At 26.9% G+C, this 57,671-nt stretch carries 64 protein-coding genes and 1 pseudogene (2 of these 65 cut by a window edge); 18 read left to right on the top strand and 47 right to left on the bottom strand.

What is annotated here, in order from left to right:
* Both KMP11_RS02475 and KMP11_RS02470 read left to right on the top strand, forming a co-directional pair.
* A protein-coding gene (locus KMP11_RS02475) for a hypothetical protein (RefSeq protein ID WP_216280028.1) crosses the window boundary here: on the top strand, positions 1–859 show its 3' portion. Its footprint begins 353 nt before the window's first position; the window shows 859 of its 1,212 coding nt (coding positions 354–1,212); its start codon lies beyond the left edge, outside the window; its stop codon occupies positions 857–859.
* A 4-nt stretch (positions 860–863) separates the two neighbouring features.
* A complete protein-coding gene (locus KMP11_RS02470; RefSeq protein ID WP_215756331.1) occupies positions 864–1,151 on the top strand; it encodes a YutD-like domain-containing protein in 288 nt (95 codons plus the stop codon).
* Positions 1,152–1,180: 29 nt separating this feature from the next.
* Here the strand turns inward: KMP11_RS02470 and KMP11_RS02465 are convergent, their stop codons facing one another.
* The 10 genes from KMP11_RS02465 to prfB all read right to left on the bottom strand — a co-directional run bounded on the left by KMP11_RS02465 (position 1,181) and on the right by prfB (position 9,732).
* Complete coding sequence (locus KMP11_RS02465; protein WP_216280027.1) at positions 1,181–1,900, bottom strand: class I SAM-dependent DNA methyltransferase; 720 nt, start codon at positions 1,898–1,900, stop codon at positions 1,181–1,183.
* 1 nt (position 1,901) lies between these two features.
* Complete coding sequence (gene rsfS / locus KMP11_RS02460; protein ID WP_215756329.1) at positions 1,902–2,240, bottom strand: ribosome silencing factor; 339 nt, start codon at positions 2,238–2,240, stop codon at positions 1,902–1,904.
* A 14-nt stretch (positions 2,241–2,254) separates the two neighbouring features.
* The gene (gene yqeK, locus KMP11_RS02455; protein WP_216280026.1) at positions 2,255–3,127 is read right to left on the bottom strand and encodes a bis(5'-nucleosyl)-tetraphosphatase (symmetrical) YqeK; all 873 of its coding nucleotides are present in this window, start codon (positions 3,125–3,127) and stop codon (positions 2,255–2,257) included.
* Entirely contained in the window at positions 3,117–3,713 is a 597-nt protein-coding gene (gene nadD, locus KMP11_RS02450; protein ID WP_215756327.1) for a nicotinate-nucleotide adenylyltransferase, read from the bottom strand. Before nadD ends, yqeK begins: the two co-directional genes overlap by 11 nt.
* Positions 3,713–4,012 carry a ribosome assembly RNA-binding protein YhbY gene (yhbY, locus tag KMP11_RS02445; RefSeq protein WP_215756326.1) on the bottom strand — a complete coding sequence of 100 codons (300 nt, stop codon included), beginning with the start codon at positions 4,010–4,012 and terminating at the stop codon, positions 3,713–3,715. Before yhbY ends, nadD begins: the two co-directional genes overlap by 1 nt.
* Before the next feature lie 62 nt (positions 4,013–4,074).
* The gene (gene yqeH, locus KMP11_RS02440) at positions 4,075–5,193 is read right to left on the bottom strand and encodes a ribosome biogenesis GTPase YqeH (RefSeq protein ID WP_215756325.1); all 1,119 of its coding nucleotides are present in this window, start codon (positions 5,191–5,193) and stop codon (positions 4,075–4,077) included.
* Between the two features lie 23 nt (positions 5,194–5,216).
* Positions 5,217–5,768 (bottom strand): YqeG family HAD IIIA-type phosphatase, encoded by a 552-nt coding sequence (locus tag KMP11_RS02435; RefSeq protein ID WP_215756324.1) that lies wholly within the window; start codon positions 5,766–5,768, stop codon positions 5,217–5,219.
* Positions 5,769–5,780: 12 nt separating this feature from the next.
* Positions 5,781–6,560, bottom strand: coding sequence for a phosphatidylserine decarboxylase (locus KMP11_RS02430; protein ID WP_215756323.1), 780 nt, complete (start codon positions 6,558–6,560; stop codon positions 5,781–5,783).
* A gap of 123 nt (positions 6,561–6,683) precedes the next feature.
* On the bottom strand, positions 6,684–8,378 hold the full coding sequence (locus KMP11_RS02425; RefSeq protein WP_215756322.1) for a M3 family oligoendopeptidase: 1,695 nt from the start codon (positions 8,376–8,378) through the stop codon (positions 6,684–6,686).
* Positions 8,379–8,622: 244 nt separating this feature from the next.
* Positions 8,623–9,732, bottom strand: a complete 1,110-nt coding sequence (gene prfB / locus KMP11_RS02420; RefSeq protein ID WP_215756321.1) for a peptide chain release factor 2 — start codon at positions 9,730–9,732, stop codon at positions 8,623–8,625.
* Positions 9,733–9,916: 184 nt separating this feature from the next.
* On the opposite strand from prfB, the gene recU reads away from it, so the two are divergent.
* The 3 genes from recU (at position 9,917) to KMP11_RS02405 (ending at position 15,093) form a co-directional block, all read left to right on the top strand.
* Positions 9,917–10,495, top strand: coding sequence for a Holliday junction resolvase RecU (gene recU, locus KMP11_RS02415; RefSeq protein WP_215756320.1), 579 nt, complete (start codon positions 9,917–9,919; stop codon positions 10,493–10,495).
* 2 nt (positions 10,496–10,497) lie between these two features.
* Positions 10,498–12,654, top strand: coding sequence for a transglycosylase domain-containing protein (locus KMP11_RS02410; protein ID WP_215756319.1), 2,157 nt, complete (start codon positions 10,498–10,500; stop codon positions 12,652–12,654).
* Positions 12,655–12,771: 117 nt separating this feature from the next.
* Positions 12,772–15,093, top strand: a complete 2,322-nt coding sequence (locus tag KMP11_RS02405; protein WP_215756318.1) for a transglycosylase domain-containing protein — start codon at positions 12,772–12,774, stop codon at positions 15,091–15,093.
* A gap of 285 nt (positions 15,094–15,378) precedes the next feature.
* Here the strand turns inward: KMP11_RS02405 and KMP11_RS02400 are convergent, their stop codons facing one another.
* The gene (locus tag KMP11_RS02400) at positions 15,379–16,362 is read right to left on the bottom strand and encodes a serine hydrolase (protein WP_215756317.1); all 984 of its coding nucleotides are present in this window, start codon (positions 16,360–16,362) and stop codon (positions 15,379–15,381) included.
* Positions 16,363–16,587: 225 nt separating this feature from the next.
* Here KMP11_RS02400 and mvk point away from each other — a divergent pair, with 225 nt between their 5' ends.
* The 6 genes from mvk to KMP11_RS02370 all read left to right on the top strand — a co-directional run bounded on the left by mvk (position 16,588) and on the right by KMP11_RS02370 (position 22,324).
* Positions 16,588–17,394 carry a mevalonate kinase gene (mvk, locus tag KMP11_RS02395; RefSeq protein ID WP_215756316.1) on the top strand — a complete coding sequence of 269 codons (807 nt, stop codon included), beginning with the start codon at positions 16,588–16,590 and terminating at the stop codon, positions 17,392–17,394.
* Positions 17,376–18,287 carry a diphosphomevalonate decarboxylase gene (mvaD, locus tag KMP11_RS02390; protein ID WP_215756315.1) on the top strand — a complete coding sequence of 304 codons (912 nt, stop codon included), beginning with the start codon at positions 17,376–17,378 and terminating at the stop codon, positions 18,285–18,287. The genes mvk and mvaD overlap by 19 nt, the downstream gene beginning before the upstream one ends.
* Complete coding sequence (locus KMP11_RS02385; RefSeq protein ID WP_215756314.1) at positions 18,254–19,294, top strand: mevalonate kinase family protein; 1,041 nt, start codon at positions 18,254–18,256, stop codon at positions 19,292–19,294. Before mvaD ends, KMP11_RS02385 begins: the two co-directional genes overlap by 34 nt.
* 10 nt (positions 19,295–19,304) lie before the next feature.
* A complete protein-coding gene (fni, locus tag KMP11_RS02380) occupies positions 19,305–20,258 on the top strand; it encodes a type 2 isopentenyl-diphosphate Delta-isomerase (RefSeq protein ID WP_215756313.1) in 954 nt (317 codons plus the stop codon).
* Positions 20,259–20,351: 93 nt separating this feature from the next.
* The gene (locus tag KMP11_RS02375) at positions 20,352–21,338 is read left to right on the top strand and encodes a DNA cytosine methyltransferase (protein ID WP_215756312.1); all 987 of its coding nucleotides are present in this window, start codon (positions 20,352–20,354) and stop codon (positions 21,336–21,338) included.
* Between the two features lie 26 nt (positions 21,339–21,364).
* Complete coding sequence (locus tag KMP11_RS02370; RefSeq protein ID WP_216280025.1) at positions 21,365–22,324, top strand: HaeIII family restriction endonuclease; 960 nt, start codon at positions 21,365–21,367, stop codon at positions 22,322–22,324.
* Positions 22,325–22,488: 164 nt separating this feature from the next.
* Here KMP11_RS02370 and KMP11_RS02365 read toward each other — a convergent pair whose 3' ends face one another.
* The 8 genes from KMP11_RS02365 to KMP11_RS02330 form a co-directional block, all read right to left on the bottom strand.
* Positions 22,489–22,710 carry an IS3 family transposase gene (locus KMP11_RS02365; protein WP_256444864.1) on the bottom strand — a complete coding sequence of 74 codons (222 nt, stop codon included), beginning with the start codon at positions 22,708–22,710 and terminating at the stop codon, positions 22,489–22,491.
* Between the two features lie 34 nt (positions 22,711–22,744).
* Entirely contained in the window at positions 22,745–23,260 is a 516-nt protein-coding gene (locus KMP11_RS02360) for an IS3 family transposase (RefSeq protein WP_256444863.1), read from the bottom strand.
* Between the two features lie 211 nt (positions 23,261–23,471).
* Entirely contained in the window at positions 23,472–23,912 is a 441-nt protein-coding gene (locus KMP11_RS02355) for a helix-turn-helix domain-containing protein (RefSeq protein WP_216280022.1), read from the bottom strand.
* Positions 23,913–24,008: 96 nt separating this feature from the next.
* Entirely contained in the window at positions 24,009–24,962 is a 954-nt protein-coding gene (locus tag KMP11_RS02350; protein WP_215756753.1) for a siderophore ABC transporter substrate-binding protein, read from the bottom strand.
* Positions 24,963–25,067: 105 nt separating this feature from the next.
* Entirely contained in the window at positions 25,068–25,826 is a 759-nt protein-coding gene (locus KMP11_RS02345) for an iron ABC transporter ATP-binding protein (RefSeq protein WP_215756754.1), read from the bottom strand.
* Positions 25,813–26,775, bottom strand: coding sequence for an iron chelate uptake ABC transporter family permease subunit (locus KMP11_RS02340; RefSeq protein WP_215756755.1), 963 nt, complete (start codon positions 26,773–26,775; stop codon positions 25,813–25,815). The genes KMP11_RS02345 and KMP11_RS02340 overlap by 14 nt, the downstream gene beginning before the upstream one ends.
* Positions 26,765–27,757 (bottom strand): ABC transporter permease, encoded by a 993-nt coding sequence (locus KMP11_RS02335; RefSeq protein WP_253195967.1) that lies wholly within the window; start codon positions 27,755–27,757, stop codon positions 26,765–26,767. The genes KMP11_RS02340 and KMP11_RS02335 overlap by 11 nt, the downstream gene beginning before the upstream one ends.
* A gap of 100 nt (positions 27,758–27,857) precedes the next feature.
* Positions 27,858–28,304 carry a flavodoxin domain-containing protein gene (locus KMP11_RS02330; protein ID WP_215756756.1) on the bottom strand — a complete coding sequence of 149 codons (447 nt, stop codon included), beginning with the start codon at positions 28,302–28,304 and terminating at the stop codon, positions 27,858–27,860.
* 156 nt (positions 28,305–28,460) lie between these two features.
* Here KMP11_RS02330 and KMP11_RS02325 point away from each other — a divergent pair, with 156 nt between their 5' ends.
* Genes KMP11_RS02325 through KMP11_RS02310 form a run of 4 tightly spaced genes read left to right on the top strand, consistent with a single transcriptional unit; the run spans position 28,461 to position 31,924 of the window.
* A complete protein-coding gene (locus tag KMP11_RS02325; RefSeq protein WP_215756757.1) occupies positions 28,461–28,904 on the top strand; it encodes a MarR family transcriptional regulator in 444 nt (147 codons plus the stop codon).
* A 3-nt stretch (positions 28,905–28,907) separates the two neighbouring features.
* Entirely contained in the window at positions 28,908–29,591 is a 684-nt protein-coding gene (locus KMP11_RS02320; RefSeq protein ID WP_215756758.1) for a metal ABC transporter ATP-binding protein, read from the top strand.
* A 12-nt stretch (positions 29,592–29,603) separates the two neighbouring features.
* Positions 29,604–30,419, top strand: coding sequence for a metal ABC transporter permease (locus KMP11_RS02315; protein WP_216280021.1), 816 nt, complete (start codon positions 29,604–29,606; stop codon positions 30,417–30,419).
* A complete protein-coding gene (locus KMP11_RS02310; protein WP_215756760.1) occupies positions 30,419–31,924 on the top strand; it encodes a metal ABC transporter solute-binding protein, Zn/Mn family in 1,506 nt (501 codons plus the stop codon). Before KMP11_RS02315 ends, KMP11_RS02310 begins: the two co-directional genes overlap by 1 nt.
* A gap of 253 nt (positions 31,925–32,177) precedes the next feature.
* On the opposite strand, the gene KMP11_RS02305 is transcribed toward KMP11_RS02310, so the two are convergent.
* From KMP11_RS02305 to KMP11_RS02245, 14 genes are all read right to left on the bottom strand, one after another.
* The gene (locus KMP11_RS02305; RefSeq protein ID WP_215756761.1) at positions 32,178–34,202 is read right to left on the bottom strand and encodes a glycosyltransferase family 39 protein; all 2,025 of its coding nucleotides are present in this window, start codon (positions 34,200–34,202) and stop codon (positions 32,178–32,180) included.
* Positions 34,203–34,204: 2 nt separating this feature from the next.
* Entirely contained in the window at positions 34,205–34,444 is a 240-nt protein-coding gene (locus KMP11_RS02300; RefSeq protein WP_216280020.1) for a hypothetical protein, read from the bottom strand.
* A 60-nt stretch (positions 34,445–34,504) separates the two neighbouring features.
* On the bottom strand, positions 34,505–34,693 hold the full coding sequence (locus KMP11_RS02295) for a hypothetical protein (RefSeq protein WP_216280019.1): 189 nt from the start codon (positions 34,691–34,693) through the stop codon (positions 34,505–34,507).
* A gap of 33 nt (positions 34,694–34,726) precedes the next feature.
* Positions 34,727–34,849: a hypothetical protein gene (locus tag KMP11_RS07820; protein WP_256442629.1), complete on the bottom strand. Its 123-nt coding sequence runs from the start codon at positions 34,847–34,849 to the stop codon at positions 34,727–34,729.
* Between the two features lie 668 nt (positions 34,850–35,517).
* Positions 35,518–36,411 (bottom strand): 1,4-dihydroxy-2-naphthoate polyprenyltransferase, encoded by an 894-nt coding sequence (locus KMP11_RS02290; protein ID WP_252344720.1) that lies wholly within the window; start codon positions 36,409–36,411, stop codon positions 35,518–35,520.
* A gap of 265 nt (positions 36,412–36,676) precedes the next feature.
* A complete protein-coding gene (locus tag KMP11_RS02285) occupies positions 36,677–36,841 on the bottom strand; it encodes a UPF0223 family protein (RefSeq protein WP_215756764.1) in 165 nt (54 codons plus the stop codon).
* 9 nt (positions 36,842–36,850) lie between these two features.
* Complete coding sequence (locus KMP11_RS02280) at positions 36,851–37,519, bottom strand: response regulator transcription factor (RefSeq protein WP_215756765.1); 669 nt, start codon at positions 37,517–37,519, stop codon at positions 36,851–36,853.
* An 85-nt stretch (positions 37,520–37,604) separates the two neighbouring features.
* Complete coding sequence (locus KMP11_RS02275) at positions 37,605–38,003, bottom strand: VanZ family protein (RefSeq protein WP_215756766.1); 399 nt, start codon at positions 38,001–38,003, stop codon at positions 37,605–37,607.
* A 27-nt stretch (positions 38,004–38,030) separates the two neighbouring features.
* Positions 38,031–39,329, bottom strand: coding sequence for a 5-formyltetrahydrofolate cyclo-ligase (locus KMP11_RS02270; protein ID WP_216280018.1), 1,299 nt, complete (start codon positions 39,327–39,329; stop codon positions 38,031–38,033).
* Between the two features lie 95 nt (positions 39,330–39,424).
* Positions 39,425–39,901, bottom strand: coding sequence for a 23S rRNA (pseudouridine(1915)-N(3))-methyltransferase RlmH (gene rlmH, locus KMP11_RS02265; RefSeq protein ID WP_215756768.1), 477 nt, complete (start codon positions 39,899–39,901; stop codon positions 39,425–39,427).
* 88 nt (positions 39,902–39,989) lie between these two features.
* The gene (locus tag KMP11_RS02260) at positions 39,990–40,751 is read right to left on the bottom strand and encodes an ABC transporter ATP-binding protein (RefSeq protein ID WP_216280017.1); all 762 of its coding nucleotides are present in this window, start codon (positions 40,749–40,751) and stop codon (positions 39,990–39,992) included.
* A gap of 3 nt (positions 40,752–40,754) precedes the next feature.
* Positions 40,755–41,636, bottom strand: coding sequence for an ABC transporter permease (locus tag KMP11_RS02255; RefSeq protein WP_215756770.1), 882 nt, complete (start codon positions 41,634–41,636; stop codon positions 40,755–40,757).
* A 7-nt stretch (positions 41,637–41,643) separates the two neighbouring features.
* Positions 41,644–42,639: a tryptophan ABC transporter substrate-binding protein gene (gene trpX / locus KMP11_RS02250; RefSeq protein WP_216280016.1), complete on the bottom strand. Its 996-nt coding sequence runs from the start codon at positions 42,637–42,639 to the stop codon at positions 41,644–41,646.
* 318 nt (positions 42,640–42,957) lie between these two features.
* Positions 42,958–43,998: an MBL fold metallo-hydrolase gene (locus tag KMP11_RS02245; RefSeq protein ID WP_216280015.1), complete on the bottom strand. Its 1,041-nt coding sequence runs from the start codon at positions 43,996–43,998 to the stop codon at positions 42,958–42,960.
* A gap of 229 nt (positions 43,999–44,227) precedes the next feature.
* Here KMP11_RS02245 and KMP11_RS02240 point away from each other — a divergent pair, with 229 nt between their 5' ends.
* Genes KMP11_RS02240 through KMP11_RS02230 form a run of 3 tightly spaced genes read left to right on the top strand, consistent with a single transcriptional unit; the run spans position 44,228 to position 46,464 of the window.
* Positions 44,228–44,962 (top strand): ATP-binding cassette domain-containing protein, encoded by a 735-nt coding sequence (locus tag KMP11_RS02240; RefSeq protein WP_216280014.1) that lies wholly within the window; start codon positions 44,228–44,230, stop codon positions 44,960–44,962.
* Positions 44,955–45,617 carry a methionine ABC transporter permease gene (locus KMP11_RS02235; RefSeq protein ID WP_216280013.1) on the top strand — a complete coding sequence of 221 codons (663 nt, stop codon included), beginning with the start codon at positions 44,955–44,957 and terminating at the stop codon, positions 45,615–45,617. Before KMP11_RS02240 ends, KMP11_RS02235 begins: the two co-directional genes overlap by 8 nt.
* A 25-nt stretch (positions 45,618–45,642) precedes the next feature.
* Positions 45,643–46,464 carry a MetQ/NlpA family ABC transporter substrate-binding protein gene (locus tag KMP11_RS02230; protein WP_215756775.1) on the top strand — a complete coding sequence of 274 codons (822 nt, stop codon included), beginning with the start codon at positions 45,643–45,645 and terminating at the stop codon, positions 46,462–46,464.
* A gap of 520 nt (positions 46,465–46,984) precedes the next feature.
* On the opposite strand, the gene secD is transcribed toward KMP11_RS02230, so the two are convergent.
* The 14 genes and pseudogenes from secD to KMP11_RS02170 form a co-directional block, all read right to left on the bottom strand.
* Complete coding sequence (gene secD, locus KMP11_RS02225; protein WP_215756776.1) at positions 46,985–49,276, bottom strand: protein translocase subunit SecD; 2,292 nt, start codon at positions 49,274–49,276, stop codon at positions 46,985–46,987.
* Positions 49,266–50,120: an HAD family hydrolase gene (locus KMP11_RS02220; RefSeq protein ID WP_252344721.1), complete on the bottom strand. Its 855-nt coding sequence runs from the start codon at positions 50,118–50,120 to the stop codon at positions 49,266–49,268. The genes secD and KMP11_RS02220 overlap by 11 nt, the downstream gene beginning before the upstream one ends.
* 130 nt (positions 50,121–50,250) lie before the next feature.
* Positions 50,251–51,810 (bottom strand): recombinase family protein, encoded by a 1,560-nt coding sequence (locus tag KMP11_RS02215; protein WP_215757034.1) that lies wholly within the window; start codon positions 51,808–51,810, stop codon positions 50,251–50,253.
* A complete protein-coding gene (locus tag KMP11_RS02210) occupies positions 51,803–52,201 on the bottom strand; it encodes a recombinase family protein (RefSeq protein ID WP_216280012.1) in 399 nt (132 codons plus the stop codon). The genes KMP11_RS02215 and KMP11_RS02210 overlap by 8 nt, the downstream gene beginning before the upstream one ends.
* Before the next feature lie 81 nt (positions 52,202–52,282).
* Positions 52,283–52,600, bottom strand: a pseudogene (locus tag KMP11_RS07910) (recombinase family protein); the annotation flags it as partial.
* Between the two features lie 163 nt (positions 52,601–52,763).
* Positions 52,764–52,940 (bottom strand): SHOCT domain-containing protein, encoded by a 177-nt coding sequence (locus tag KMP11_RS02200; protein ID WP_215757036.1) that lies wholly within the window; start codon positions 52,938–52,940, stop codon positions 52,764–52,766.
* Entirely contained in the window at positions 52,933–53,331 is a 399-nt protein-coding gene (locus tag KMP11_RS02195) for a helix-turn-helix domain-containing protein (RefSeq protein ID WP_179940140.1), read from the bottom strand. Before KMP11_RS02195 ends, KMP11_RS02200 begins: the two co-directional genes overlap by 8 nt.
* Positions 53,332–53,533: 202 nt before the next feature.
* A complete protein-coding gene (locus tag KMP11_RS07630; RefSeq protein WP_252344744.1) occupies positions 53,534–53,689 on the bottom strand; it encodes a hypothetical protein in 156 nt (51 codons plus the stop codon).
* Between the two features lie 177 nt (positions 53,690–53,866).
* Positions 53,867–54,247 (bottom strand): peptidoglycan recognition protein family protein, encoded by a 381-nt coding sequence (locus tag KMP11_RS07625; RefSeq protein ID WP_253195965.1) that lies wholly within the window; start codon positions 54,245–54,247, stop codon positions 53,867–53,869.
* Positions 54,198–54,428 (bottom strand): peptidoglycan recognition protein family protein, encoded by a 231-nt coding sequence (locus KMP11_RS07620; RefSeq protein ID WP_215757059.1) that lies wholly within the window; start codon positions 54,426–54,428, stop codon positions 54,198–54,200. The genes KMP11_RS07625 and KMP11_RS07620 overlap by 50 nt, the downstream gene beginning before the upstream one ends.
* A 1-nt stretch (position 54,429) precedes the next feature.
* The gene (locus KMP11_RS02185; protein ID WP_215757058.1) at positions 54,430–54,834 is read right to left on the bottom strand and encodes a phage holin family protein; all 405 of its coding nucleotides are present in this window, start codon (positions 54,832–54,834) and stop codon (positions 54,430–54,432) included.
* A gap of 1 nt (position 54,835) precedes the next feature.
* Complete coding sequence (locus KMP11_RS02180; RefSeq protein ID WP_216280011.1) at positions 54,836–56,194, bottom strand: hypothetical protein; 1,359 nt, start codon at positions 56,192–56,194, stop codon at positions 54,836–54,838.
* Positions 56,184–57,131, bottom strand: a complete 948-nt coding sequence (locus KMP11_RS02175; protein WP_216280010.1) for a hypothetical protein — start codon at positions 57,129–57,131, stop codon at positions 56,184–56,186. The genes KMP11_RS02180 and KMP11_RS02175 overlap by 11 nt, the downstream gene beginning before the upstream one ends.
* Before the next feature lie 27 nt (positions 57,132–57,158).
* Positions 57,159–57,671: the 3' portion of a hypothetical protein gene (locus tag KMP11_RS02170; protein WP_216280009.1), read on the bottom strand. It continues 294 nt past the right edge of the window; 513 of the gene's 807 nt are visible here — the last part of the coding sequence; the start codon falls outside the window, past its right edge — the gene reads right to left on this strand; the stop codon is at positions 57,159–57,161.

The following is a 57,671-nucleotide window of genomic DNA, read 5'->3' as shown; positions in this document are numbered from 1 at the left end:
CTTTATTTTAGAACAAGAGGATAGTCCTAGCCTAGCTTTAACAATCTTTAAAAAATTTAATATAAGTATCTCTCAAGCTCAATTAATTTTGGATAAATTGACTTTAAGAGATACGGAATTAAATAAATTTGAAATTAGTGATGAAAATAAAACAAGTGTTAAAAATTTAGCTTATTTAACTGAAGTTACTCTGAAAAATTATCCTATAATAACAGATATCACTAAAAATCCTGAATATGAATTTCTTAGTGGTGAAAAAGTAGAAAATGATGTTAAATTTATTCCTTCTGATATACTTAGAGCCTTAGGTCTAAACTATGACGGAAAAAATGCTACTTTTATTGCTTATAGTGGAAATACTAAATTTATAGTATCTATTATGGATATAGCTCAAGAAAAAGATGATTTCTTTGATACTATCCAAGAATTATATAATTACCTATTTGCAAATTATAATTATAAACTTGCCCTAAAGGCTGGAACTTATGATATAAATAATGAAAATATTACTATTGAAGAAGATATATACGACTTTTTTTACAAGGACCATGAACAAACAAATAAAAAATATTTTTTAATGAATGGGAAAATATTATTATTCCAAGATTACGATTATCTATCTGCCAATAATGGAACTGTATTTTCTTCTTACAAGTCTAACACAGACAATTCAAGTTTAACTAAATTAAAAAATACATTTATTCAAGATAATAAATTTAAAGAACGCAACAAAAGAGAAAAACTTGATATTATTGTCAACAGAAGCCAATATTTCTTTGCATTTGTTCTGCTAGTATATGTTGCTATTTTTATTTTAATATATCTATTGCAGGGAACTTTTTCTAAAAAGGAGGACTAATAAAATGCAATTAACTCAAGAAAATTTAGTTTTAGAAACTGAATATGGCAAGTTTGAATTAATCTTTAATTACAAAAATGCCTTTGATAAGGAATTATTTTTAGATAAATATATTGATATTTTAGATGATAAACCCTTTATAGTTGGCGACATAGCTTATGAAAAATTAAGATTATCTGGATTTTTCAATAATAAAGATAAGAACCACCCAAAAAACATTAGGAACCTAGAAGAATATTTATTAGAATTTTGTAATCTAGCTTGTCCGTTTTTTGTATTAAAAAGAATATAAAATAGCAGTGCATAATTTCCTATGCACTGCTATTTTTCTAAAACAAAAATTAGACGTTTTGAATTTTGATAGTCCTTATTAGCAAATTCAAAATCGCAAAAATAAGTCTTTATTTTAAAACCTATTTCTAAGATTTTTTCTATTATTTTATCTATATTATATGTACGCTGTTTTTGATATTCATATATTTTTTTGTATAGATTATCTTTTTCTTTAACAAAAAATGTTATTTCACTTTCTACTTCTAATTTATTTTCTGTAGGATATGTAAACCATAGATAACTTATTTCTTCATCTTCATATGCAAAAGGTTGCTCATTTAATAATTCATCTATTTTTGATGGTGTATGTATATCAAAAATAAATTTCCCACCCTTTTTTAAAACTGCATAAACATTTTCTAAAGCTAGTGTAAATTCTTCAAAATTTTCCAGATAATTAAAAACATCAAAAGCACTAATAATAAAATCAAATTTTTTATTTAATGCTTGAATTTCTAATAAATCAAGGGCTATATAATTAGCTTTGGAAAATTTATTACTGGCGAGTGCTAACATCTCTTCGCTTTTATCTACGGCAAAAACTTGACCATAAGTAGCTAAATATTCTGTTAAAGCTCCACTGCCACAACCTAAATCAAGAATTAACAGATTATTACTATCCATTAATTCTTGTTTAATTATATTCTTATACTTATCGTAATCAACGTCCATTATCCTATCATATACAATACTTAAATTTTGATACATATTAAACCTCTTTAAGAGGATATTTTTCAAATAGGTTGTCTAATGCGTAATACTCTCTGTCATCTCTTGTCATTATATTAACAATAATATCTCCTAAATCTAAAAGAACCCATTTTGCTTCACGCCAACCTTCTATATTAAGAATTTTACCGCCATTTTCTTGAACTTTTTCTTTTACTTCAGAAGCGATAGCTTCTACTTGTCTATTAGTAGGAGCATGACAAACAACTGAATAATCATATAAAAATCCTGCACTTGTTAAATCATAGGCTACTATATCATAACCACTTTTTTCATCACAGGCATCTACTACTACTTGTAATAATTTTTCTACTGTCATTTTTTCTCTCTTTCTTATTTTTTAATCAAACGGAACATGATAACATATAATTCATCATCTTCAGGATATCTAGCTGCTAATTTTTCTATTAATTCTTCTCTGCTAACTCCATAATATTTTGCATATCTGTCATTTAGTGTATCTCTTGTTACTGCTTTTACAAGTTCAACTTCTAATGTTGCAAAAACTGTTTTTGTTCTGTCATCATAAGTTATAGCTTCTAAAACATCACCTTTTTTAAAGTGTGCCTCACTCTTATTTCTTATTGTAATAATTTTTTCACCAGATAATATTTTCTCTTTATTTTTTTCTTTAAATCCTACCTGATAATTTTTTATATTATAATAATTATAACATTTTAACAATGGAGGATAAATTCTTTCATCGTTATCAATTAAGTATACCAAGGTATATTTTGCTGCAAGACGTACTGCTTCATCAAGGTCGTACTCTGCTACTTCTGTAACCTCTTTTAAGTGAGGATGTTTTCTTTGTGGTTCAATATAGTCAGCGATAAAAATAATTTTTTCTAATAGGGACATATGTTTACGGCCAAATGTATGACTAAATATTGCCATTTTTATTTCTTCGTCTTGAACATCAAATTCTTTTTCTATATAAACACTAGCAACTGGTCCGTGTAAAACTTCTGTTGGATAGTCAAGTAACTTTATATCAAGATTATACTTAACTACATATTTTTTCATTAATACTTCGTCCATAGGCTTGCATATATCATGTAGCAAGGCTGCAAGACGAGCTTTTTCTACATTAGCTCCAAATCTTTCAGCCAACATAACAGCTGTATCTACAACTCTTAATGTATGTTCATATCTTTTTTCGGGTAATATTCCTTTTACTTTTTCTTTAATTTCATTAAAATTCATATAAACTCAACTCCTCTATATAATTGGCACAATCCTTATCAACTAAATAAGATATATTTTTTTTATTTTTTAATTTATTGCGAATATCAGTAGAACTAATCTCTATAACTGGCGATTTTAGTATAACATAATTTATCTCTTTATAAAAAGTATCTTTTGAAATTATTTCTTCTAATTTTTCTTCATTACGAGCAACAAATATAAAGGTAACCATTTTACTAAGTTCAGAAATTCTGTGCCACTTTTTTAAATCTTTAACCCTATCTGTTCCTATTATAAAATACAAACTAGCATCAGTATATATTTCTTTAAAATATTTTATAGTGTAGTAGGTATAGCTAATATCGTTTTTATCTATTTCATAACTACTAACAGAAAATTTTTTATTCTTACTTATACTTTTTACAAGCATATTGTATCTATCTTTGTTGCTAGCTTTTAAATTTTCATTTTTTAGTGGTGTTTTATTAGAAGGGATAAATATTAATTTATCCATTGCTAAATCTTCTACAACATTACTAGCAGTTATAAGGTGACCTATATGGACTGGGTCAAAAGACCCACCATAAAGTGCAATTTTTTTCATTATTTCACCAACTCTATTTTCCTATACTTTTCTTTTGATGATTGTCTGTATAAAACTATTATATTACCAATAATTTGAACTAACTCTGAACCAGTTCTACTTGATACTAAGTCGGCAACATATTCTTTATCTTCTGAACAATTTTGTAATATAGTTATTTTTATTAATTCTCTTTTTTCTAGTGCATCAGATATTCCTTTTATCATATCTGGATTTACTCCTAATTTACCTATTTGGAAAATTGGATTTAAGTTATGAGCCAAGGCTCTTAATTGTCTTTTTTGTTTTCCTATTAACATTTATTCTCCTATTGTAATAAATTAATACTAAATTCTTGTTTTAAAAATTTATTATTAATATTTTAAATTATTGAATCTCTTGTAAATACTTCTATTTCTTTAGGTAATACTATATCTATTTCGCAACCAAGGTCGCTATTAACAGTTATCCAACCCAAACCAGATATTACAATATCCGTTTTTTTATTTTGTATTTTAAATGATTTTTTTATAGTTTCAGAAAAAATTGATAAATTATCTTTGAATGGTGGAGCTAGCATTTCTCCTAAGTGTTTTTCAAATAAGTTATCTGCGTTTTCTAATTTAGTTCTGTGTAAGTCTATCTGATTAGATGCATATATAGTAAAACTTTGTCTATCTCCCTTTGTAAAATCTATTCTACACAAACCAGCAAAATAGATAGTTTGCTTTGAATTAAGTTGGAATACTCTGGGCTTAACTTCTTTTTTAGGAATTACTAATTTTAATGTTTTCTCATCTAAATAATGTGCAATGTCATAATCTAAAATAATTCCTGGCGTATCGTAAATACTAGTTTCCTTGTCTAGAGGTATTTCTATCATACCTAGAGTTGTACCTGGAAAATGTGATGTCGTTATGATATTTTTATCGCCTGATGTTAGTTCAATAAGTTTATTTATTAAAGTTGATTTTCCTACATTTGTTGCTCCAACTATATAAATATCTTTCTTATTGCGTAATATATCTAATTTACTGGCCAGTTCTTCTATACCATTATTTTTTATAGCACTTATTAGGATAATATCTTTTACTTTTATTCCTTTTTGCTTCATCATTTTAAAAAGCCACTGCTTTATCTTATTTTCTTTGACTGATTTTGGCAATAAGTCCATTTTGTTGGCAACTAAAACTATATCTTTATCTTTACCAACTATTTCTGTAACGTCTTCTATCCATGAACCAGAAAAATCAAATATATCTACTACCTTTACTATTAAAGCATCTTTTTTTGCTAATGTTTTTATTAATTCATAAAAATCTTCTGCTCCAAGTTCAACATCAGTAACCTCGTTATGATGTTTTAGTCTAAAACATCTTTTACATATTATCTCATTATCGATACTTTTTTCTAAAACATTTTTTGGTAGATAACCTTGCTTTTTACTATCTTCTGTTTGTATCTGACTTCCACAGCCTATACAAGTTATTTTTTCTAACAATATTTATCTCCTTATATAATAAATTATACTTTTTTTATTTTATTTTTACGTAATTTCATTACAGGAAATTGTTTTTTTTCTTTTAAATTAGTAACTATTTTGCTTTCAAAATATCTATTTATTCTAGTTTTAAAGGCATCTGTTCTTGAAATTGGTTTTACTAAAACACTCATAGCCCCACCTAAATTTTTTGCTCCAAAAATATCTGTAAGTACTTGGTCTCCTAAAATTATTGCTTCTTCTGGTTTTCGATTAAGTTTTTTTAGGGCTTTTTTAAAACCGTTTGTCAATGGTTTTTTAGCTTCTGCTACATATTCTAAATTTAATTTTTTACAAAAATCTCTTACTCTTTCTTCTGAGTTGTTAGAAACTACAATTATATCAAAACCAGCTTTACGCATTTTCGTTAGCCACTTAGTTAGTTTCTTAGTATTTTTTTTACTATCCCACGATATTAGCGTATTATCTAGGTCTGATATTATTACCTTCTTGTTATGCATATTCATATATTCTACATCTATAAATTCATATTCTTCAACAAAATCATCTGGTGAAAAAAATTTTTTTAATACCATACTAACCTCTAATTATTTTATTTCTCCAATTATTTGTCCCATTTTTATTTCTTGTGGCAATTCTAAATTATTAATTTCAAAAGTATCTTTTTCAAATAATAAAACTACCGTAGAGCCAAATTCAAAATATCCTAACTCATCACCTTTTTCTACAAAATTATCCTCATAAGTTTCTATAATTGAATTTACATTTTGAGCTCCTACAGGTATCAAATTATATTTTATATTTTCATTTTTTATAGTCAATACTCTTCTATAATTATAGCTTAAAACTGTATCTCCTAATTTTAAGCCGGCATTATTAACAGGATATGAATATTTACCTAGAGTGTAACTTCCAACAATTTCGCCAGCAGTTGGGAAATGTATTCTGTGATAATTTTTAGGGCTAAGATAGATAACCATGTAAGTTCCTCCTGCTAATTCTTTTGCCCTGTCCTTATCAGCTAGTAAAGTTTTAACTCTATATTCTTGTCCTTTTACAATAAATGTAGCATCATCTTCTATTGTCCCAACTTCTGATATTACTCCGTCTGTTGGACTTACTACTACATTTTTTCCTTCTGCTATTGGTCGCAAACTTGGATGTACTTGTCTAATAAAAAATTCATTTAGATTTTTAAAATCTGCCACATCTTTTAAAATCTCATAAGTATTAATTTTATAAGTTTTTATAAAGGGTTGAATTAATAATCTACTCACATTTGATTTTGTTAATTTTTGTAATGCTTTGGAAGAATATTTTCCGTTAGTCAATTCAACACAGATTTGAAATAATCTTTTCTTTATCATTTTTTTCCTCACTTTTGTATATTTTCTATATAATTCTACTATAAACCTTGTTATTAAGCAAATATATATTGTTAAAATTAAAAATTTAAGCAGCAGGTTTGTAAAAAAACCTACTGCTTATTTTTAAAACTTACTTGTATCTACTGAGTTTAAATATTTTTCTAACTCTGGTGTGATATTACTAATTGTTCCATCAACAAAAGGATTTTCTAAATTAGCTTCTTTTACTAATTCTAAGAATGGTTTTGTTCCTCCTAAATCACAAAGATGTAAATATTCTTTCCAAGCTACTTTTGTATCTTGATTAGCTTTTTTCCAAAATTGGAAAGCACAAACTTGGGCTAGAGTATAATCAATATAATAGAAAGGAGAAGTAAATAAATGAGCTTGTCGATAGAAAAACATTCCGTTGTTTAGTGATGGTACATCTTCATAAGAACGACTTGGTAAATATTTTTTCTCTATTTCAAGCCACTTATCACGTCGTTCTTTAGGACTTAATTTTGGATTTTCATAAACAAAATGTTGAAACTCATCTACCGTAACTCCATACGGTAAAAATTTTAATGAAGATGCTATATGATAATACTTAAATTTTTCTGTATCTTCTTCGAAAAATAAATCCATCCATGACCAAGTTAAAAATTCCATGCTCATTGAGTGATTTTCACAAGCCTCGTATGTCGGCCAAATGTAGCTAGGAACTTTTACATCACGGCTTCTAAATACTTGAAAAGCATGGCCAGCTTCATGAGTAAGAACCTCTACGTCATGAGGTGTGCCGTTGAAATTAGCAAAAATAAATGGCGAACGATAATCTGGAATATAGGTACAGTATCCACCACCAGCTTTTCCTTCTTTAGTATCTAAATCTAATAAATTTTTATCTACCATAAAATCAAAAAATTCTGCAGTTTCTTCTGATAATTCACGGTACATTGTTATAGCATTATTTACTAAAAATTCTCTGTCCCCCTTAGGTTTTGGGTTGCCAGTTTTAAACATTATCGCTTCATCTTGAAAATTCAGTTTATCAAGTCCTAAGCGTGCTACTTGGTCTTTTTTAATTTTCTCTACAAGAGGTACTACATTTTCTAAAATCTGTTTTCTATATCCTGCCGCTTCTTTAGAAGTGTAGTCTGTTCTTCTCAAACGTAAATAAGCTAAGTCTACAAAATTTTCAAAACCTAATTTTTTAGCAATTCTTGTACGAACTTTTATCATACGGTCGTAAATATCATCATATTTTTCTAAATTGTCTTCAAAGAATTTGGTTGATACATTATTAGCTTTAGTTCTAATCTCTCTATCATCAGCTTGTGTATATTTTGCCATACCACTTAAATTATGTTCTTGGCCATCAAAAGAAATTTTAGCACTTGAAGTTAATTTAACATATTCTGTTTGAAGTTTATTTTCTTCTTTTAAATCTTCTAAAATTTCATCTTTAAAAATTTTTAAATCACATTCAATAAGATTAAAGTAATGTTCTCCTATTTCATTTTTTAATTCTTCCTTAAATTGAGAATTATAAATTATTTTTGAAATATTAGATTCATAAGCAGTTATCTCTGGTGAAAATTCATTCCAAAATTCTTGTTCGTCTTCATAAAATTTATCAGTAGTATCTAGGCTATTTCTGATTGACACTAATGTTGATTGTGTGGCAATTTTTTCTAAAAATTTATTATATTCTTTAAAAACTTTGATAAATTCATTATAGTTATTTGCTTGCGATAAAAGTTTTTTATAATTTTCTAATTTTGTTTTTGTTTCCTCTACATCAGGTCTTTTATACTCATAGTTATCAAATTTCATAGTTGTACAGACCTCTCTTATATATTATTACAAGTAATATAATAACATAGTTTATTACTTTATTCAAAATATGCTATATAAATTATTAAATACAGTATGTTTCATAAATTATTTTAATGTGCTACTATATACATTTTAAATTTTTCAAAATTTTATTTTTAAAAATTCATAGAATATTTTTTATAGATTATTTCATAAATAAAATTTTTATCTTTATTATTACAATTCAATCTATAAAATTATTTTATTTGTTGTTCATATTATAATGAAGATAAGCGTCAATAAAATCAAAAATTTCTCCATTCATCACCTTATCTATATTATTAACTTCATAGTTAGTTCTATGGTCTTTTACCATAGTATAGGGAGTAAAGACATAAGATTTTATTTGAGAACCCCAAGCAATAGACTTTTGTTCTCCTCTTATTTGATTTAATTCTTTTTCCTTTTCTTCTAACTCTCTTTGGTATAAACGAGATTTTAATTCTTTCATAGCTATATCCCTATTCATAATTTGACTACGTTCTGCCTGTGATTGAACTACTAAGCCAGTGGGAATATGTGTTATTCTAACTGCTGAATCTGTAGTATTGATATGTTGACCACCTGCTCCCCCTGCCCTGTATGTATCTATTCTTAAATCTTCTGCTGACAAATCAAGAGAAATTTCTGAATCTGTAAACTCTGGAATTACGTCAACAGAACAAAAAGAAGTGTGTCTTTTCCCTGACGGGTCAAATGGTGAAATTCTAATAAATCTATGCACGCCTTTTTCTCCTTTTAACAAGCCGTAAGCATAATCTCCATCTACACGAAGCGTTACTGACTTAACTCCACATATATCACCAGATTGATAATTAAAATATTTACAACTTAAACCTTGTTTTTGAAAAAATCTTTCATACATTTTTAATAATATTTCTGCACAATCTGTTGCATCACTTCCGCCAGCCCCTGCATGAATTTCAAAAATTGCAACATTATTATCATATTTTTCTGATAGCAATAATCTAAGTGTAAAACTATCCATCTTTTCTCTTAAATCTTTTTGACTACGTAATAATTCTTCATACATATCCATATCTTCTTCTAATTTAAGATATTCTAATATTTCTATATTATGTTCTAAGAGTAAATTTAATTCTTCAAACTCTGCCAATTCTTTTTTTAACAATTTAGATTCCGCAACCATGCTCGTAGCTTTTTCGCTGTCATTCCAAAAATTAATTTCCAGCATAAAATTATCTAATTCGGCTACTCTTTGAATTTTTGAATCTAAATTTAATGAAATTTTAAAATCAGCAATACTTTTTTCTATATCTTCTAATTCTTTTTTTAATTCAACCAATTCCAAAATAATTTCCTCAAATCTCTTTTAAGTTTAATTTTAATATTTAACCATATAATTATACAATAATATTTTAAAAATTTATAGTTTGCATTACAATTAAAATAAGTAAATTACTTGAATAGAAGATAATAATTTATTTTATTTTTATAATGTAGTATAATGTATAGAAAAGATTTTGGAGCAATATATGGTAAACTATCCTAATGGGAATAATAAATTTTCACAAAAAATTACATATTCTAATCGTGGAATGCACCTCGAAGATGATATTAATTTTGCAAATAAATTTTATTTAAAAAATGATACTGCTGTAATTCACAAAAAACCAATCCCCATACAAATAGTAAAAGTAGATTATCCAAGTAGAAATAATGCTATGATAAAAAAAGCCTTCTATAAGGTTCCGTCAACTACTGACTATAATGGAATTTATAAGGGAAAATATATTGACTTTGAAGCTAAAGAAACTAATTCTACAACATCTTTTTCACTTAATAATATTCATAAACATCAGATTGAACACATGGCTAGTATAACTAGGCATGGAGGTATAGCTTTTATCATAGTGAGATTTAAAAAAATTAATAGAACTTTTATCATGCCATTTAAAAAATTAATTAATTTTTATGAACGTTCAATAAAGGGTGGTAGAAAATCTATAAAACTTAGTGAGTTTGTAGAAAATAGTTTTGAACTTGATTTTAATTACAAAATTAGACTAGATTATATTAAAATAATAAAAGATTATGAGAGTGAGTTTATGTAATTATGAATAAAAATTTATTAAACATATTAAAAAATATTTGCTCTGTTGTATTCTTTATAACTACTATACTTACTTTTTTGATTTCTATATTTTTACTTGTAGAATTTTACAAATTACCAGAAATATCAAAAGATAAACTTACAAGTAAATTAAGCACAACTATTTATGATAGAGATAATAATGTTATAGCCATACTGGGAAATGAAAGAAGAGAATTTATTGAAGTAGAAAAAGTACCTGACACTTTAAAAGAAGCTGTTCTCTCTATCGAAGATACTAGATTTTATGAACACACTGGTATTGACCCAAAGAGAATAATCAAAGCCTTATTTGTTAATGCTATTTCTGGTGAAGCTCTTGAAGGTGGTAGTACAATAACCCAACAAGTTGTTAAACAATCTCTTTTAACATCAACAAAAAGTTACGAAAGAAAATTACAAGAAGCATTTTTATCTTTAGAACTAGAAAAAAAATATGATAAAAATGATATTTTAGAAATGTATTTAAACAAAATATTTTATTCGGATAATAGATATGGAATATTAACTGCCTCTAAATATTTTTATGGAAAAGAATTAGATGAATTAACAATACCACAAATTGCTTTACTGGCTGGTATTCCACAGCAACCTATTGCATATAATCCTTATGACAATCCTGAAGGAGCAAAATCAAGAAGAGATACAGTCTTATATGCTATGTACAGTAATAATAAATTATCTAAAGAAGACTATGAAAAATATATTGAAGTTCCGATAACAGATGGTCTTGTAGAAAAAACTAAATCAGAAAGAATGATACAGGGAATATCAAATCCTCAATATGCTGCCTACATAGATTTTGTTGTTAAAGAAATAAAAAATTTAAATTTATTTCCAGAAGACAAAGACCCATTTTCTTTGGGGTTAAATATTTATACAAACTTAGATAAAGATTTACAAAGTTCTGTACAAGGAATGCTAGATACAGAGAGTTCACCTATGATTAAATCAGCTGCTCAAGCAGCAATAACTGTCCTAGATACTAAAAGTGGATTGGTAGAAGCTATTGGTGGTGGGAAAAATTATACTTATGGAGATTTTAATTTCGCAACAGATTCAAAATTACAACCTGGTTCATCCATAAAACCAATATTAGATTATGCTCCTGGTATTGAATATTACGGTTGGGATTCTGCTACTATTTTTTCTGATACTGCCTATCTAATAGCAGGAACAAATCACTATGTTCAAAACTGGGATAGGCGTTATCATGGTAATGTTACTATGCGTAAATCAGTAGCTCAATCTTATAACATACCTGCAATAAGAGCATTTGAAGCACTAGGCTTTGAAAGAAGTAAATACTTTGCTAGCAAATTAGGAATTAATATTTTATCAAAATCTGTTACTACTGCCATAGGTGGAAGTAGCGAAACAGTTTCTCCTATACAAATGGCTGGAGCTTTTGCAGCTTTTGGAAATAAGGGGATGTATAATAAGCCGTCTGCTTTAATAAAAATATTAGATAAAGATGGAAATGAAATACAAGGTATAAAAGAAGAAGCTAAGAGAGCAATGAATGAATCAACAGCATTTATAATGACAGATATTTTAAAAGATGTTATATCAGGCGCTGGGACATCACCTGGCGGAAGAATTGTGGGATTTGATATGGCGGCAAAATCTGGTTCAAGTACCTTTGATGAAAATTTAGCTAATTCTTTAGGAATAGATGCTGTCAGATCTACTAAAGATAGCTGGATGGTCGGATATACAACCGAACATACTGTTGCAATTTGGCAAGGTCCAGATAATATAGACTCTAAAGAAAAAGCCTTAAATATAAATCAGGCAGAATCAACACAACTTATTTTTGCAAGAATTATGAAATTAGCTCATAAAGATAAAATTCCTGCAAAATTTAAAGTTCCTAGCAGTGTAAAACAAGAAAATAAAATTTACTTTGCAACAGACAGAAGCACCGAAACTGATAATATGTATGTGGGGACAAATTTAGATTCTGTTTATCAATACAAATTATCTGAAAAAGTTAGAACAGAAAGAAATAATTCATCTTTATTAGCAAATATAAAAAAAATATTGCCAACTGAAGAAGATGACAAAACAAAAAACTCAAATTCAACCTCTTCTGCTAACACCAAAAAAAATAATAATTAAATTAAAAAGTCTATTCAACATTTATAGTTGAGTAGACTTTTATTTTAATTAAATATTGTTATGTAAATAATTAAACTTATGGTATAATATCTATAATAAAATTGAAAGGTTATAAATATGAAAAAACACAATTACAAAAATTTAAAAAAATATCTTTCAAAAAAATATTTTATAGCTACATTATTAATAATATTTTCTTTATCTTTTGGTATAGTTTTAGGTTTTTTTGGAAACTTAGTAAAAAATCAACCTGTTTTGTCTTATAGTGAAATGAAAGAAAAATTAAATGATATAAGTATAAACAGTGATATATATTTTACAAATGGAGAAAAAGTAGCTACTATTAATTCTGAACTGATAAGAAAAACTATTCCCCTATCTGATATGGGAATTAATATTAAAAATGCTATTATTGCAAGTGAAGATGCAAATTTCTACAACAACATGGGAGTAGAGCCATTTGCTGTATTAAGAGCAACATATAATGAATTAACACATCGTTCTATATCTGGTGGCAGTACAATAACTCAGCAATTAATAAAAAATCAGCTTTTAGATAATTCACGCTCTTATGAAAGAAAAGCTAAAGAAATTTTAATGTCAATAAGGGCAAATAAATATTTTACTAAAGAAGAAATATTAGAAACCTATCTAAACATGGTGCCTTTTGGTAAAAATAAATTAGGGCAAAATATTAACGGTATAGAAACAGCATCTCTTGGAGTTTTCGGAATGCATTCTAAAGATTTAAACATAGCACAAGCTGCATATTTAGCAGGATTTGTTCAATCACCTTTTAGGTACACACCTTTTGATTCAAGCGGTAATTTAAGAAGTGATGAAGAATTAAACGCTGGATTCCAAAGACAAGTATATGTTTTAGATAGAATGCTAAGCGAAAAATTTATTACTAAAGATGAATATAATGAGGCTTTAAACTTTGACATTAAATCATCTTTTATTACCGATTTAAAAAATGAAACTGACAATTATCCTTACATCACAAATGAAGTTATTACAGAAGTAACAAAAATATTCGCAAAAAAAATGGCTGAAGAAGAAGGAAAACTAAATGAGTTTAAAAATAATAACGATTATCGAAATACAATATTAGAAAAAGCTAAAGTAAAATTTACTACAGGTGGTTATAAGGTTAAAACTACTATTGATAAAAATTTACACGATAAATTACAAGAAGCTCGTGACAATTATCCTAGTTTTATTACCCAGAATGGTCAAAACATTCAACTTGGAGCTACTGTAATAGAAAATAAATCAGGTAAAATATTGGCTTTTATTGGCGGTAGAGATTTTGATAACCAACAATTAAATCATGCTACTAGAACTTATAGATCACCAGGTTCAACAATTAAACCTTTACTTGTTTATGGACCAGCTATCGAAAAAGGTTATATAACTCCTAACTCTTTATTATTGGATAAAAAATTTGATTTGAATGGTTGGAAACCAGAAAATTATGCTAAAAGAGAATTTAATTTATTAACTGCAAGAAAGGCTCTTGCTCAATCACTTAACTTATCTACAATAAGGTTATATTCTGCTTTCGTTAACGAAAATCCAATGGACGAGTATTTGAAAAAAATGGATTTTGAGGGGCTTACTAAATCTGATGAAACAACTTTATCAGCTGCCATAGGTGGATTAGATTATGGTTTTACCGTAGCACAGAATACTAGTGCCTTCGCCGCACTTGCTAATTCAGGAGAATTTAATAAGGCATATATTATAGAAGAAATAGAAGACAATAGTGAAAATATTATTTATAAACATGAAAAAAATAGTGTCCAAGTATATTCTAAAGAAACAAGTTATCTAATAGTAAACATGTTACATGATGTTATTACTAATATAGGAATTGCTCCAGACATAGCGGCTAGATTAAAATTTAACTCTGACAACCTTTTTGTAAAAACAGGTACATCAGAATATAATCACGACTTATGGACTGTCGGAGGAACTACAAATATTACTTTTGGTTTATGGACTGGCTATGACCAACCACAAGAAATTGCTGGATTCACGCACGCACATAATCAGTGGTCATATTTTATGAACGTTATAAATGAATATAATCCAGAACTTGTTGATGCTGATAAAAAATTTGAACAACCTCATACAGTTAGGTATATAGGCATTAATCAAATAAATAATGACACTGGTTCAACTTTAGACTTAGTACCTAGTGGTTTTACAAAATTATCTGATGAGAAAATGTATAAAAAATTTGGGTCCCTTATTGATAAAAATACTCAAAAAACTATAAAAGAAATTAATGAGGAAAAAGAAGAAGAAGAAAAAGAAAATAAAAAGAAAGATAAAGAAAAAGAAGATAAAAATATAGAAACAAATACATCTTCTTATCAATCAAAAAACAATCATAATAATGGTGACAATGATGATACAGAAGAAGATGTTTAATTTTAAAAATTAAATTAAGAAAAGACTAATAATTAAATTATTAGTCTTTTTTGTTTTTGATAATATATTTTTTACTTAAAAATATATTTTCTCTAATAGCTATTAAAATATTTTCTAAAAATTTTAATTCAGAATAAACTGAAGTATAAAATACCGATCCTTTAAAAACTTTTTTATATTATAACTAAGCATTCTTTTATTATCAAAAACTTATTATTAATTTTTTACACTAGCATAATTAAATAATTTTTTCAATAATAAAAATTCCACAATATTTGTGGCATTTTAAGCATTATTATCATGTAATTTATTTATTTTATTTGCTATTTCAGCTATAACCTTATCTGCATTTGTTATATTTGCAGTATATATAAGTATAATATAGTCCCCTTTGGTTTTGTCATAAACTATTGCTGTATCGTTTGCTACTCCCTTAATCTGACCATATTTACTAGCTATCTCTTTATTTTTTACTCCCTCTTTTATCCACTCACTAGACTTAGATTTTTTCAGATACTCTATTACTTTTGGATATTTATCTTGATTTTTATATAAATATATCCATGCAGTTTCCATACTTGCTGGCGTTAATTTATTATTTTTTAACATTAGGTCTGGCATATTTATATTAAAGTTAGAGAAAAACTTTTTTAGAAGTTGTAAAGCATTAGCATCACTTCTTAGTATCATATTAGTTGCTGTATTATCAGAATATGTCAACATGTTCATTATAACATAATCTAGGTCATAACTTTCTTTTTTAGGATTATTAGTTATTTCTCCATTGCCTGCTTGTAAATAGCTAGATTTATAAGAAATTTGTTCATTCTCACTGATTTGACCTAGAGCAATTCTATTATAAACGTGCATTGCATAAACAACTTTTGTGGTGCTTGCCATTGAAAAATATTCATTTTCGTTATGAGCAAATCTGTAACCACTATTCAAGTCATTATATACTAAACCTATTTTGTTCTTTTTATTTTTATTTTCATATTGACTTATTATTTTTTTTATTTCAGAATTTAATTGTTCGATAGATAATTTATTTTCTTTTGTTTGAGTTTCATTTACTTGTAAAGGATTATCTTGTTGTTTGTTTTGATTACTTTCTTTACTTTCTGTATTTTCAACATTTTTAACTTCATTCAAAAATAGGTGTCCATAAACATTTCTTGAATAGAAAACAGAAAAAATAATTACTCCACTTATAAATATTTCAAAAATAATTTTTATATTTTTCTTAGCCTTACTTTTTCCTACTTTCATTATATAAATCATTTCCTTAATATAAATTTATTTTATTATATCATATTTTAACAAATTCTTCATCAAAGTTTTAAATTACTTTTTAATTACTTTTTTATTACATATAAAATCTATTATAAATTTTATAGTTTATATATTAGCATAAATTAAAAATTAATTTACTTTATACAAGTTTTTTATTATAATTAGTATACCATATTTATACAAAAATATATTGAGGTTTATATGACACATGCTAAAGCTATTTTTTTCGGAGAACATTCTGTTGTTTATGGCAAAAAAGGTATTACTATACCCCTGCCAGAAATGAAAGTTACTGCTGAATTAAATAAAAATAATCACATTCAAAAAAGAGATAAAATACTAACCTACATTGCTAAAAAATGTAATGTTGCAGACACTACGCAAATAATAATTAAAAGTTCAATTCCTGTTGGTCGTGGACTTGGTTCTTCTGCTGCTTTATCTGTTGCTATTGCAAGAGCAAATAAGTGCCCTAATATAAAAGAAATTGCTGATGATTGCGAAAAATTTATCCATGGCAACCCCAGTGGTATAGATGTAAACCAAGTTTTAAGCGAAAAACCTTTAATTTTTTCAAAAAAAGATGGAGCTAAGCCTTTAAATTTTAATCTTAATGCTTTTTTACTTGTCATAGATACAGGCCTTATTGGAATTACTAAAGACGCAGTAAAAAGAGTAAAAGAAAATTATGAATTTAATAAAATTTATATTGAAGAATTAGGTGAAATTACAGAAAAAGTTTTGCCCTATTTATTAAAAAAAGATTTAAGAAAAATAGGATTTTTTATGGATAAGGCTCACGAACTTTTAAGAAAAATTGGTGTTAGTCATGAAAAAAATGATGATGTTGTAAAAATTTGTAAAAATAGCGGTGCTATCGGTGCTAAAATTACTGGTGGCGGTGATGGTGGTTGCTGTATAGCCCTAAGCGAAAATTTTGAAAAAGCAAAAATTATACAAGATAAACTGAAAGAAAGAGGATATTTATCATGGATAGTTTCAGTATAGGATATGCTAATATTGCCTTGGTTAAATACTGGGGAAAAAAATCAAAAAATCCAGTCTTACCCTATAATCCAAACATTTCATTGAGATTAGACAATCTATATTCAAAAACAAAAATAGAAGCTAGCCTATCAGGTGAAGATGAATTTTATATTAATGATGAAAAACAATCAGCCGAAGAAGTTACAAAAATAATTTCTTTTATAAATGAGTTTGTTCCTAAAAACAGAAAAAAAATTAAAATAATAAGTTTTAATACTGTGCCAACTGCTGCTGGTTTGTCATCAAGTTCAAGTGGCACTATGGCTTTAGTCCTAGCTTGTAACGATTATTTCAAACTCGGCAAAACTATTCAAGAAATGGTAGCAATAGCAAAAGAAGGGTCAGGATCTTCTTGCCGTAGCTTTTATAAAATGGCTAGTTGGTTAGAAGACGGTAGCGTAGAAGAAATTAAATGTGATTTAAAATTAGCTATGTTAGTATTGGTAGTAGATGAAAATAGAAAAAAAATATCCAGCAGAAATGCTATGGAACTTTGTGTGAAAACTTCAACAAATTTTTCTGACTGGTTAGCAAAAGCAAAAAAAGATTTTGTTTTGTTAAAAAAAGCAATTGCAGAAAATAATTTTACAAAAATAGGTCAAATAACAGAAAGTAATGCCCTAGCTATGCACTCTACTACAAAATATGCTACCCCCCCCTTTACTTTCCTAACCGAAGATAGTTACAAGGCTATGGAAATAGTAAAATCACTTAGAAATAAAGGGCTAGAAATTTATTTTACAATGGATGCTGGTCCTAATGTGAAAGTCCTTTATCTAAAAGAAAATCACGACATCATATATAAGGAAATAAAAAAATTATGGACGAAAAAAATAATCAAATGTATGGCATAGGATATGGAAAATTATATCTTTGTGGAGAATATGCCATATTAGAAGATTACTCAAAAGCAATTATAACAAGTGTGCCAAAACAAATATTTGCTTTTATTAGCAAGGCTGAAAAAACAACAATTTATGATAATATGCACAATACAGAAATTTGTATGAATGATAAGCATAAAAATTTTACAAATATTCAAAAGTTGATAAGATTTATCAGAGAATATACCGGTATTCATACAGATTTTTTCTTAACTATTCATAATGAACTTATTACAGAAAATAAAAAATATGGTTTAGGTTCATCAGGAGCAGTCTTAGTAGCAATTACAAAAGCAATCTTAAAATTTTATAATATTCCTTTTGATAATATGAAAATCTTTAAAATCGTTGTTACTTTTAGCCTACTAAACGGTATAAAAGGTTCTATGGGAGATGTAGCTTCTTCTTGTAATGAAGGAGTAATCTATTATCAAAAATTTAATCAAGAAAAATTAAATAACTACATAAAAAATAAGAGTCCAAAAGAAATAATTGACTACTTAGAGTGGCAAGGTCTTGTAATAGAATTAATAAATGTTAAAGCGCCTGTTGAAATGATAGCAAAATGGACTGGCGAAGTAATAGATACAAAAATTCATGTAAAAAATTGGGCTACAACTAAAAAAGAAATGAATTTAAAAACTAATCACCTTAGAACTAAAGTAAAACGTATGTTAGAAAAAAGAAAATATAAAAAATTTATTGACCGTTCTAATCAACTTACTTTAAGATTAAAATTATTTTTACAACAAAATAATCCTGAACTCATAATACCTATTATAAAAGATATTAGAAAAAATCTTTTATACCTAGAACAAATATCAAATATTCCCATGGAAACTATTGCCATGAAAAAATATATTATGAAATTCCCATGTGGTAAACAAAGCGGTTCTGGTTGTGGCGATATGGTACTAGGATTTAGAACAGCTACTACCAATAAATTTACAATTAACCTAGACTTAGAAAAACTATAAAGGAGCAAGCGTGAGAAAAAAAGACCATATTAAAATTGCACTTAGCGAAAAAACAAACAAAACAAGTTTAGATAAATATAGAATAGAATACAATAGCGTTCCAAAATTTGGAATTGAGGACTTAGATACTTCAACCATTATTTGTGGCAAAAAATGGCAATGGCCTTTTTTTATAAATGCTATTACTGCTGGTGGAGAATACTGTAATAAAATTAATAAAGACCTAGAAGAAATTTGTGAAAAATGTAATATAGAATTTTTTGCAGGTTCTTACTCTCCAGCCCTAAAAAATGAAGATGATAAAAAATCTTATCCGAAAAATCGTTCTGTAAATTTAGGTTTGGATAAAAATGCAGAAACAATTCTAATTGCTATTCAAGAAACAAGGGCTAAATACTTACAAGTTCACACTAATCCCCTACAAGAAATGATAATGCCAGAGGGTGATAGAAATTTTGAAAATTGGTACTCTACCCTTGAATTAGTCAGTAAAAAATCTCCTATTCCGATAATTTTAAAAGAAACAGGATTTGGAATGAACGAAAACACTATTAAAATGGCAATCAATTTAGGAATAAATGCTATTGATATTAGTGGTAAAGATGGCACCAACTTTGCTCGTATAGAAAATAAACGAACTTCTTTCCCCTCTTTATATTTAGAAGAAATAGGCTACACTACTGCTAAATCCTTAGAAATAGCAAAAATTTATAAAAATGAAATTGATATTATAGCTAGTGGTGGAATTAGAAATCCTTTAGACGTAATTAAATGTCTAGCACTCGGAGCAAAAGCTGTGGGTATATCTCGAACTTTTTTAGATATTTTATTAAATGAAGGAAAAGAAATTTTAATTGAAGAAATTAAAAAATGGCAAAGAGAAATTAAATATTTGATGATACTAACAAATTCAAAAAATTTAGAAGAATTATATGGAAAAATAAGTTTTATTGAATATATTTAGGTTAAATTAATATAATAAAAATCTATATAGCTCCAGATTTTAAAGTTAAAAGAGTGGTTAAAATTATAGATATTAAAAAGGAGAATGCTTAATATGAATATAATAAGTTTATTTTCAGGTGCGGGTGGATTAGATTTAGGTTTTAAAAAAGCTGGATTTAAAATAGTAGTAGCAAACGAATATGATAAAACTATTTGGAAAACATATGAAAAAAATCATAATACAGCACTTATAAAAGGCGATATATGTAATATACCATCAAGTATGTTCCCTGAATGCGATGGTATTATAGGAGGTCCTCCTTGTCAATCTTGGAGTGAAGCAGGTTCTTTAAAGGGAATTGATGACCCTAGAGGTCAGTTGTTTTATGAATATATACGAGTATTAAAAGATAAACAACCAAAATTTTTTCTTGCTGAAAATGTAAAGGGAATGATGGCCAAAAGACACAATATAGCAGTTAAAAATATTGTTTCTCAATTTGAAAAAGCTGGTTATGACGTTTTTATTCATTTATTAAACGCAAGCGATTATGGTGTTCCTCAAGATAGAAAAAGAGTATTTTATGTTGGATTTAGAAAAGATTTAAATATTAAATTTAATGAACCACCAAAATCATATAATTTTAAATTAACATTTAAAGATGCAATTTTTGATTTGAAAGATAGTGCAATACCAGCTTTAGAAAAAAATAAAACTAATGAAGAAAAATGTAAAATTTCTAATCATGAGTATTTTATTGGAGACTACTCACCTATTTTTATGAGTAGAAATAGAGTAAGAACATGGGAACAACAAGCATTTACTGTACAAGCATCTGGTAGACAATGTCAGTTGCATCCACAAGCTCCTGTAATGCCTAAAATAGAAAAAAATAAACATGTATTCAAAAATGGTAAAGAATATTTGTACAGAAGATTATCGGTAAGAGAATGTGCGAGAATTCAAGGTTTCCCAGATAATTTTAAATTTTATTATACAAATTTAAATGACGGATATAAAATGATTGGCAATGCTGTTCCTGTAAATCTTGCATACGAAATGGCAAAAGCAATTATTTCAGCAATAAAGAATAATTAAATATAAATTTTTAATTGGAGGAGTTTATGAGTAAAAAAAGTAATAATCAAGGTAGAGCTTATGAATTTTCATATTTAATAATTTTATATAAAGAAATTTCTAAAATCAGACCTGTAATTATAAATAAAAACAGTAGTTATTTTTCTGCTGAAAAAGCATGGAATACATTAACGGATGATAATAAAAATTTATATAAAGTTAGTGCTTTAGCTGGAATTAACACTATTTTCGACCTTGAACCATTAATTTTAGACGATAGTAATGATGAATTAGAGATAGAAATTCAAGCAGATGATAAAGGGAAATTAGGAGATGTTAGAGATATTTTAATTATAAGACAAGGTATTGAATGGGAAATTGGTCTTAGTATAAAACATAATCATTTTGCTGTAAAACATAGCAGACTATCAAAAAAATTAGATTTTGGTGAAAAATGGTATGGTAAAAATTGCTCAGAACTATATTGGAGAGATATTAAACCTATTTTTGAATATCTCGATAACGAAAAGAAAAAATCTTCAAAATGGAGTGATTTACCTAACAAAGAAGATGATGTATATGTACCTTTGCTAAAAGCATTTAAAAAAGAGTTGGAAAGACAAAATACTTTGAATAAAAAAGAAATTCCAAAGTTAATAGTTGAATATTTACTAGGTAAGTTTGATTTTTATAAAATTATTGGAATTGATAATAAAAAAATAACTCAAATACAAAGTTATAATTTAAGAGGAACATTAAATAAACCAGGCAATGAAAGAAAGAAAAATATTGAAATACCAATATCAATATTACCTACAAGAATTGTAAGTTTAGATTTTAAACCTAATAGTAAAAACACTTTAGAACTATACCTTGATGCTGGATGGCAATTTAGTTTTAGAATACACAACGCTTCAACTAAAGTTGAGCCTAGTTTGAAATTTGATATACAAATTATAGGTATGCCCACAACTATTATTCCAATAGATTGCAAATGGAAACAATAAAAATACTCAATATTTAAAAAAATATAAATATTATATAATGTCATATAAAAAAAAGACAGCCTAAACTAAGGTGACCCCATAAAGTTGTACCTAATACCAGAGTAAGCATTAATGCTAAGTCTGGTATTTCTTTATATCTTTCCTACCCTAAAGATAGGAAATTTTTATGCTGTATTCTTCTTTCTATATTCTACTGGTGATAAGTATCCTAATTTTTCTTTTATCCTTTCATCGTTATAATATTTTATAAAATCTTTAATAGTTTGCTTTAATTGCTTATATGAATAGAATTTGTGTCCGTAATATATTTCTTGTTTTAATATTCCAAAGAAGTTTTCCATTGGTGAGTTGTCTAAGCAGTCGCCTTTTCGGGACATAGATTGGATGATACCATTAGTTTTAGTTTTGATGTGTATTGTTTTATTTGGTATGCCCAGCCTTGATATGAATGAAATATTCTTTCTCTTTGATTTTGTTTGTTATTTCTATTGCGCTATCTAAGGCTTTTAGGATTGGTTCTATTGTTGGTTGTTTTGATATTTCATAGCTTAGTATTTCACTGTTGTACATATCTAAGTATGGGTTTAAATAGAGTTTCTTTATTTGATAGGTTCCTGTTTTATCTTTTTCTAAATACTTAAATTCTGTTGTGTCTGTTGTTATTTTTGTGTATGGTTTTTTACTTTGAAATTTCTTCTTATTTTTGTTGTCTGATATTTTTCCAACTCTTCCTTTGTAGGATGAGTACTTTCTGGATTTTCTTGAATAACTTTTTACTTGAAGTTTTAGCTTTTGAACTAATCGTTGTACTTTCTTTTTGTTTATTATCAGTCCTGATTTTTTTAACATGGCTGTTATTCTTCTGTAGCCATAGTTTGGATTTTCATTTTTTGTTGAGTTTTTTTTTTTATTTTGTTTTCTATTTCTATATTTTATTCGGTCTATTTAAACGTTTTTGCCAATACATATATGTTGATTTGGCAAGATGAAAGTATTTTTAACAAGTCTTTTAGTTTGTATTTGTCTCTTAGGACCTCGATTGTTTGAGCAATTGTTTTATTTCTGCATCTGTCATTTGAGACAATTCTATCTTTTTTTTATTACATCATTTTCTAGTTGAAGCAATAGTTTTTTTCTTCTAATTGCTTTATCTTTTCTTTAACTGTGCTTGTGTTAATGAGTTTCTCTCTACTTTAGTATCTTTTAAATTTTTACGAACTTTGGCATTTTTGAAGACTTCCTCTTTTTTAGGTTTTAGTCCTTCTATGTCTTTTTCTCTAAAGGCATTTACCCATCTTACTATTATTGATGGATTGTTTATTTTTAGTTCATTTGCTAGGCTTTGATAGGACATTTCTCCCCTTAAATACAAGTTTACTACATTTAACTTAAATTCCAAAGTGTATTGTGTATTTTTCCTTTTTACTTTTAGTCCTTCATATCCTTGTGTCTTGTATGCATTTACCCTTGTTATTATTATGCTTTTATTTGGTATTGAGTATTTATATGTTAAATTTTTATATGAGATGTTTGTTTCTAAATATTCTTTTACTACTTTCATTTTAAATTCTGTACTATATTTTGCCATTAAAAAACTGACCTCCTTTAGTTAGTTTTTAGGTCTAACTTTTGGGGGTCAGTTCAAAAGGTTGTCTTTTTTATTTTTTATCTATAACCTAAAACATTATTTAACTGCTTTTTCTACAATTTCTATCATTCTTTCAAATGAAGTTAAGCCGTCCGGTGCCAAATAAGCATATTGAGCTTCTAATTCATAGATTGCTCCGTTTTTACCAGCCGTTGTTGCTTTAACTAATTCATTATCTAAAGTTGTTTTTGCATTTGCATTTGTTTTACTTTTTACAACAGTATTTCTATCAACATAGAATATAATATCTGGATTTACTTTTGAAATATATTCGTAATTGATTTCTGCTCCGTGTGTACTTGCCTCAATATTAGCATCAGCTGCTTCAAAACCTAACAAGTTGTGAACAAATCCAAATCTACTTTTCGGACCAAAAGCAGTAATTTTTCCTTCGTTAGTCATAATTATCAATGCTTTTTTCCCAGATGCTTTTGCTTTTTCTGATACTTCTTTTATTTTCTTTTCAAATTTTACTTTATCAGCTGCAACCTTATCTTCAACACCAAATATTTTTGCAAACTCTCCATTGTGTTTAAACATTGTTTCAAAAGCATTTTCAGATTGTGCCTCAAAGTAAGCAACTGTTCCTAATTTTTTTAGTTCTTCTAAAAATTCTTTTTGACGTCCTGCTGTGAAAATTATATCTGCTTTTACTGTACTTGTTGCTTCATAATTTGGGTCTTTTAAACTTCCCAAAGTATCTTTGCCCTTAATCACATCATCTAAATAAGGTACTGATATTTTTGCTGTTGCTAAATTTTCTATTTTTATATTGTATCTTTGAATAAAATCTAATACTGCAACATCAAATACTGCAACATTCTTAGGATTTTTTGCTACTTCAACCTCTCCGTTACTTGTCATAATTTTAACTTTTGTTGCTTCTTGACTTGAAGAAGATGAATTTGATGAACTTGTTGAACAAGCAGTTAATGATAAAGCTACTGTAAGAGCAGCAAATGGTACTAATATTTTCTTGAATTTTTTCACTTTTAAAAATCTCCTTATAAATTAATAATATTTTTTATAATTTTTGTTTTATCAAATAAAATTATTTTCTTGAAATTATAAATTATTTTTCTAGTATTAAATAATTTATTTATAATACATACATATTCTGCAATTATTTACGGTATGAATATCCATGTCTAATGAATATATATCTTTTAATGTTTCTCTAGTTATTACTTCTTCATTAAGCCCTTGCGTAATTATGCTGCCATTTTTTAGGGCTATGACATTATCAGCGTAAACTGATACAAAATTTATATCATGAATTACAACTATTACTGTTTTTCCTTTTTCCCTAACTAACTTTCTTAGAACTTTCATTATTTTTACTGAATGGTTCATATCTAAATTGTTTAAGGGTTCATCTAAAAGTATATAGTCTGTGTCTTGTGCTATTACCATAGCTATATATGCCATTTGAACTTGACCACCACTTAATTCATCAAGAAATTTATTTTCTAAATGTTTTATATTCAAATATTCTAATGCTTCATCTATTTTTTCTTTATCCGCATCTGTTATTTTTCCTTTAGAATGTGGATAGCGACCAAAAGATACCAATTCCCTAACTGTTAGTCTTATATTTATATGATTAAATTGACTAAGTATGGCAATTTTTTTTGCTAATTCTTCTGTTTTCCATTCTGCAAGTTGCATACCGTCTATGATAACTTGACCCTTATCAGATTTTAATGTTCTTGCTATTATATTTATTAAGGTGCTTTTTCCTGCACCGTTACTTCCTATAAAGGCGGTAAATTTATTTTTTTCTATTTTACAAGTTACGTCAGCTAATACTCTTGTTTTTCCATAAGTCTTATTAATATTTCTAACCTCTAGCATTTTTTCTATTCTCCTTAATGACTAAGTATATAAAATATATTCCTCCAACAAAATTAATTATTATAGATACTGCTGTATCGTAGGCTAATATTTTTTCCATAATAAGCATTGCAGAAACTACCAATATTACACCTATTAGACTAGCACATATAGTTTTGTAAATATGCTTATAGGTAGGTAAAAAATGTCTAGTTATACTCACAATAATTATTCCTAAAAAAGTCATAGGGCCTACTAAAACTGTAGATATACTTATAAGAACTGCTATTAATGAAAAAATAATCTTAACCAATAAAGAATGATTAAGTCCTAAAGATATAGATGTCTTTTTCCCAAGTGAGATAACATCTAACTTTTTCATAAAAAATAAGGAAAAAATTATTACTATTAATATAAGGACAGCAGAAATATTTAAGTACACATAGCCTATGGTATTAAAACTTGCAAAAATTTTACCCTGTAAAATTAAAAATTCATTCGGGTCTAAAAGTACCTGCATAAAATTAGACAGGGACGAAAAAAATCCTCCGAGTATCATACCACATAGAACTACCATATTAACATTTGCTGATAATTTTTCAAATAGTAGTACATAAACTATTACTGAAAAAATTATCATTAAAAGTAAAGAAGAAAAAAATTCTGCCATTGTAGACATTTTTTTTAAGGAGTGCGAACCTATAAAAAAAATTACTAAAGTTTGTAAAAATATATATACACTTTCTAAACCCATAATACTTGGTGTCAATATATTATTATTTGTTACGGTTTGAAATGCTACTGTTGAATAACCAGTAGCGTAACAAACTAAAACTATTGCTAGCATTTTTTTTAATCTTAGATTAAATATATATTCTGATTTTAAATCAAAAAAAATATAAAAAGAAATGAGAAATATAGCTATAAAACCCAGTATTAATAATTTTTTAATTATTTGTTTATCCTGCATAATTTTTTCTCCTTAATAATATAAATAAGAAGATAAAACTTCCCAAAACTCCTACAACTACACTTATTGGTACTTCATAAGGCATATATATCACTCTTCCTAGCATATCACACAATAGTAAAAAATAAGAACCTACTAGAGCCGTATCAAAAATTGTTGATTTTATGTTATCACCCTTGAGCATACTAACTATATTGGGAACTATCAAACCTATAAAAGGTATGCTCCCTATCATTACAACAACTATTGCAGTAGTAGCAGAAATTATCATCATACCCAAACTCAAAATTTTATTCTGATTTAAACCTAAAGAAGTTGTAACTTTTTCTCCTAAACCAGATATGGTAAATAAATTGGCATAAATATATACTAAAATTAATAAGGGCAGACCTAGATAAAGTATTTCATAATTTCCTTTTGAAATTAGAGAAAAATTTCCCTGCAACCAGGAAGAAATATTTTGAATTAAATCAAATTTAAAGGCAAAAAATGATGAGATACTACCTACTACTCCCCCAAGCATTATTCCTATTAAAGGAACTAATAAATTATCTCGTGTTTTTATTATTCTTATTAATTTCATAAAAAAGAAACTTCCAAACATACCAAAAATCAAGGCGACTGATATTTTTAGAAGACTACCAGCATCATGAAAAAATAATAAAACTACTAAAACTCCTAATTTACACCAATCCATTACTCCTGTTGTTGATGGCGATACAAATTTATTATTTGCCATAGTTTGCATTACTAGACCATTTATACTCAAAATACTAGCAGTAACTATAATACTCATTAATCTAGGAATACGACTTAGTAATAATATTTGTATATCATCACTTTGACCTTTTAGAAGATTTATAAAACTAAAATCTTCAACCCCTATCGTTAAAGAAAAAATTGAAATAAGAAAAAATAAAATTATCCAAAAACTTCTTTTTTTATAAATACGCATCAACTCCCAAAATAAATTGATAATCATTATCATTAAAAATATTATACCATATTCTAAAAAAAGTAAACTACTTTTTAAATTAGTAATTAAAATAAAAAAGACAGAATAAAATATTCTGTTCTTAATTTTATAAAGCGGCTGAAAAATCTTCGATAAATTTATCAATATTTTCAAAATCTTCGTCGCAGTCTGCTTCTATTTCAATTTTTAAATTTTTTGTAGGGTTTATCGCACCAGTTTTTTTAATTTGTTCATCAAATTGGTCAACACAAACACAATATTCATCATAAATTGTATCTCCCGTTCCAATAACTCCAAATATTTTTCCTTTTAAATTTAAATCTAAAATGCCTTCAAACAATTCTTCCATTTCATCAGGCAAATCACCTTCTCCGTAAGTGTATGTAGCAATAATAAATGCGTCAGATTCTTCTAAAATAGAAAAATCGTCCATATCTTCTACAAAGTACATTTGAATATCTAAATTTTTCTCTTCTTTAAATTTTCCAACAATTAATTCACTTAAGGCTTCTGTATTTCCTGTTAAACTAGCATAAACTAAGTTTATATTCATTAATTTATCCCCCAAAAATTTTCTAATAAATATTATTATAATTGATAATATCTTTCAAGTAAAGCTAATTTATATTTATCTTGAAATAAATGTATTGAAATTTTAAAAAAACAATGATATAATTAACCAGTTAATTAATTATTTTGGAGGTTATGTATGGAAGACATTGCACATAAAATTGAAAACACACTTAATGAAATAATAATTCATTCAGGAAATCAAAATGAACTCTTAGTAGGCGAATGTTTTTGCAACCACAATTATACAAATACACAAAAACATATATTGATGATTTTAAAGAATGAAAATACAAATAATAAGGACTTAGCTAAAAAATTAAATATAAGTCAGGCTGCCGTTACTAAAGCCATAAAATTATTACTCGAAGAAAATATGTTAATAGCAGAAAAAGATAATAAAGATGGCAGAATTTTACGCTATAAACTTTCTAAAGAAGCTCTTGATGTTGCAACAGAACACGAAAATCACCATCAAAGAACTATTAATTCTTACAAGCAAATATTAGAAAATTATAATACGAGTGAAAAAGAAATTATTAGCAAATTTCTTGCTGATCTTATTAAAAATATTAGGGGTTAAAATATGGAATATATTTCAGTAAAAAATTTATCTTTTAACTACGACAAAGACCCAGTATTAGAAAATGTAAATTTTCATATCAACAGTGGAGAATTTGTAACAATTACTGGAGAAAATGGTGCAGCCAAAACTACTCTTGTAAAAATTTTAATCGGGATTTTAAAAATAAAAAATGGCATTATCAATATTGCTAAAAAAAATATTAATAATGAAGAACTGACCATATCATATCTTCCCCAACAAATAGCAAGTTTTAATTCTGGTTTTCCTTCTACCGTTTATGAATTTGTAAAGTCAGGTCTTTACAGAAAAAATAGTTGGTTCAAAAAATTTACTAGTAAAGAAAAAGAAAATATCCAAAAAAATTTGGACTTGGTTGGAATGTGGAATAAAAAAGATGAGAAAATTGGTAATTTGAGTGGTGGGCAAAAACAAAGAATAATTATTGCAAGAATGCTGATGAGTGATGCCGATATTCTTATATTAGACGAGCCAACAACAGGTATGGACGAAAAAACTAGAAATGATTTTTACAATATGCTAAGTGATAAAGTAAATCAAGACAAAAAAACTATCATAATGATTACTCACGATAACGATGTTGTCGATAGATTTGCAACAAAAAATATTCATCTTTGCAAAACCGATACAAATTCTTGGTGCTGTAAACTTCATATAAAAAATTAAATAGGAGACTCTATGTTAAGTATATTAAAGTATGAATTTATACAACAAGCTTTACTAGCTGTAATTGCAATGAGTATCTTTGCTCCTATCTTAGGAACATTTTTAATACTTAGACGGCAAAGTTTATTAAGTGATACACTCAGTCATGTATCTTTAGCAGGAGTTGCACTAGGTGTTTTAATAGGATTTTCTCCTACCTATGCAACAATTACAGTGGTAATAATTGCTGCCATTTTCTTAGAATATCTGCGAACTATTTATAAAAATTTTATGGAACTTGGAACAGCTATTTTAATGTCAACAGGACTTGCAATAGCTATGGTTGTTATGAGCAAAACATCATCAAGTAGCCTAAGTTTAGAGCAATATTTATTCGGTTCTATAATTACAATTAATATAAATCAAGTTATTTCATTATTTCTTATTGCTCTAATTATCATATTTCTTACAATATTATTTTTTAGACCTCTGTATATTATGACCTTTGATGAACACATATCTTTTTCTGAAGGACTTAATATTAAATTAACATCTACACTATTTAATATTCTTACTGGTGTCGCTATTTCCTTAATGATACCTGCAGTTGGTGCCTTATTAGTTTCAACAATAATAATCCTACCAGCAAGTATCTCCCTAACAATTAGCAAAAATTTTAAAAGTGTTATATTTAGTGGTATTATAATATGCCTTCTTGGTATGATAGCAGGAATATTTATATCTTATTATGCAGAAACCCCAGCAAGTGCAACCATAACATTAATATTTATAACAATATTCATAGCAATTAATTTAACAAATAAAATAAAACACAAAGGAGTTATCTAATGAAAAAATTATTATTAACTATTATATCAATATTTACTATCTTACTGACTGCCTGTGGCAATGCAAAAGAAAATAACAAAACAAATATTGTTACTACCTTCTATCCTATTTATGAATTTACAAAACAAATAGTTGGAGATGAAGCAAATGTTGAATTACTTATACCAGCAGGAACAGAAGTTCACGATTTTGAACCATCAACACAGGATATGGTAAAAATTAAAGAAGCATCCGCTTTTATTTATGAAGATGATAATATGGAAACTTGGGTCGAAAAAGTAATAAAATCTCTTAATAAAGATGAAAATCAAATAATTAAAGCAACTAAAGATCTAGTATTATTACCTGTAGAGGAAGAAGAACACGAACATCATCACTCAGAAGAAGGACATCATCACGAATTTGACCCTCACTTGTGGCTATCTCCTTATCGTGCTATAAAATTAGTAGAAAATATCAAAGCAGGCTTAATAAAAAATTATCCCGACAAAAAATCAGTATTTGAAAAAAATGCAAATACTTATTTAGAAAAATTAAAAGCCCTAGACAAAGAATATACAGAAAAACTATCTCAAGCAAAACAAAAATATTTTGTAACGCAACATACTGCTTTTTCATATCTGGCACTTGATTACGGATTAAAGCAAGTAGGTATTACAGGAATATCAGCAGACAAAGAACCATCAATAGCAAGATTAGAAGAATTAACTAAATACATAAAAGAAAATGAAATTAAATATATCTACTTTGAAGAAAACGCCAAAAAATCTATTGCTGAAACCCTAGCAAAAGAAACTAATGTTCAACTATCTGTTCTTAATCCACTAGAAAGTTTAACAAAAGAGCAGGTTGATGCTGGTAAAGACTACATATCTATTATGAAAGAAAATTTGGCAAATCTTGAAAAAACTACTAGCCAAAGCGGAAAAGAAATTTTACCAGAAAATAGTGAAGCAGAAACTGAAAAAACTGTTCATAATGGTTACTTTAATAACAGTGACGTTAAAGACAGAGACTTATCTGACTATTACGGAGAATGGCAATCTGTTTATCCATATCTAGTAAATGGTGATCTAGACCAAGTATTTGACTATAAGGCTAAAAAATCTCAAACAATGACTGCTGAAGAATATAAAAAATATTACAATACAGGATATAAAACAGACGTAGAAAAAATAGTAATTAAAGATAATACTATGGAATTTTTTGTAAATGGACAAGCTAAAAAATTCACTTACAAATATGTAGGGAAAAAAATTCTAACTTACAAAAAAGGAAATAGAGGGGTTAGATTCTTATTTGAAGCGACTGATGAAAATGCAGGAAATTATAAATATGTACAATTTAGCGACCATAACATAGCTCCTATTAAAACTAACCACTTCCATATTTTCTTCGGTGGTCAAAGCCAAGAAAAATTACTAGAAGAAATGGATAATTGGCCTACTTATTATCCAGCAAAACTTAGTGCATTTGAAATAGCACAAGAAATGATAGTAGACTAATAAAAAATAGATTATATTTAAAAATAAAATCTATCAAATAATTTGAAAATACTTTTTAATTTAATGACTATACTTCTTATGATTTATAGTCATTTTTCTATAAACAAATTTTTTACATAAAAATTCTCCATAAGTAGATTTGCTTATAGTTTTGCTACTCATGGAGAAAAATATTTTTTTATAATTTTATATAGAATTTATTTTAATTAGTAAAATACTTAAAATAAAAAATTTTATTTTTAAGATTAGTATTTTAATACCACCATAATTTTTCATATCTACGCCCAATTTGCAATGCCAAATCTTTTTTGCCCTGCTCTAGCCCATTAATATACATACTACCACTTGTATACATATCTAACATTTCATTTGGCACACTAGAAATTACAATACTGCCATTATTTACATTTTCTACTTGTGAAAATTTTATACTATACTCACCCACTGGCAATTTATCAAAATACCAACGTAAAGTATAAGTCTGTAAAGGTAATTCCCAATAAAGTTCTCGATAAATAAATATTTTTTCTCGAACAGTTTTATTTGTAGCCTTGTCTATAATTTCTACCCTATACTTAGAATTATTATTTTCATCATAAGCCGAAATATAGCCCCTAACGTAGCTAAAATCCATAGTTGCCTTAAAGGTCTGTTCAACAGTCGTATCCTTATTGACCCTAACTATACCATCTCGTAAATAATTATCTGTCGCATAGATACTAATACCATTTATTACTCTCGAATCATAATCTAGATTCATAGAATAACTAGGTCTTAAAAAACTATCACTAACTAATTGAATAGAAAATACAAAAGCAAATGCTAGGAGTAATTTTTTCCTGTACTTGCTGAATATGGTTGTAGAATTTTCCTCTACAAATATAGTAATTCCCTTTATTGCTAGTATAAAGATTATAGGCATCCAAGCATAAACATAACGGGGTTTTGCTTCCCAAATCAAATGAAATACAAAAACACCGAATATAATTATTTGGAATAAAAAGCCAGATGTAATATACTCTTTTCTTCGCTTATAGATGTAATAAACCATCATAAAGATAATTACATCATAGATAAATTGAGAAAGATAGATAAAGAAACTATTATTACTACCGTAAAATAATTGCCAAAGAAAACTATCTCCCTCTCTTAATGCCCTAGTTCCATTAGTATAATTAATAGTTCCATCACTCCAATTCCCCCTAATTTTCAGAATAAAAACTAATAAATTTAAGAAAATTGGTCTGTGAAATACCCTATTTAAAAATAAAGTTAGGTCATCTGTCATCTTATTTTGACTTAGATAGGTATATTGAAAATCTTGCCAATTATAACTACCTCCCTGAATACTCATTCCCATAGTTACCCAGTGCATCATAGGAAATTTATAACCCTCATCTATAAAAAAGCCGTAATGGCTCCAAATAGCATCAAAAATTTTACCGAACACAAAAAATGATAACCCAAAAGTAAGTAATAGTAATAATAATTTTTTATACCATTTGAAAAATAATAAGTATATTATCAAGGCTGGAATAATTATAATAATATTAGAGCGTAAATTCCAGCCAAACCCTACTATTAAGGCTACTGCTATAATGTGTTTATTCTTAAAAATAAAGCTACCATCTGAAGGAATTAGCACATATATTATAAGAGAAACTAATACCACCATAAATGTATCAGAATAATAAAATAAACTATACATTTGAAATGGTATATAGACCAGCATTAACAATAAAATAAGTGTTTGCTTTGGTTTATCCAGTAACTTTCCTGCTGTTTTATAAGTAAAATACATGGCTATTGATGTTGATAAAAAGCAAAATAAGTGCAGGGCAAGAACTTCTGAAATATGCAAAATACCAGCAATACGATACAACCAATATAAAATTATTGTTGGATTAATATTATTAGGATAAACTAAAAAATAGCGTTCTCCCGAAAATCGCCCATAATTTAGCATATAATGAGCTTCATTTTCTAACTCAGCACCGTCAGAAAAATTTAAAGTATCCATAGATAAAATTATGGCTTGAAATATCAAATATGCTATTACAATAAATTTATTATATTTTTTTAACTTTTCATCATCACTAAACAATATCTTTCTTGCTACATAAATAATTCCCATAAAAGTTAGTGGTATTCCCAATAACAAGGCTAGAGGATTTAATATTCTTTCATAAACAAAGGGTGCTACACTTATCCAAATAAGAGCAAGTGAAAACAGACAAATAAAAGTATAGGAAAAAATATTGTGTAATATTCTTCTCACTACTATCTCTCCTTAACTAAAAACTTCTTTATAAATAATTTTGGAGATATTTTTAATATAACTCTCTTAAAAAAACTATTAAATTTAAAATAATTATATCTATCGATAACAATATTTTCTACAATCTTATTTATTTCTATATTATTATCTTGACTTAAAATATCCAAATACAAGTAGGTACATAAATATCGTAATTCACTAGAATTTTCTTTTTTCAAAGCAAAATCTTCTATACTTATCAATAGTTTTCAACATACACATACTATTATTTTCAATAATAATTTTATTATCCTAAAATTTATTTATTTTTTATAAAAATTAGTAGTCTTGACTAAAGAAATTTCTTTAGCATCATTAAAAATTTTAATCTTAAAATATATATTATCTTTTTCAAAAATTTCTGTATTAAATTCTAAATTATAAATACTTAAAAATTGTTTTTTAATAGCATAACTTGCTAAAGTGTAATCTATTAAATACTTTTTATCCAAAATTTCTTTTGAAAAAAACTTTATTCCATTAGTTTAAGTATTTTTAAACTCATTATTAGAACCCTTTATTAAAATTATATCACTGTCATTTTTACTAATTTCTTCTGCAATAGCTAATAAATAATTATCTTTTATTTTATTAATTTCTTCTTGCAAAAAATAAGGTGTCTAGCTTTGCACAATTTATACCTATATTTTTAGAACTTGATTTTGAACTCAGCTGTTTTTTTATATAATTAATATTTTCTAAATTTTTAAATTTTTCATATACACTCTCAATTTCAAGATTATTTACATAATCAACAATAATAATCTCAAACTCATTATAACTTTAATTTAATAAATTATCTATCTGTATTTATTAAATTATCTTGTTTACGACAAGAATTTAATATAATTGATATTTTATATTTATGATTTGACAATTTAATTTTTTACTAATATTTCATCATTTACAAGTACAGTATCAAAAAAATATCTTTTGTAAAATTTAGGTTCCTACCCATTAATATAACCCCTTACATAAATATAATACCTTAATTATTAATAATTGATTGCTACAATTAGTCTTAGTCTATTATACCCTAGCTAAATACTTAATTGCAAATTATTATATGACAAATTTTTTGTTTTACTAAGCACTATTTAGCAAATTACTTTACCACTAGATACAAAATATAGTTTTCTATTTTGATGCGGAGATTAATAAAAAATAATTTTTTAATTAATTACTCAGTATAGTATTCAAATATAGTATTCAAATTCCAGATATGCTTAGCTTGAATAACTGTTTAGATCCCATCGTTTTAAAAAATAATAATAAATTAAATTATATAATTTAAAATATAGGCCAGACTTGTTAGTAAGCCATAAGCAATAGTTAGTTGTGCACTTAATATCATATAGGGAGCCATCTTTTCTTTTGTTATATTATTTTTCAAACCAGCTATTATATTTATTGCTAAGGGTATCGTTAAAAATATAAGCAAATTATAAAAAGAAGCATATTTTATCAAAACGAATAATAGACTTAGTATGTACACTAATAAGTAGGAAAAAGCCATTACTTTTATAGCTCTGTTTTTACCAACAATAATAGCAAAAGTTTTTCTGCCTGATACTTTATCATTATCTAAATCCCTAATACTATTAGCCATCAACATGTTGCCTATTAAAATAAACATAGGTATAGATATTATCAGCACATCTAAATTAATGAAACTAGTTTGTAAATAATAGGAAATAACAATAATCATTGTTCCCATAAAAAACCCAGAAACTATCTCTCCAAAAGGAGAATAAGCTATTGGATATTTACCTCCAGTGTATATATATCCAACTAACATACATATAGAACCAACTAATAATAGATACATACTTGTATAAAATGATAAAATAACACCTAAAATAAATGCTATACAATATAATAAAACAGCCTCCATAAATACTTCTTTAGCACTTAATTTGTTTTTTACAATTGAACCAGCTATACCTTGGGAATCAATTTTATCAAGCCCACTTTTGTAATCATAGTACTCATTAAATAAATTAGTTCCAGCTTGTATTAATAAGCAAATCAACAAAAAAAGTGTAAAATTAATAAAATTAAACTTTTCTATATAAAATAATGAAAAACTACTTCCTATAAAAATAGGTGCGAAAGTTGCTGGGAAACTGTAGGGTCTCGTAGCTAAAAAATATTCTCTTAATTTTTCCATATATATATCTCCTTTCAACATTAAAAAATAAATTATAAAGAATAAAAAGTTGCCAACAGACAATTATAAATTAAAGTCTATATCATTATAAAACTGTAGCAATACACGATCAGTTCCTATACTATAAATTATAACATAAATAAATTTTATATTCAATATTTTTAGTAAAATAATTTTTGTAACTTCTTTATTTTAATTTGTTAAATAATCATAAAAATTCTTAATTTCATTATATAATTATATTTTTCAAGCCATTATTTTCTTCTTACTTTGCCCTAACAATATTTTTAAATTCTTTATAAGTTTTTTTATAGCGTTCAAGCTCCACACCTGAAGTGTAGCATTCTTCTACAATATCTAAAAATTTAATAATTGTAGCCAACTCTTCTGCTGAATATAATTCATAATCTATTGGATAAACAAATTCCATTATAATCTCCTATGCTAAAGAATAACCTATTCCACGAATTGTTTTTATATAGTTTTCACAGCCTACTTTTTTTAATTCCTTACGCAAGCCAGAAATATAAACTTCTATGGCATTCATGGTAGTTTCTGAATTTACTCCCCAAACCCTATCAAAAATTTCTTCTTTTTTTAGAATAATATTATTATTTAAAATGAAAAAATATAGCAAGTCTAAGTATTTTCCTTTTATATTTTCTAATATTTCATCATTGTAGTAAGCTGTTTCATTAAGTATATCAACTCTTATATTACCGTAACTTATGGTATTAGTATCTTTTTGATTTTTAAATCTTTGCATAAGATTATCTATTATTATTAAAAATTCTTCTTTGCTTCCACTCTTGAAAAAATATTCCGCTAAAGCGTAATCTATAATTTCTAATTTATCTTCAACACTAGCAGAAAATGTTAATACTGCTGTTGGTATATTCAAATTCCACTCTTTTAATTTTTTTAAAAGTTTTATTGCATTAACCTTAGGTAAGATACTATCTATAATTATTAAATTATATTTATTTTTTTTTACTTTTTCTAATCCTTCTTCTCCGTCATAACAAATTTCTGATTCAAATTTTTCAGAAATAAAGCTAGCTATTCTTGCGGCGAGTAACTTATCATCTTCTATTATTATAGCCTTCAATATTTTTCTCCTTTTTTTAGTCATAATACATTTTACAATTTTTTTCAGAAAAGTACAAATAAAAACAGTAAACTTTAAAAATATTTTAAATCTTAAAAAAATTTTTTAAAATAGTAAAAGTAAAAATACCAAGCATTCCTCCTATGCTATCAATAAAAACATCAGTAATATTACCACTTCTATTTGGAATAAATAATTGATGAACTTCATCACTAATAGCATATAAGACTACAAACAATAGACTGTAAACTATGTATTTTTTTTTATTTGTAAAAAAATATTTTGTAGTCGCTAAAAAAGAACTGAAAAAATAACCTAAAGCAAAAAATTCGCTAAGATGTCCTAGTTTTCTTATAAAAAGTGTATTAGAAATTTTTTCGGACTGGCTACCACTTTGATTTGAAAAATAAAAAATAATAGCACATATTAACAAACTTAAAAATAGAGAAATTTCTTTACTATGTAAAAATTTTATTAACTTCATTATCATTCTATCTCCTGTTTCAAAGTTTTAAACATCAATATAGCCAAAACTAAATTTAGAACCTGAACGAATGATTTTTTTTAAACCAAAACTTTCAAAAACAGCATCTAAATTGTGGGCTTTTATAATAACTTTCTTCCTCGCAACTCTTTTCATTTCTGCTAACACTTCAGCTCTTATCCCGTCAAAACAAGCCAGCTTATCAAAAACTGCTATATTATCAGAATCCTTGATATTATTAGAAAACATTGGGTCGGCATAGACTATATCATAGGAATTATCCTCACATTTTTTTAAAAATTCTAAGCTATCAATATTGAGAGTTTTTATTTTTCTAAGTGCCTTATCTATTTCTAAATTTCCTGAAGAAAAATTATTCAAACCACAAGAAACTATAAAATGAATTATTTTACTAGCTTCTAAGGACGTAACCCTATGACCGAAATAGCTAAGAACGATACTATCCCTAGCTAGACCCATAGTAATATCTAAAATTTCTTGATTTTTTTCTCCTATTATGTCTAACAGGGGTTCTGACTTATTTTTAATTCTTAACATGGCTGTATCTATATGGAAAAATAATTTTTCTTCCTTCTGATTAACATAGAGAATTTTATCCTTATAGACAAGCATAGCATTATTATATTTAGATAAAAATTGCCTAAGTGTCAATTTTTTTCTTTCTGCATAATCAACTTCAAAATAATTAGCAATTTCTTTCGCCCTTGAAATTATTTTATCATCAGTTTTTATATTAGTAGTTACGACAAAATTTTCATGGGTATTTATAAGTCTATTTTCTGTAATTACCATATCTACTTTTTTGTCATGTTCTTCCAAGGGGATATTTTCTGCCAGCATATTTTCGTAAGCTAAACCCAGGCTGAATTTGAAATCTCTACTCGAAAAATATTTATCATAATAGCCCTTGCCATAACCTAACCTATATCCGTTTTTATTAAAAACTACTGACGGAGTTATTACCAAATCTATTGACCCGTAATAATATTTTTCAGACCTAGGTTCTAAAACTCCAAAATACCCTTTGCTCAAATAAGAAACAGAAAATATTTCTACTAATTCCATTTTTCCTTTTACTATTTTAGGAACAAAAATTCTTTTTTCTTTTATATATTTTTCTATTAGTAATACTGTATTTATTTCCGAACCAAAACCGACATAAATAAATATTTTTTTTGCCAGTTTAAATCTTTTAAAATTTTCTAATCTCTTAAAAATTTCTTTGTCAGCTCTCTTGCGATATTCTTCAGACAGATTATTTCTTTTTTCTATAAACTGCTTTCGCAATAAAATTTTATCAACCATTTAAAACACTATCCTTTTTATTTATAAATCACTATAAGGTAAAATTTCCTAAATACTCTAATTTTTTATTTTCTAAAATTTAAAATCTATGTTTTTTATTTGTGATAGGGTTCTTTTTTTATAATTTTAAAGGCCCTGTATATCTGCTCTAAAAGTATTACTCGCATAAGTTGATGAGTAAAGGTCATCTCACTGAAAGATAAGCTATAATTACTACGTTTTCTTACACTCTCACTAAGTCCGTAACTGCCACCTATTACAAATACCAAATCACTATTACCTGTTATTGCTAAATTTTCTATTTTGCTAGCTAAATTTTCACTAGATAAAGATTTACCCAAAATTTCTAAACTTATAACAAATTGAGTGTCCTTAATTTTCGATAAAATATTTTTTCCTTCTTTTTCCTTGGCTATCTCTATATCCGCATCATTTTCAACCTTTACCTTCTCGTCATTAATTTCAAGAATTTGTAACTTTGCATAAGAGGATAAACGTTTTTCATATTCTTTAATTGCATCACGATAAAATTTTTCTTTTATCTTGCCAACACATAAAATTGAAATTTTCATTATTACACTCCAATAATTTTATATTACATAATTATACCACAATAAAAAAAGAATGAACCATATAATATAGTTCATTCTAAAATTAATCTTATAATTCATCTAAAATATTATAAATATCATTTCTTGTTAAAACTTCTTTTTCTTCCTTATTAAAATCTTTGATAATTTCTCCTTGATTAAGAACAATTAATCTATTTCCATACTTGAGTGCATCTTGTATATTATGGGTAATCATCAGTGCCGTTATATTTTTATCCTTAATTTTTTTATCCGTAATATCCATTATAATTTTTTGAGTTTTTAGGTCAAGTGCTGCCGTATGTTCATCAAGAAGTAGCAAGTCCGGGTTTTTAATTGTTGCCATGAGTAAAGAAATAGCCTGTCTTTGCCCGCCAGATAATAAACCTATTTCTGTATGCAATCTATTTTCTAAACCTAAATTTAAAGAAGATAACTGTTCTGTAAAATATTTTTTATTTTCTTCAGTAACTCCTAATTTTAAACCTCTTTTTTCTCCTCGTCTATATGCCAAAGCCATATTTTCACAAACTGTCATTCTAGGTGCAGTACCATAAAGAGGATTTTGAAAAACTCTGCTTATATACTTAGACCTTTTATGCTCACTCATAAGACTAACATCAATATTATTTATAAAAATTTTTCCACTATCGACCAAAAAATTTCCTGATAAAGCATTTAATAAAGTTGACTTGCCTGCTCCATTCCCACCGACTATGGTAATAAAATCTCCCCTATTAATTTTTAAATTAATATTTTTTAAGGCGTGATGCTCCCTATTAGTATTTTTAAAAAAAGTTTTATTTACATTATTAATTTCTATAAAATTCATATGCTAATTTCCCTTTCTAGTCTTAAAAATATTATTTTTAAACTGGGGCAAGGTTAAAAATATGGCTATTATTAAAGCTGTAATTAATTTAAAATCATTAGCTTCTAATATTTCTAGTTTTAAAACTAGAACCAAAAGTAACCTGTAAATAATTGCTCCACAGACTGTATAAATTAATCTTTCTATAAAAGTTACATCTCCAAAAATAACTTCTCCAATTATAATTGCAGCTAGGGCTATTACTATAACACCTATACCACTATTAACATCAGCATAACCATTATTCTGTGCCAAAATTCCTCCAGCAAAAGCTATAATTCCATTAGATAACATCAAGCCTAAAATAGTCATAGCTTTGACAGAAATTCCAAGTGATGATGCCATGTTAATATTATCTCCGGTCGCAATTAAAGACTGCCCTAATTCTGTTTTGAAAAATAATGCCATTATTAAAATTACTATACTAGAAAAAATAAGTCCTATTATTATAATATTGTAACTTTTTGGTAAGTTAAATTTTTCTAAAAAAGTAAAAATTGTATTGTTAGATAATATATTAAGATTAGGTCTTCCCATAATTCTTAAATTAACAGAAAGTAAAGCCGTCATAGTTAAGATACCTGCAAGCAGACTAGGAATTTTACAAACTGTTATTAAAAAACCTGTTACAAAACCTGCAAGCATACCAAAAATAATTGAAATTAAAATTGCTATATAGGGATTTATACCATGACTTATAGCAACAACAGCAACACAAGCTCCCAAAGGAAAACTACCTTCTGTGGTCATATCTGCTATATTTAAAATTCTAAAACTTATAAACAAACCTACTGACAATATTCCCCATAATAAACCCTGAGAAATTGCCGATATTAATATTTCCATATAAATATTATTCTCCTACTACTATTTCTGCCTTATTTTTTATTTCATCTGGAATAGTAATTCCTAATTCTTTTGCTTTTTTGTTATTCAAATAAATAATTCCATCATTAGCAAGTACGATTGCCTTATCTTCTGTTTTAGCTCCCTTTAATACTTCAATTACTACTTTTGCAGTTTCAACACCTATCTTGTATTGGTCAACTCCTATTCCTAAAAGTCCTCCATCTTTTACCATAGTATCGGCAGATGGAAACACTGGAATTTTATAGCTATCCGTTACTTTTACAACAGTAGCCATGGCACTAGCTATGGTATTGTCAATAGGAACAAAAATTGCATCAACACTACTAGCCACACTTTCTGTAACTTGTTGAATATCATTTGTATTAGCAACAGATTTTAAATTAACTTCTAAATTCATCTCTTTAGCTAGTTTTTCAGCTTCTTTGGCCTGTTTTGTAGAATTATCTTCACTTGCTGTATAAATTATTCCTACTTTTTTCATATTAGGTAAAACTTTTTTCATTATTTCTAATTGTTCTTTTATTGGAGTTCTATCACTTACTCCCGTTATATTGTTGCCAGGCTTGTTCTCACTTTTTATCAAACCAGCTTCCACAGGATAAGTTATACCCCCCATAATAATCGGAATATTTTTTGTTTCATTAGACAAAGATAAGGTTGCAGGAGTAGTTATACCCACCAAAATATTATTTTTATCAGCAACTAATTTTTTACTCATTGCTACTAAATTGCTTTGGTCTCCCTGAGCATTTTGTAAATCTATTTCTAAATTCTCTCCGATTTTATAACCTTGTTTTTTTAATTCATCTTCAAAACCTTTATAGATACTATCTAGGGCTGGATGACTTAGTAATTGTAATACTCCTATTTTTACTTTCTTATCATCTAATTTTGTTTTATCTTCTGACTTATTAAAATATAAAGCCACTAATAAAATTATTGCTAAAGCTGCTAAAAATATTTTTCCTTTTTTATTCATTTTGTTTTCTCCTTAATTGATAAAATTTTATATAAAAAGACCACCTAATTGTATCTATTGGTGGTCAAAAAAACCACGCAGATATATTTTAAATAATCTACGTGGTTTGCTATATTTTTATTTATCTTCCACATAGATACAATTTTACAAACACTTGTAAGGCTGTATCTATGCTGTAAAAAACGCAAGAAACAACCTGTATCTAGTGGCTTTGCCAACGAGTATTTAATTTTGTAACTCTATACAGATTCATAATTCTTTACGCTCCTTTAATTTATTTATGCCTAAAGTATAGCAAATTAAAAAATATCTGTCAAGCTAATTTTTAATTTTTGTCAAACATCTTTCATAATTAAAGTTTAAATTATCTATATAGACTACATCTCCTATTTTCATAGTTACTAAATTAAGTTTAAATTCTTCTTTATTTAATCTTGTAATTTCTTTTAAGGGTTCATTCCATTCATGAACTGACAATTTAAATTTTGAATTATGTATTGGCACTACTACTTGTGCATTAATATCTTTTGCCGCTTGTAAAGTTTCTTTGGGAAACATATGAGAATATTTCCACAACTTATTATACTGACCATTTTCCATAAAAGCCAAATCAAATCTTACATACTTCTTGCCAATTTCTTTAAAATGTTTGCCGTAAGCACCATCTCCACCTAAAAATATATTTTTAGTTTGATATTTTAAAACGTAGGATGTCCAAAGACTTTGATTAGCTTTTAAAAATCTGCCTGATGAATGATGTGTCGGTTCAGATGTTATTGTAAAATTTTCACTCAGTTCAAAACTTTCATACCACTCAAGTTCAATAATATTTTCTTTTTTATAACCCCAATAAAGAAAATGCTCTGAAACACCCAAAGGAAGAATAACCTTACCTACCTTATTTTTTAATTCAAGAATAGTTTTATAATCTAAATGGTCGTAGTGGTCATGAGTAATTATTAAATAATCGATATGAGGCATCTTATCCGACTTATAATATTCTGTCCCAGCAAATTCTTTAACATTATTCGGAAGTGGAGAGGCATTTACACTAAAGACGGGGTCAACTAAAAATTTAATTTTTCCAAGATTAAGTAAGTATGATGAATGTCCAAACCATATAAAATAATCTTTTTCATCGTTTAAGGTAAATAAATTAGTTTCTGTTATAGGTATTTTTGTAGGAATTGTATTAACATCTTTACTAAAAAATGATTTTAGTACATCAACAATACTAACACCTTCTGTTAAAGCTGGTTTTTCTTCTAAATTTGTAAATTTATTATTTTTATAATAAAGTGACCCCTCTATTCTTTTTTTCAAATTCCTCTTAGGTAATCTTCCAAATTTTTTAAACATAAAATCTTCTCCTAATAAAACAAATAAAAATTTTATTTTGAATTTTAGAAAAATATTATACTTTAAAAACAAGAAATTGTAAAATTTCAATGAAAAAATTTTTATTTAAAAAAACTAATACAGATAATTATTTTTAGCTGATACATATTTTAAAACACTTTTAATAACAATAAAATTTATATATTGAAAATTATAAAAAAAAATGTTATAGTATTGTCGGAGGATAAATATGGTAATTCAAATAAAAAATATTTCTAAAAATTATCCTAATTCTAATTTTCAAATAAAAAATATTTCTTTTGATATAAAAAAAAATGATGTTTTAGGATTAATCGGAAGTAACGGAAGCGGAAAAAGTACAATTTTAAAAATGATAAACGGTTTGGTTTCTTATGACAAGGGAAAAATTATTTATAATAATAAAAATTTAGACCAAATGAACGAAAAAGAATTAAGAGAAATGAGAAAAAATGTCGTCTACATCTTTCAAGATAATAATCTTTTAGACGGAAAAACTGTTTTTTATCACCTATCATTAATATATAAACTAAATAAAGAAAAAGTAAATGAAGCTGAAATCAATAAAATTTTAAAATTTATGAATATCGAAAATTTAAAAAATATTACTTGCAGAAATCTTAGTGGGGGGCAAAAACAAAAAGTGGCTATCGCAATGGCACTTTTACAAAATCCAAAAGTTATTTTGTGTGATGAAATAAGTTCTGCCCTTGATAGTAGTAGCGAAAAAGAAATTTTTGATTTGCTTATAAAACTGAAAAAAACTACTGATATTTCTATTGTTTTAATTTCTCATAACCTATCAATACTAAAAAATTTTTGCGATAAAGTCATATTGTTAGGAAATTCTACCATAAAAGAAATTATAGTACCTAATAAGAATAATAATATGGATTATGAAAAAGACTACTTTAAGCATATAAAGGAGTTTTTGCTAGATGATTAATTTAATAAAAGAAAATTATGATAATATTGTAAAAGCTTTCTGGGAAACGAATTTTATGCTCTTTGTTTCCATGTCTGTCTGTTTATTACTAGCCATACCACTAGGTATTTTATTATTTTCATTAAATAAAAAATATTTACTACATAATCAATTTGCCTACCAAACTTTGAGTATTATATTAAATATGTTAAGAAGTGTTCCCTTTTTAATATTTATTTTTATCCTAATACCTATAAGTAGATTTTTATTCGGAACAGCTTTTGGAAATTTAGCAGCTACCCTGCCTCTTACACTGGTATCAATTAGTATTTATAGTAGATTTGTTGAACAAGCCTTACTAAATATTCCAAATAGAATTATAGATAGGGCTATTAGCATGGGAGCTACAAAGTTACAAATGATACGTTATTTCTTAATACCCTCTATAAAAATAGATTTAATCCTATCATTCACTTCAGTAGCAATAAGTATTTTATCATACTCAACCGTTATGGGCGTTATTGGTGCAGGAGGTCTTGGTGAATTTGCCTATCGCTACGGCTATCAAGATTACAACTACCCCTTAATGTATCTCTTAGTTATTGTTTTTATTGTTTATGTTTATATTATTCAAAATATTGGTTATTTTATAGCTAACAAGGTTTCTAAAAAATAAAATTATTTTCAAATAGGAGATTACAATGAAAAAAACATTCACTATAATAACAAGCATATTAGCTTTAGTTTTAATTTTTACGGGTTGTTCATCAAAAACATCAACAACTTCTAATGAGAAAAAAACAATAAAAGTAGGTGCTGCGAATATTAAGGTTGTTACTGACATACTAGAAGCATCAAAAGAAGACTTAGCAAAAGATGGTTACACACTAGAAATAATTAATTTTTCTGACTATAAACAACCAAATGACGCCTTAAATAATAAAGAAGTAGATGCTAACTTCTTCCAACACAAACCATTTATGGACGCTTACAATAAGGGGAATAATGCCAAATTAGTTCAAATTCAAAAAATATATGACTTTACAGGAGCCTTCTACGGTAAAAATATAAAAAATATATCTGAATTAAAAGACGGAGCTGATGTGGCTGTTCCTTCTGATGCAACTAACCTAGCTCGTGCTTTAAGACTTCTTGCTAAAGAAAAAGTTATAAGCCTTAAAGACCCTAACAGCTACACAGTAACAGAAGCTGACATCACAGCTAATCCAAAAAATATTACTTTTACAAAAGTAGCCTTACTTAACCTTAACGAAGCCTACAACGAAAAAGATTTAGCTTTTAACTATCCTGATAAAATATCTAAATTAAGTTTAAATCCTGTTGATAATGGAATTATTAAAGAAGATGTAAAAGACCAAGAATACTACGCTCTTTCTTTAGTTTCTCGTGAAGACAACAAGGATTCAGACGGAGTTAAAGCCCTTAAAAAAGTTCTTACTAGTGCAAAAGTTAAAAAATTATTAGAAGAAAAATACAAAGGTATTTATCACGCATCATTCTAATATCTAGTTAAATATAAATAATCAATAAACAATAATATAGACAAACCCAACTTTTTCAAGTTGGGTTGTTTGTTATTTAAATTAATCTTAGGTTAAAAATAAAATGCTATATCCTCATAAGAATTAAAATGATTTTTCACCAAAATAAAATGTAATATTTTCCAAATTAGATTGTAAAAATATTTTTATTCATCTTGCATGCCGATAAAAATAATAAAAATATTTTTTTCTGGTTCAAATTAAGATATAAAAAATATTTGTATTACGTTACTCTTCCAATGAAAAATAATAAAAAATATTTATATTTTGCTAGCCTCCCAACAAAAAATAGTAAAAAATATTTTTCTTAATATTAATGAGTAAACTCTCAAAAAATAATTTAAAATACTTATTTTTATAGGCAAGCAAAAAATATTTTATATATATTAAAATATTTCTTCAAATACATAGTGATAAAAATTTACAAAAAAATATTTAGTGCAGATTTTTATCCACACTAAATATATAACTTAATCTTTTCTTAAACTAAAACTTTATGATTTTCAGCTCTTTCCTTGGCTGTTGCTTTTTGTTTAACTTCTATTTTTCCTTTTTTCTTAAGTTCTATTACCTTTAATAAAGCCCATAATTGAGAAGCCACAAATAGTGATGAGTATAGACCAAAGACTAAACCGATCAATAGGGCAATATTAAATGTAAAGATAGCTTTACTTCCTATCAGTAACATTACAACAACTGTTATAATTACCGTAAGAACTGTGTTTATTGAACGAACCAAAGTTTGACGCAAAGAAACATCTACCACTCTATAAATTTGTTCCTTTGATTTTATAACTTTTTCATAACGCATATGTTCTCTTATCCTATCAAAAGTAACTATTGTATCATTTATAGAATATCCCACTATTGTTAATACAGCTGCTATAAAAGTAATATCAATTTCTAAACGCAGGATACTTGCAATAAATATAATAACTGCTACGTCATGAAGCAGGGCTAAGATACTCGTAAAACCCATTCTCCATTCAAAGCGAAGTGCTACGTAAATTATTATTCCGATAGAGGCATAGATAAGAGCAAACATGGCATTTTTAGCAAGTTCCTTACCAATAACTGGCGATACTACACTTAAGTTTGCATCTTTTTGATATTTTTTAGTAAAATATTCTTTTATTTCTATGACTTTTCCTTGTTCAAAACTTTCTTTGGAATGAATTGTCGCTTGTTTTTTATCAGGTGATAAAACTATTTTTTCTTCTGTAATTTTTATATTATCTAAATCACTTTTAATTTCTTCTGTTGTTAATTCGGTATTTGCTAAAACATCTATCCTAGTACCACTAGAAAAATCAATACCTAAATTTAATTTAAAGACAGATAAAGAAATAATACCTGCAACCATTATTGCTATACTTAAAGCAAAAAACTTTTTCATATGCTTAGTAAAATTCAAACCATCAAATTTTGTTGGCAAGTCTAATGAATTTAAAGGTATTTTACTTTCAACTATATTATCTTTAGAAACTCCAAACCACCAAGTTTTATTGTTAAATATATTTGAATTCACTAACAAACTAAGTAATAATCTTGTTCCGAATACTGCAGTAATAAAACTCACTAATATTGTCAGTAACAACATAGTTGCAAAACCTTTTACACTACTTGTACCAAAAATAAATAATACTATGGCTGCTATGACTGTTGTAATCTGTGAATCGAATATTGTCCATAAAGATTGTTTTGCTCCGTCTGTATAAGCCTTTTTCAGACTGTAACCTGCTGAAATTTCTTCTTTAATTCTTTCGTACATTATGATATTAGCATCAACTGCCATACCAACACCCAAGATAATAGCTGCTATACCAGGTAAGGTTAGAACACCTGAAATTAAATTGAAGAATATTATTACTATATAAACATAGGCTACTAACATTACACTGGCTACAAAACCAGGCAGCCGATAAACTACTAGCATAAATAAGAAAATTAAACCTAGAGATACTATCCCAGCAAGTACCGTTTGATTTAATGCGTCAACACCAAATTGAGCTCCAACAGAGTTAGAATATATTTCAGTTAATTTTACAGGTAAAGCACCAGAATTAAGTAGAGCTGCTAGTTCTTTTGCAGACTCAACAGTAAAATTACCAGTTATTTGAACATCTTTTGAATTAATTGTTTGTGTAACTTGCGGTGCTGAAACAAATTTTGGAGAAGCTTTTTGAGCTTCGGCTGCATAGCTATCCCCCTCTTCAAAATCCATCCAGATTACCATAAGATTTTTACCTAAACCTCTTTTGCTAATTTCTGATGTTACATTCCCAAATTTATCAGCATCTTTTAATTTTAGAGTTACCATTGGTTTTGACTGCTGGTCGAAAGCTTGAGAAGCACCGTTTTCTTGCAGGTCTGAACCGTCTAATAATATATTATTTTCAACATCACGAATAGTTAGACTAGCTTGTGTTGATAAAACTTTTCTTGCTGTTTCTTGGTCTTTTACTCCAGCTAGTTCGACACGAATTCTATTGCCAGATTCTACTGTTATTACAGGCTCACTTACCCCTAAAATATTTATACGACGGCTAATTGTATCCGAAGTAGCTTTTACAGCATTCTCATCAATTACATCTCCTGATTTAAGTGGCTCTACTTGATAAAGAACTTCAAATCCTCCTTGTAAGTCCAGACCTAAATTCACCTTATTAATATTAGGTTTATAAGTTAAAAAGACACTGGTTAAAATAATTACAACTAGAGCGAAAAAGGTAAAAATTCTACTTGCTTTTCGCTGATTTTTTCTATTTCTCATTTGTAGTTTCTCCTAATTTATTTACATATTCTTCAAGATATTTTAAAACTGAAAAATCATTATTATTGCCGATTACTAAGTGGCACATTTTTTTTATTTCATCTCTTGCATTAGATGGGCATATAGCAGTTCCTGCAACCTTTAACATTTCTATGTCATTAAGATTATCACCAAAAACAACAGAATCTTCAACAGAAATATTATAATACTTAGCTACACGTTTAATTCCCTCTGCCTTGCTAGTACCTTTTGGCACCATATCAAAAAAGTGTGTGGCTGAAAACGTTCCCTCTAAGTCAAATTCTTTTTTTACTTCTTCATAAATTTTTTCTAGCAAGTTATGATTTTTTGATGACATCATCACCTTATAACATTTGTCCTTATTTCTTGCTATGGCAGATAAAATATCTTCTTCTATACATACTGGCGTTTTATATTTGGCGTTTGTTTCTTCTTCAACCCTTTTTATCCTAGCTACATTAAAAGATATTCTATCACAATATATATAGTTTGGGCTGTATATGTGTAGTTCAACACTTCCGTCTGTAAGTTCTAAATATTTTTTATGAATTATGGATATTTCTTTATCGGTAAAGGGATTTTCATATATAACTTCACCAGTTGCTTGATTTCTGATAAAACTACCATTACAAGCAATAGTAACATCATTCAAACCCATATCATGATAATAATTTCTAACTGCTATATCTGCTCTTCCTGTAGCTATTAAAAATTTAATTCCGTGTTCTTGTAACTTTTCTATTACTTTTTTTGAATTTGGACTTATTTCTTTTTCATCATTTAAAAAGGTTCCGTCCATATCTGTTACTACAACTTTTATCATACAATTTTCTCCTTCTTTTGTCATTAGGGGGTGCAAAGCCGTCTTAGGGGGTGCAAATTTTAATCCTCCTTATTAACTTTTATATTATATCAAAAACTATTGTTTTATTCCACATATTAAAGTAACCAGATCATATTTTTATGACCTGGTTGTTTTTAAATTCTAATGCTACTTTTTTATCTTTATGTATAATAAGTTTTTCTACCAAAGTATTAAAAAGCTTATCGTCAAAATTAATAAGGAGTTGTTCTTGTTTTTTTAAAAAATCTATAAACAATTTTAAATCTGCAGACTGCTTAATCTTTAGTTTTATAATTCCTCTCTTTTCTAAAAGTTCATTTTGTAGATTTTCATACTTCTCAACTAAACTGTCGTACTTTATTTTATAAGACTCTTGATTTTGTAATACACTAGAATTTTGCTTTATCAAGTTCTCTACTTCAATTTTTATATTTTCCATTTCTTTTTCTAAATTATTTATTTCTGATTCTATATCTCCTGTATTTTCAATCATATCTATTAGTAATGAAAAGTTTTTAATTATTTTATTTTTTTCTTTAATTACTTTATTAATTGCTTGGACACTCCAATTCTCTATCTCTTCTTTACTAACTGATGGAGTAGTACATTTATGTTCTTTTTTATATTTTTGATTACACCTGAAAATATATCTTTTATACTTACTATTAGAATGCCAAACATGTCTGCCATAACTACCTCCACAACATCCACAAATTATTTTTCCAAAATAGCTAGTTCGAGTTCTATTATTATTTCTTTTTAGCTCTAGTTGTACTATGTCAAATGTTTTTTTGTCTATAATAGCCTCATGATTATTTTCTACATAGTATTGTGGAAGTTCTCCTTCATTTTTCTTTTTCTTTTTTGTAAGATAGTCTACTGTAAATGTTTTTTGAAGTAACGCATCTCCTTTATATTTTTCATTTTGTAACATCCCTTTTATGGTTGTATAACACCATATTTTCTTTCCAGCAGGTGTTGGTATGCCTTCTTTAGTTAAAATTTTAGCTATACTACTAGGGTTTTCTCCTTTTAAGAATAGACCAAATATATATTTTACAATCCTTGCTTCTTCTTCATATATTTCAAAACCTCCATATTTACTTTCTTTAAATCCTAATACATGTCTATAATTAAAATGAACTTGTCCTTCTGCTGCTATTTTTCTTTTACTCCATGTTATATTTTCTGATATACTTCTACTTTCTTCTTGGGCTAGTGAGCTCATAATGGTAATTAATAATTCTCCTTTTGAATCTAATGTCCATATGTTTTCTTTTTCAAAGTATATTTCCACTCCTGCTTCTTTTAAATTTCTTACTGTAGTTAATGAATCTACTGTATTTCTCGCAAACCTACTTACTGATTTAGTTATAATTAAATCAATTTTTCCCTTTAATGCATCTTCTACCATTTCTTGAAATCCTAATCGTTTTTTTGTATTTGTTCCACTTATTCCTTCATCTGAATACATTTTTACAAAATCCCAATCACTTCTACTATTTATATAACTTTCATAGTAATTCATCTGTGCTTCATAAGAACTACTCTGATCTTCATGATCTGTTGATACTCTGGCATATCCTGCCACTCTTCTTTTTTTCATACTAGGAAGTTCTGATGATTTAACTGTTCTTTTTGGTTCTATTGTTATAATCTTTTTATTCACTTTTCTTCTCCTTAATATTATGTAGACTTCTATTAGATTTTTCTTTTTGTACTCTGTCAAAAATTTCCTGCGTAATTATTGCTTCCTGCGCATTTTCTACTATATACATTGTTCTTTTACCTTTATTTATTACTGAACATCCTTTTTCTATATCATGGTATGTTTTTTGTAGTATAAGTTTTACAGTGTAAGTTTCTTGTGATAAAATATTATGTATTATAGCTCTACTAAATTTATTTCCTTTTCTTGTTGTCTCTCCTATATCGTTAAGCTTTCTTGATATCATAGTTGGTGAGAGTCCCTCTATATACCAGTCGTATATTTGTTTTATAATTTTTGCTTCTTTTCTTTCAACTTCATATTTTGTATTTTTAAATCTATAACCATACATATCTTGTTTTATATATGGTATTCCTTGTTCAAAGCTTTTTTTTACTTTCCATTTGATGTTATCTGATATAGATTTTGATTCTTCTTCTGCTAGTGTTGATAATAATGTAAGTAATAATTCTCCATCTGTTGTTAGTGTATCAATATTTTCTTTTTCAAATCTTACACTTACTTTTAATAGTTTTAGTTCTCTAATTGTCTTTAGTAATTCTATAGTATTTCTGCCAAATCTTGATATGGATTTTGTTAAGATTATGTCAATTTCTCTTTTTTCACAGTCTTTAATTAAACGTTGATATTCTCCTCTCTTGTTTGTATTTCTACCACTAATAGCTTCATCTATATAAATTCCTTTTAATTCCCATTCAGGATTGTTTTGAATAATGGTATTATAGTAACTTACTTGATTGGATAGAGAATTTTTTAGATATGTATGTGATACTCTAGCGTAGGCTGCTACTCTTAATTTATCTTTTTTTTAATGCATTCACACTTTCTATTTTTATTACTCTTTTCAATATGTATCCCTCCTTTTTGTATTACTATATATCACTCAAAACGCTTTATTTATCAAGTATTTCTTCTGTATATTTACTTAAAATAGGATTATATTCTTCTATCATTTTATTTTTAAATATATTGTAATCTTCTTTTGTTATAGTTCTTTCTTTAAGTAATTTTTTTAAATAAATTATAGTTATTTGATATAATAATTCTTTATTAAATTCGTTATCATTCATTATTATTATCTCCAAATCTAAAATTAATATAACATCTATGACTACAATATTTTCTTGTTTTATTGGCATATGATTTAAATGTTTCACCACACATTAAACATTCGTGCATACTGTATGATTTTCTTTTTACTTGATTTAGGTGTGTATTCCACCACTTCATTCTACAAATATCACTACAAAATTTTTTTTGCTTCTTTCCTACTTTTTGTATTAACTTCTCATTACATAGTAGACATCCATCATGCTTTTTTATTGTTTCTTTTTTTAATTTCTCTCTTCTACAATATGATTTAACAGTATTATGTGATAATCCTAAAATAACTGCTATCCTCTTATATCCTAATCCTTTTTTTCTTAATTTTTTTATCTCTTCTTTTTCGTGTTTATTCATTTTCTGATTCTCCTTTTATACTAAGGACAAATTTATAATGATTTAACAATTATAAATTTCATATCCTTAAATAACAGTCAAAGAAATCAATTAAAAAATTAACCTTAAAATAAAAAAACCTATCATTGCTAACTAATTAGCTATGATAGGCTTGAATTATTTATATTATTTCGTTTACTCTTTGTTGTACTTTATTGTAATCCTATCCTGCAGATGTTAGTCTATTTTTTCTATCTTCTCCGTTTCCCCACAATCCATTTATTACTTCTCTTGCGACTTCATCTATAGTTTTTATCCCTGAAACAAGTTCGTTAACTTTTGTTTGAACTTCATAGTAGTTATAACCTGCAGATGTCAATTTGTTTTTTCTATCTTCTCCATTTCCCCATAATCCATTTATTACTTCTCTTGCTATTTTTTCTATACTTAAATGCGTTATAGGATATACTTTATTTCCTAATTCATCAAATACTTTGTATTCTGGATTATTGTCTGCACATTTTTTCGCATTTTCTAGTTTTTTAAATGCTCCTTTTTAACTATTTACATCACTCCAATTTTTACGAACTCTATACAGTTTTTCTACATTATTATTTATAACTACTCCATTTAATCTTTTGTTTACTTCATTAGCTATATAATTGAATTTACTTCCCAAATAAGGTCCTGGACAATTTGTTGGCGCAAACCATTCATGTTTTGTTAAGTTTCCTGTTGTATCTCCTGTATATTCTAATTTATTAATTCCGTTTCTAGAACATATATCTACACAAAGTTCTATTGTTTTTTCTAATGCTATGTCACTTACATGCCATATCCTTCCATATTCATCGTTTGCTACTTCTATTGTTATTGCTCTATTATCATTAGCTGCGCTTGATGAACACTTCCTCAACATACATCCCAACTCTACCATTAGAATCTACTCCGTAATTACTACTAGCTTGTCTGCTAGGTGATGCAAATATATTACTACATGTTTCTACTGATAAATTTCCTGCCATATGATGTATTGTGATTGTGTCTATTTTATGGTTTCTAAGTCCACTGTGATTAGGACTTAAATTTATATAATTTACTAAAGGGCTATTACTCATTTTATTTTTCCTCTCTTTCTTTTAGTTGACTTAATATTGATTTTAGTTTTTCTGGTATAGGTAGTCCCAATTTAGAGGCATTCTCTAGTATTGAAATTCCTTCGTTAGATAGGTAGAAAAATATTACCACTGCTCTTAATACTCCTACATGACCTAAACTATAAACATCTAGTATGTTAGCTACCCCAACTAGTGAAAATATAATAATTTTTCTAGCTATTCCCTTAAAGCCTACTGAACTAGATAATTCTTTTTTATCAATTGCACACATTATTCCAGTCACATAGTCTATTACTGAAAATGCTAAAAGTGCATAAATAAGTCCGTCCATACCTCCTAAAAATGCTCCTAAAACACCACCTATACTTGAGATTATTAGTTTAAAGTTTAGTATTGTTGTATTCATTTTATTTTCCTCCTGTTAAGTAATAAGTTATTTTCATTGTTTTTTCTGCTGTTTTTTCTAATGTTTTTGATAAGTTATTTATTGTTGCTGCGTAAGGTGTTATTAGGTATAATATTTTTCTTAAGTATTTATCCCCGTAGTTTTCTCCGTTCGCAAAAAAGCCCATTAAAAATGGGCCGTAAGTTATTGGTGTTGATGCTATTTTGGATAAATCGTTAGCTGCTATTTGTTTTACTTTATCGTTTTTATCTATTGTAAAGTTAGTTCCACATATCATATCTCCTAATAAGTACATACTACAACCTGTGTTTTTGTTTGTTACGTAATCTACTCTTATTTGAAAAGGTACGTCTATTTTTGTTAAGTCTACTGGGTTATTTATCGCAAACTTCACAACATATTTTTCATCTGTACTAACTGCATACACATATCCTCCTCTCAATACAGATTTAATAGTTCTATAATAATCATAGTCTAATGAGTATGCGCCTATATTTTCTATTTTCACATTTTCTAATGTGAATTCAGTTTCTTCTATAGAATTATTAACTTTATTTATTTTTAACTTAGTTACATTGGTATTACCTCCGCTAGTACTAGTTTTCAATAAATAATAATTCTCTTCGTCCACATAAATACACACTCCATATGTTCCGTAAGATTTCTTATACTTTATCTTTGTTTCTGTTATATTCTTCTCAGCTAAAAATGATAATGAATCATTTAATCTAAAATTAAGCAGTGGTTCTCTTGATTTTATTATTCTAAGATGATCACTTTCAGGAACTATTGATACTATATAATTTTCTTCGAAGTTAGCTTCTACTGCATTGACATATTTTTTCTTCATCTCAGTATCTGTATCCTTAATAAGATATTTATATTCACCTAGTTTTATACGGTTTGTTTTACCATCACTCTTTGTTCCAAAATAACCACCTCCCGCTTTGGCATTAGTTAAACAAACACTCGATATTTTACCATTTGCTTTTGATGTTCCAAAATCCCAAACATATTTATAGCCTGAAGTTGTTTTTTGTGATTCTTCTTTATTAAAGCTACCATTTATTGTATCTGTTTGGATTTCTGCGTTTTGACCTGCATATCCAATACAAGTATTTGTTGTAGTAATAAATGTTGTATTTTTTTCTTCTTCTATTCTATCTTTAAATAATAGTATTCCTCCCATAAGTTTTTCTACTATTGGATAATATATGTCTTTGCTTGTTTCATTAGTTAAAGCACTAGGATTTAATGTTAAGATTTTTTCTAATACATCTGTTACTAGATTTTCTTCTTCTAATATTTCTTTTTTGTTATTTTTTATGTTTATTAGTTCTATTGTAGTTTTACCTTTCATTATTTTCCTCCACTTCTACATTGTCTACTAGTTCTAGTGTATGGTTATTTTTTACTAGTTTATTTATGTTAATAGTTTCTTGAATTTCATAAGGTGTATTCTCTATTAACTCACTTTCTATGTTATCTTCTAAAATAGGAATTGGTAGTTGTTTTTTATTTTCTATTTTAGTTATTTTTTCGTTTATTTTTATTTTTCCGTTCCATTCTACATCCCCACCAAGAGAACTTCCTATTATAGCTGAAGATATTCCTTCTAATGGAATACTAACACTACCTTTATCTATTTGTATTTCTAAGTTAAATCTGTTTAGTACTTTTTCTTTTAGTTTTATTATTGGATAAAATAATGTTATTGTATTTTTTTCTGACATTAATGTTTCTTCAGGTCTATGGTTTTCTATTATTTCATCGTTTAAGTAATAGTTTATTTTTATTTTAGGGTTTATTTGTAAAGTTCTAATTAGTTTTAGTTCTTTTTGTTTATCATCTTCTTTTATTAATACAGTTTCTTCTAATTCTTCTGTTTCTTTTTTTACATTTAAAATTATTGTTGCGATAAAGTAAGCGTCTGTTTCTTTGTTGGATGTAAATTCTATATCTATTATTGTTTTAGGTTCTTTTTCTAGTGTTATTTCACTTGAATTTGTATATGAATTAACTCTTAATTTGTCTGAGTCTATTGTCTGTAATATTCCTTGAATATTTTTATCTTGTTTTGTTTTTCCTTTTGATAGTAAGTAGTTTTGCCCATCACTTTTTATTCTTAGTTTTCCATGAATTTTATACTCAATTGTAGTTATTATTGTTTGGTATGTTTTATTTTCTACTATAAATTCAACTACATCTCCTACATCTAATTTAGGATTACTTACAATTAGGCTATCTAACGGTGTATAAGTTATTTTACTAATTTCTTTTAGTATTTCTTTACACATTCTTTCTCTTTTTTCTTTTAATCCTAACTACATTAATGGATTAACTCCTAGATTCATTGTTAGGTATTCATCTATTTCATTTGAGTAGTATTCTGATATTTTGGTTTTGAGATTTGTGGTTTGAATTGCTGAATATTTTGTAAGAAAGTCAGATATACTTAAATCATATCTATTTTTTTCTGATATACTGTAGACTTTTGTTGTGGTAAATTTTTTTAATATTAATTTCCCATATCGATCTATTGTTAAAAATGTGGCAGTTACTAATCCTATGTAATGAAGAAGGTCTCTATATGTTTCTATATCGTTATCTGCGTATATTCCTACTATTTCTTTTCCATTAGGAAGTCTTTCTATTTCTTCTTTACTCATTCCTAGATTGACTTTACATTTATCACATGATAATTTTATTAGTTGATATATTGATCCATGTGTTTGGCTAAAGTTAATATTTTTCTCAAATTTAACCATATGGTCATAACCTTTTAATTCTACAAATTTTTTAGTTTTGTTAGCTTCATATATTTTAAATATTCCCAT

Origin of the sequence: Gemella sp. zg-570, assembly GCF_018866345.1 — a bacterium.
Lineage (GTDB): Bacteria > Bacillota > Bacilli > Staphylococcales > Gemellaceae > Gemelliphila.
Note: the sequence above shows the minus strand (reverse complement) of the source record. Positions and strands in the feature narration are given on the sequence as shown.

Excerpts from the sequence above, each read along its gene's own strand:
- KMP11_RS02470 (WP_215756331.1), top strand. The coding sequence starts at position 864 with ATGCAATTAACTCAAGAAAATTTAGTTTTAGAAACTGAATATGGCAAG.
- KMP11_RS02465 (WP_216280027.1), bottom strand. The coding sequence starts at position 1,900 with ATGTATCAAAATTTAAGTATTGTATATGATAGGATAATGGACGTTGAT.
- rsfS (WP_215756329.1), bottom strand. The coding sequence starts at position 2,240 with ATGACAGTAGAAAAATTATTACAAGTAGTAGTAGATGCCTGTGATGAA.
- yqeK (WP_216280026.1), bottom strand. The coding sequence starts at position 3,127 with ATGAATTTTAATGAAATTAAAGAAAAAGTAAAAGGAATATTACCCGAA.
- nadD (WP_215756327.1), bottom strand. The coding sequence starts at position 3,713 with ATGAAAAAAATTGCACTTTATGGTGGGTCTTTTGACCCAGTCCATATA.
- yhbY (WP_215756326.1), bottom strand. The coding sequence starts at position 4,012 with ATGTTAATAGGAAAACAAAAAAGACAATTAAGAGCCTTGGCTCATAAC.
- KMP11_RS02435 (WP_215756324.1), bottom strand. The coding sequence starts at position 5,768 with ATGGTATTAAAAAAATTTTTTTCACCAGATGATTTTGTTGAAGAATAT.
- KMP11_RS02430 (WP_215756323.1), bottom strand. The coding sequence starts at position 6,560 with ATGATAAAGAAAAGATTATTTCAAATCTGTGTTGAATTGACTAACGGA.
- KMP11_RS02425 (WP_215756322.1), bottom strand. The coding sequence starts at position 8,378 with ATGAAATTTGATAACTATGAGTATAAAAGACCTGATGTAGAGGAAACA.
- recU (WP_215756320.1), top strand. The coding sequence starts at position 9,917 with ATGGTAAACTATCCTAATGGGAATAATAAATTTTCACAAAAAATTACA.
- KMP11_RS02410 (WP_215756319.1), top strand. The coding sequence starts at position 10,498 with ATGAATAAAAATTTATTAAACATATTAAAAAATATTTGCTCTGTTGTA.
- KMP11_RS02405 (WP_215756318.1), top strand. The coding sequence starts at position 12,772 with ATGAAAAAACACAATTACAAAAATTTAAAAAAATATCTTTCAAAAAAA.
- KMP11_RS02400 (WP_215756317.1), bottom strand. The coding sequence starts at position 16,362 with ATGAAAGTAGGAAAAAGTAAGGCTAAGAAAAATATAAAAATTATTTTT.
- mvk (WP_215756316.1), top strand. The coding sequence starts at position 16,588 with ATGACACATGCTAAAGCTATTTTTTTCGGAGAACATTCTGTTGTTTAT.
- mvaD (WP_215756315.1), top strand. The coding sequence starts at position 17,376 with ATGGATAGTTTCAGTATAGGATATGCTAATATTGCCTTGGTTAAATAC.
- KMP11_RS02385 (WP_215756314.1), top strand. The coding sequence starts at position 18,254 with ATGGACGAAAAAAATAATCAAATGTATGGCATAGGATATGGAAAATTA.
- KMP11_RS02375 (WP_215756312.1), top strand. The coding sequence starts at position 20,352 with ATGAATATAATAAGTTTATTTTCAGGTGCGGGTGGATTAGATTTAGGT.
- KMP11_RS02370 (WP_216280025.1), top strand. The coding sequence starts at position 21,365 with ATGAGTAAAAAAAGTAATAATCAAGGTAGAGCTTATGAATTTTCATAT.
- KMP11_RS02355 (WP_216280022.1), bottom strand. The coding sequence starts at position 23,912 with ATGGCAAAATATAGTACAGAATTTAAAATGAAAGTAGTAAAAGAATAT.
- KMP11_RS02345 (WP_215756754.1), bottom strand. The coding sequence starts at position 25,826 with ATGCTAGAGGTTAGAAATATTAATAAGACTTATGGAAAAACAAGAGTA.
- KMP11_RS02340 (WP_215756755.1), bottom strand. The coding sequence starts at position 26,775 with ATGCAGGATAAACAAATAATTAAAAAATTATTAATACTGGGTTTTATA.
- KMP11_RS02335 (WP_253195967.1), bottom strand. The coding sequence starts at position 27,757 with ATGATTATCAATTTATTTTGGGAGTTGATGCGTATTTATAAAAAAAGA.
- KMP11_RS02330 (WP_215756756.1), bottom strand. The coding sequence starts at position 28,304 with ATGAATATAAACTTAGTTTATGCTAGTTTAACAGGAAATACAGAAGCC.
- KMP11_RS02325 (WP_215756757.1), top strand. The coding sequence starts at position 28,461 with ATGGAAGACATTGCACATAAAATTGAAAACACACTTAATGAAATAATA.
- KMP11_RS02320 (WP_215756758.1), top strand. The coding sequence starts at position 28,908 with ATGGAATATATTTCAGTAAAAAATTTATCTTTTAACTACGACAAAGAC.
- KMP11_RS02315 (WP_216280021.1), top strand. The coding sequence starts at position 29,604 with ATGTTAAGTATATTAAAGTATGAATTTATACAACAAGCTTTACTAGCT.
- KMP11_RS02310 (WP_215756760.1), top strand. The coding sequence starts at position 30,419 with ATGAAAAAATTATTATTAACTATTATATCAATATTTACTATCTTACTG.
- KMP11_RS02290 (WP_252344720.1), bottom strand. The coding sequence starts at position 36,411 with ATGGAAAAATTAAGAGAATATTTTTTAGCTACGAGACCCTACAGTTTC.
- KMP11_RS02285 (WP_215756764.1), bottom strand. The coding sequence starts at position 36,841 with ATGGAATTTGTTTATCCAATAGATTATGAATTATATTCAGCAGAAGAG.
- KMP11_RS02275 (WP_215756766.1), bottom strand. The coding sequence starts at position 38,003 with ATGAAGTTAATAAAATTTTTACATAGTAAAGAAATTTCTCTATTTTTA.
- KMP11_RS02270 (WP_216280018.1), bottom strand. The coding sequence starts at position 39,329 with ATGGTTGATAAAATTTTATTGCGAAAGCAGTTTATAGAAAAAAGAAAT.
- rlmH (WP_215756768.1), bottom strand. The coding sequence starts at position 39,901 with ATGAAAATTTCAATTTTATGTGTTGGCAAGATAAAAGAAAAATTTTAT.
- KMP11_RS02260 (WP_216280017.1), bottom strand. The coding sequence starts at position 40,751 with ATGAATTTTATAGAAATTAATAATGTAAATAAAACTTTTTTTAAAAAT.
- KMP11_RS02255 (WP_215756770.1), bottom strand. The coding sequence starts at position 41,636 with ATGGAAATATTAATATCGGCAATTTCTCAGGGTTTATTATGGGGAATA.
- trpX (WP_216280016.1), bottom strand. The coding sequence starts at position 42,639 with ATGAATAAAAAAGGAAAAATATTTTTAGCAGCTTTAGCAATAATTTTA.
- KMP11_RS02245 (WP_216280015.1), bottom strand. The coding sequence starts at position 43,998 with ATGTTTAAAAAATTTGGAAGATTACCTAAGAGGAATTTGAAAAAAAGA.
- KMP11_RS02240 (WP_216280014.1), top strand. The coding sequence starts at position 44,228 with ATGGTAATTCAAATAAAAAATATTTCTAAAAATTATCCTAATTCTAAT.
- KMP11_RS02235 (WP_216280013.1), top strand. The coding sequence starts at position 44,955 with ATGATTAATTTAATAAAAGAAAATTATGATAATATTGTAAAAGCTTTC.
- KMP11_RS02230 (WP_215756775.1), top strand. The coding sequence starts at position 45,643 with ATGAAAAAAACATTCACTATAATAACAAGCATATTAGCTTTAGTTTTA.
- secD (WP_215756776.1), bottom strand. The coding sequence starts at position 49,276 with ATGAGAAATAGAAAAAATCAGCGAAAAGCAAGTAGAATTTTTACCTTT.
- KMP11_RS02220 (WP_252344721.1), bottom strand. The coding sequence starts at position 50,120 with ATGATAAAAGTTGTAGTAACAGATATGGACGGAACCTTTTTAAATGAT.
- KMP11_RS02210 (WP_216280012.1), bottom strand. The coding sequence starts at position 52,201 with ATGTATGGTTATAGATTTAAAAATACAAAATATGAAGTTGAAAGAAAA.
- KMP11_RS02200 (WP_215757036.1), bottom strand. The coding sequence starts at position 52,940 with ATGAATGATAACGAATTTAATAAAGAATTATTATATCAAATAACTATA.
- KMP11_RS02195 (WP_179940140.1), bottom strand. The coding sequence starts at position 53,331 with ATGAATAAACACGAAAAAGAAGAGATAAAAAAATTAAGAAAAAAAGGA.
- KMP11_RS07625 (WP_253195965.1), bottom strand. The coding sequence starts at position 54,247 with ATGGTAGAGTTGGGATGTATGTTGAGGAAGTGTTCATCAAGCGCAGCT.
- KMP11_RS07620 (WP_215757059.1), bottom strand. The coding sequence starts at position 54,428 with ATGAGTAATAGCCCTTTAGTAAATTATATAAATTTAAGTCCTAATCAC.
- KMP11_RS02185 (WP_215757058.1), bottom strand. The coding sequence starts at position 54,834 with ATGAATACAACAATACTAAACTTTAAACTAATAATCTCAAGTATAGGT.
- KMP11_RS02180 (WP_216280011.1), bottom strand. The coding sequence starts at position 56,194 with ATGAAAGGTAAAACTACAATAGAACTAATAAACATAAAAAATAACAAA.
- KMP11_RS02175 (WP_216280010.1), bottom strand. The coding sequence starts at position 57,131 with ATGTGTAAAGAAATACTAAAAGAAATTAGTAAAATAACTTATACACCG.